We start from the raw sequence: 57,671 nt of genomic DNA on the forward strand, positions 1-57,671 counted from the left end.
GGCGACAGCCTCTTCCTTAAATTCTTTAGGATATGTTTTGTATTGTCGTTTTTGCTTTGTCATGGATACCTCGATATTTGACGTTATTGTCTCTTATCCATGTGTCCGGATCTATTAAACCACTACACTGTTTACCTATTCCGCAGCAGATAAAACACCATTAAGGTGCTGTGTAAATTCACTTTCGAACCGCGTCAGCTTTTCTACTTTTAATTTATTGTGGGTCAGGTAAAGGTAATCGTTGAACAGGCGCAACAGACTCCAGCAGGTTACGCGTTTTTTAAGCCTTGCTTGTTCTGTCGGGTTTTCACTGTAAAGCGCAATGGTGCGGGTTTGCATCGCTTGATCGGCGATGGGGCCGTTGCCGTGCCAGTTGAGCAGGGCCAAATCGAAGGCCGGATCGCCAAAGTGGGTGCGCTCCCAGTCAATGGGGATGAGCTGCTGAGCAGGCGTAAGGATGAGATTGCCTGGGTGAAAGTCACCATGATTGAGTGTAAAGGTACTGAGCTTTTCAAAGCAGGGTTGATGCGCCTGCAATACCGGGTGTAGCGAGTGGTAGAGCTCGCTCAGTTTGGCTCGTTCAGTGAGGCGGCTGCGAAAATATCGCCAGACTGCGGTGAGGAGATTTGCCGGGTTCAGGATGAGCCCGGTTGGGGCGCGGACTTTGCCATGGCGTGGTGCGCTTATCTGATGAATTTGTTTGAGCTGGCGGATCACCTGCTCAAGCTCTAGGGCAGCCCAGTCGGCCATGCTTATTCCATCAATATAAGGGCGTAACAACGTCTGCTGGCCACTTTCACTTTGGTGGAGTTCAACCGGCTGCGCAAAGCGGGTGGGCTTTAGCAAGGTGTACACGTAGGCCTCAGTTTCCAGCCCTGCATGATTGCGACCAAGTGAGCGTTTACATACCCAAAGGCTTCCGTCATCTCTTGTCAGCAGAGTGCTGCTATGGGTCAGGCCGCCGCTAAGCGGCCTGTGCTGTGTAGGCTTGCGGTGCAATGGTGGCAAAGCATTCACATTCATGGTTTATTTTGCACATTAACGCTGGTGATTAACGTCGATCCGGGTGCGTCCACTGATAGGGCTGCATGGGCGAGTCTAGCTCGGTTTTGGCCAGGGCATTGGTAAAATTGGAGATAAGCTTTGCAGCCAGGCCGGTCAATACTTCCAGCGCCTGCTGCTTGTTATATCCGGCAGCAAGAAACGCATTCAATGCGTCATCGCCAATGTGGCCCTGTTTAGCCAGCAAGGCTTTTACAAAATCCTGCAGTGCTTGCAGTTTGCTGTCGGGCAGCGCTGTGCCTTCGCGCAGTGCGGTGATCAGCGCCTCGGGCATACCGGCAGAGTTCATCATCCAGGTGTGGCCGGGTACACAGTAGTGGCAGTTATTTTGGTAGTTGGCGGTCATAAAAACCACCTGCTGTTCAACCGCCGACAAGCTGCTGTCCTGCATAAAGGCAGTAAAGGTGTCGTTATACGCCTTATAGGTGACGGCCGACTCAGCCAGTATTTTATGTAGATTGGGCAGCATGCCAAAGCTTGCCAGCGACTGCTCCATCAGTGGTTTCGATTTTTCTGGTGCCTTATCGGGTTCATAATAGGTAAACATGGTTTTTCTCCTGCGCAATTCGGCTTAGCGGTGCATGCCGCGAATGGGGTAGTTATTATCCGGGTCGCGGATCCAGGCCAGTCCGTTGACCAGCGAGGTCAAGTCCGGGCGAACAAACGGGTTGTTAGAGATATCCGCCACCTGGATGTTGCCGGCTTCATTGACGACAAACAGTCCGGGTTCCGCAAACGGATGATCGGTTTCCTGTGCAGAGCGCGGATCAGAAATAAATAGGCCCAGCGTGTTCATTTGCTCAAGGCTCAGGCCATAGCCGAGTTCAAAAGACACATCGAGCTGCTCGCTGTGGCTTTGCAGTTGTGCCAGGCTGTCGCCCGATACAGCAACAATATCAACCCTGATAGCGGCCAGCTTATCTTTGAATTGCTCAAGCTCGTTGAGGTAGCGGGTGCATAAGGGGCAATGGCGACCCCGATAAACCAGCACCAGCTGCCAGCGCTGGTCATTATTGGCCTGTGCCAGAGGGCGGGTGCTGCCATCGGGCAAAGTCACCTGAATATCCGGAAACGGGCTGCCGGGGTGAAGTTTTTGCGTGTACTGTTCTGCCTGGCTCATGAGTGTTCCTTAAAAGTGGGTGTTTAAATGGCTTTCGAAGCGTGCAAGGTCGCGCTCAATGTCTGCGTTTTTCATCACATCAAAGCAGCTAAACGTAGGTATAGACTGCATGCCAAAGAACTTAAAGTTCATATGTGCCGGAAATAGTAAGTCGTCTACACTTTTTCCTTCAAAAAACTCGTGCTCGTCATTAAACGACTCCACCGGGGCGTTAAAGGTCACAGACAGCATATAACGTGTGTTAGTGAGCGTTCCGCCACGGCCGTAATTGGCTTTGGGGTTGTCTGCCGAGCGGCCATCGCCATTGCACAAAGCGCCACCCATGCCTGCGGTATATACCTCGTCCATGTACTTTTTAAATGACCAGGGCAGGCCCATCCAGTTAATGGGAGATTGCAGGATCACCACATCGGCCCAGCGATGTAGCTCAAGTTGCTGCTCAATATCCAGCGGCTCAGCCATAGTAACCACCCGGGTCTCATAACCTTTGGCATTGAGGTGAGAGACCGTTTTATCCACCAGAGTGGCGTTCAGTTTCCCCTCAGAAAATGGGTAGTACTGATGGGCGTTTATGATCAGGGCTTTGTTCATGTTTATTCTCCAGTAGGCTTAATAACTTGCGTGGTTTATAATAGTAACCTGTTGCGTTTATTCAATTAGTTTACTTTTGGTAACCACCCTGGTTTTGGAGTTATGACTGTGGAAAGTGTTGTTAAAACAGATAGTAAGGGCAGGAAAAAAGTTTTAAATGCCTGTCTGGAGCCCTGCGCCATCGAAAAAGGCATGCGTCTGATCGGCTCAAAGTGGACGGGATCGATCATTTATCATCTTAAAGATGAACCTGTGCGGTTTAACGATCTGGCCAGAATGCTTGGCGGTGCCAGCAAAAAAATGATTGACCAGCGGCTTAAAGAGCTCGAAGCACGGGGCATGGTGTTGCGTACGGTTGTGAATGAACGCCCGGTGGCGGTCACCTATGAACTGACTGAGTTTGGCCGCTCGGCACTGCATATTCTCGAGCAGCTGCGGGTTTGGTCGGAATCTCATCAACTTGATTAGGGTAAAAGTATGCTTAATCAGTTCGTAAAGTGATCAGACCATGCTGCAAAAATCAACATGCCCGGATCCAGATCAAGATTTGTTTATTCTCTGTAAATAAATATAGCTTAATTGTTTATTCCGGGTTAATCTTCTCGCATTCACAGGAGATGAGCTGAATGTGCCTAAAATAGGGCATAGACGAGCGAAAGGAACCGTAAAAACGGTTATACACTTTTAATCAGTTAACTTTTAATTATCATTTTAAGTTACCCTCAGCGTCAATGGCTCTCACCTGTCCTGTAAATCAAGCGCTTTTATTGCGCCTGATTGATGTATCACAACACGAGAGAGACAAGCTATGAAATCACTTAAGCGCACCAGAGACATCACGCCTCTGCCTTCGCGCAATTTTAAAATTACCGTCGATGATCAACCGGTGGAGGCCTGTGAAGGCGAAACCGTACTGTCGGTTTTGCTGGCCGCAAACTATGCCAAAGTGATGGAAAACGACCGTAATGTAGCATCGGGTGCCTATTGTGGTATGGGCGTATGCCATTGCTGTCAGGTTAAGATCAATGCAAAACATAAACAGCGTGCCTGCCAGACTTTGGTGGAGCCACAAATGTCGGTTGAAACCCTGACTAATCGTTTCAAGGAAGAGGGGATCAAACATGACTAGCCAGACACACGATAAAGTGGTGATTGTGGGCGGCGGCCCGGCTGGCACGGCAGCAGCCGCAGAGTTGGCACGCCATGGTTTAAAGTCAGTGATCATCGACGAAGCGCCTAAACTGGGTGGGGTGATCTATCGCGGACCACTGCGTCAGACCGACTCATTACCACATCTGGATGACAATCTGAAGCGCGCCATGACCGCCTTGCAAACGCGTTATCAGGCCCACAGTGATTCCATTGAAGTTAAAACACAGACGCGGGTACTGGGTCCGGAAGGCAGCAATCAGCTGTTGCTGAGCGATAACTCAGGTTTGAGCCGTCAGCCATATGGGCACCTGATCCTGGCTACGGGCTGCCACGAGCGCAGTGTGCCGTTTCCAGGCTGGCAGCTTCCCGGGGTAATGCTGCTTGGCGGTGTTCAGCTACAACTTAAAAGTGGTCTGGTCAGACCGGGGCAGCGCATGGCGCTGGTGGGCACCGGGCCTTTATTACCTCTGGTTGCCTGTCAGCTGCATAAAGCCGGTGTTGATGTGGTGGGTGTCTATGAAGCCAGCCCGTTTGCCAAACTGGCCAAAGAAGCGGTGGCGCTGCTTAACAAACCTAAGCTAACGCTGTCTGGTATGAGCATGATGAGCTACCTCAAGAAACATAAAATTCCGTTCAAGTACGGCTGGGGTATTGTCAGTGCACAGGGTAAGGAGCAGCTGAACAGCATTCAGGTAGCACCTTACGACAGTCAATGGCGTGCGCAACGAGACCTGGCACAGCAGGTGGATGTGGATGCCATTGGCGTGGGTTACGGGTTTGTTGCACGTACTCAGCTGGCTATGCTACTTGGCCTGGATCACCACTACAGTAAAGTCAGCGGCTATGTGCCTGTGCTGGATGAATGGCATCAAAGCCAGAATCATGAGGCATTTGTGGTAGGCGACAGCAACGGCCTGCTTGGCGCCGATGCGGCCATTTGTGAAGGCCAACTGGCAGCACTACGCCTGGCCTGGCAATGTGGCAAAATCACCGAGTCGCAGCTGAGTGCTCGCTCTACCAAAGTCAAAAACAAGCTGGCACGAATTAAAAAATTCCGTTTCGGGTTTGACCGCTTCTCCGACCGCCAAAGTGGACTATTGTCCCTGGCGCAGCCCGAGACTGTGGTTTGTCGTTGCGAGCAGGTGCGCCGGGAGCAGCTCGACGAAGCCATTGCTCAGGGCGTAAAAGACATCACCAGTCTGAAGATGCGAACCCGTATTGGGATGGGAGATTGCCAGGGTAAAACCTGTAGCTCTTATGCGCTGGATTATTTGCATCAGGCCGGTTTGACCGAAAATATCGGCGTGATCAAACCGCGTTTTCCTCTTGATCCTATCCCCTTTACCTTAATGGAATGAACACAATGAAAAAATATGATGTTGTCATCGCCGGTGGCGGTGCTGTGGGTGCGGCGTGCGCATACTTTTTAAGCCGCGATACTGATTTAAAAATCGCGTTAATTGATTTAAAGAAACCCGGCAATGCGTCGCGCGCTTCGGCCGGCGGACTGTGGGCCATTGGCGAGTCAGTGGGTCTGGGTTGTGGGGTGATCTTTTTCAAAACTTTGTCTAAGTTACACAGCGAAGCGAAGGGTGAAGAAGTACCCGTGATGCGCCCGCACCAGCTGCCAGACTGCTTTTTTGAATTTGCCCTGACGTCTAACAACATGTATCCGGCGCTGCATCAGGAAATGCTGGAAAAACATGGGGTAGATTTTAAGTTTGAGCGCACGGGCCTCAAGTTCATCATGTATAACGAAGAAGACCGATTATACGCTGAGCAGATCACCCAGGGGATCCCGCATCTGGCGGATCAGGTACGCTGGCTCGATGCCGAGGAGCTAAAAAAGGAAGAGCCTTATGTGACGGATGATGCCATTGGCGCCATCGACTTTATCTGTGACCATCAGGTGAACCCGTATCGACTGGTTGATGCCTATCTCGAAGGCGCACGCCAAAACGGTGTGTCTTTGTATCTGAACACAGAAGTAACCTCCGTGATCCGTAACGGCAATGTGGTGGAAGGGGTGAAAACCGCTGAGCAAACCTTTTTCTGCGATACCTTGATCAATGCATCCGGTGCCTGGGCCAACGAGCTGTATCAGCAGGCAACCGGGCGTACTATGCCGGTTTATCCGGTCAAAGGGCAGATTGTACTCTCAGAGCGTATGCCTAAGATCATGAACGGCTGTATCAGTACCAGCGACTGTTATATCGCGCAAAAAGACAACGGCGAGATCCTGATTGGTTCATCCACCGAAGAGAAGGGCTTTGATACCACCAACAGCCTGGACAAAATTCAGGAGCTGTCGCAGGGCGCAATGAAGTGCTTACCTATTTTGAAAGAGTCGAGCATCAAGCGCTGTTGGGCTGGGCTGCGTCCGGGTACGCCGGATGAGCTGCCGATCCTGGGACCGGTTGACGGCGTTGAAGGCTATCTGAATGCCTGTGGTCATTTCCGTACCGGAATACTGACCTCAGCTATTACAGGGCAGTTGATGACCGAGTTGGTGACGGGTAAAAAGACGACACTGGATCTAACGCCGTTTAGCGTTGAGCGCTTTGAAGAAGCGGCGCAAAAGGCGGGCTAAAACCATTTAACTTACATACGCACAAAGGAGCAAGGACGCTCCCGACTTCACTCTCCTGACAGGCTTGTTTTTTTGTCAAAAAAGCGTCATATCAAATACACAAAACTTCATTGATTATTTCTTAACACTTGGCTGCATTCGTGGTACAGTCCTCGCGAAAAATTGTTATAGTATATCATAATGAAGGATTGATAATGAAACCCTTACACTCTGCGTGTCGTTTAAGTGTACTCTCTTTGTCTCTGGCTGCGGCGTTTTCTGTTTGTGCTGACAATGCCATTGAAACGATTGAAGTAACGGGAGAGCGTCAGGCCTATCGTGGCAACTTTAGTCATCTCCAGTCGCCCGAATCTTTGTTTGAATTTGACGCTGAATTAATTGAAAAAACGGGTGTAACCGGACTCACTCAGGTGCTGGATATGTCGGCGTCGGTGAGTCGCCAGAACAGTCTGGGTGGCCTGTGGGACAGCTTTGCGATCCGCGGCTTTTTTGGTGATGAAAATGTGCCCAGTGGCTACCTGGTTAATGGGTTTAACGCGGGCCGCGGGTTTTCTGGTCCGCGGGACGTATCGGGTATTGAGCGCGTAGAGGTGTTAAAGGGGCCAAAAGCGGCCTTGTTTGGCCGAGGAGAGCCGGGCGGATCGATTAACCTGGTGACGAAAAAGCCGACCTTTGAGTCTTCCAGCGAATTTGAACTAACTGCGGGCAGCCGGGCTCACCGTCGCCTGGAAGGGGATGTGAATGCCGTACTATCTAAGTCAGTCGCCGGACGCTTTATTGGTTTCTATCAGGAAGAAGACAGCTTCCGCGATACCATAGAAACACAAAAGCACGGCGTAATGGCCTCATTTGTGTTTGATCAGAGTCCAGATTCAACCTGGCATTATGACTTTGAATATGCCGAGCAGGAGATCCCATTTGACCGTGGTATCATCGCGCCGAACGGCAACTTCGACTTTATGCCCATTGAGCGTTTTCTGGGTGAGCCCGGTGATGGCCCAACCACGACTATGGTGCATGGCCATCAGCTTAACTGGTTGTACGATCTGAACAACGACTGGCAGCTAAGCTCCGCACTGGCATTCAGACAAACAGAGCTGGACAGCCTCTCCAGTGACGCCGATATCGCGCCGTCCAGACAAAAGTTATATCTCGACTTTCAGACGCTGACACGTCAGCACAGACAGCGCGCTTACGATACCGATCAGTATGTGGCACGTTTCGAGTTGGCTGGCGATGTCACCACTGGCGCAATCAAGCACCACATCATTGTGGGCGTTGACTATGACCGATTCGAATTTGACCGTGACTATCGGGTTGCCCGCGCGCCTAAGCTGGCCACCAACCCGACCGATGCGCAGTTGTATGCCATCAATATTCACCAGCCAGTGTATGGTCAGCATACGCCACCCACACCAAGCCCGGTGATTGTGCGTCAGCAAAACCAGTGGGCAACAGGCTTATATATTCAGGACCAAATTGCCCTGACGGATGCATTTCAGGTGCGCATTGGCGGTCGCTTTGACTGGTTAAAGCAAACCACAGACGACAAGGTCAGAATGCAAAATGCCTCACAGTCTGAGCAACACTTTAGCCCGCAGCTTGGCCTGGTGTATCAGTTCAGTGACAACTGGTCACTGTACTCAACCTATGGGGAAGGCTACCGTCTGAACTTTGGTACTGACTATAAAGGCGATGGCTTTGATCCTAACCAGAGTGAGTCAATCGAGTTTGGCAGTAAGTGGTCGCTGCTGGATAACAATCTGGATATTACGCTGGCGTATTTTGACAGTGAGCAGACCAACATCATAGTTGCAGACATCAATAACCCCGGGTTTAGTGCCGCCATTGGCCAGGCAACCAGCCAGGGTATTGAGCTGGACGTGGTCGGTCAGCTGCCGGCAGATGCCCAGATCCAATTCTCATACACACATCTGGATGCGCAGGTTGACAAAGACTCCATTGATACTGGCCTGGGCGTAGCCATTAAAAAAGGCGACGATCTGCTGAATATCCCTGAGAATGCTGCCAGCATTCAGCTGAGCCAGCAGTATTCGGTGGCAGGTAATGCCTTGTCTGCGGGGATTGGTGCGCAGTATGTGGACGAGCGACTGGGCCAGCGTGGCACAGACTTCTATCTGCCTTCTTACGTAACGGTAAATCTGTTCGCAGAGTATGCGATAAGCGAGCGCTGGTCGGTTAAGGCACAGGTACATAACGCCCTTGATCGTAAGCACTTTACCAACTCATATTCGCAGATGTGGGTACAACCGGGTGAGCCACGCAAGGTGCTGGTGTCGACCTCTTATCAGTTCTAACTTTTGCCCTTCGACCTGTTGAGTCGTTTAAGGTGTCCTTGCGCTCCCTGCCTGGGCACTTTTTTCTATCCTGAAACGGTTATCAGATAGCTGTCTGCGTTTTAAATAGGATGCCCGGCAGTCCTTGCCGGGCTTTTTTATGTCAGCTTCGCAGCAACTTGAGTGGCACGATTTTTGTGTTTAGCAGGCGTTTAAGATCTTCGAGCATCACATACAAACAGGGCACCATCAGCAAGGTCACCCCGGTTGCAAACAGCACCGAAAAGCTCAGAGAAATGGCCGTTGGGATCACAAACTGCGCCTGTAAACTCGATTCAAACATAATCGGCACCAGTCCTAAAAAGGTGGTCAGTGAGGTGAGTAAAATGGCCCGAAAACGGCCAATGCCAGCCCTGATAACCGAGGTTTTTATATCCAGGCCCGCTACTCTGTGGCGGTTGATCACGTCGGTCATTACCAGCGAGTCGTTGATCACCACGCCCGCTGCGGCCACGATCCCAAACACCGACATCATGCTCAGGCTGTAGCCGAGCAGGTAATGTCCCCACAGAGCGCCAACCACGGAAAAAGGGATCACCGACATCACCAGCACAGGTTGCAGATAGCTTTGCAGCGGCAATGCCAGCAGACAGTAGACAACCAGTAAACCAACAACAGCAAATATCAGCACCTGGCTTTGCTGCTGACGCTGAGCTTGCAGCGCGACACCCGGCTTTGTCGTCAGCCCTGGATGGGCAGCTGTCAGCTCATTGAGCAACTGGGATTCTATATATTCGGTGACATGGGCAAGGCTTGTGTGTTGTTCATCGACATCCGCACTGATGGTGGCGACCTGATATCCCTGCTCGCGGCTAATACTGGCAAAACCCGGTACTTCAACGGTGCGTGCCACATCGCCAAAAAACACCTGCTCGCCATTGGGGAGGGTGATCAAAGTGTGGGCCAGTGCGCTTATCTGCTGGCGATCGGACTGGTCGCCCCGGACCTTAAACATCACCTCCTGACCTTCTCGCATAACGCGCTGCAGTTCAAGACCGTAAAACCTGGCGCCAACTTGTCGGGTTATTTCTCTGGCGCTCAGATTGAGCTGGTGCGCCAGCGGTTTTAGCTGGATCTGATATTCAGTCTGGGCACTGTTGAGAGAAGAGTAGACACTGTGCACGCCTGCAATGCGGTTTAGTTTGTCAATCATAGCCTGGCTGGCCTGGTAAAGGGTGTCGGCGTCGCTGGCAAACAGGCGGTATTCCAGGTCGCTTTTCTCGGCAATGTCGATAACATCTGATTCTATGGTGAGTTTTTTCACTCCGGGTATATCTGGCAAGTGTGCCTGCCAACGTCTGGCCAGCTCAAAGGTGTCGAACGGTCGCTGCGCTTCCGGCACTAGCGGCACCACCACCTCGGCTTCAGTCAGATGGTCGATGCGGGTATACATGGCATCCATCATGGGTTTACCGGTTTGTAGCTGGATATCTTGCTCAACCTGGTTGATCAGGGTTTCTATTTGTTCAACCGCGGCCAGAGTTTGCGCTTCAGAGACATTGTGGTCCATCTGAATATTAATTGACGGATAATCGTGCGGTACTTTGGGCACGGGAGTAAAGCGCAGCAAGCCGCTGACGGGCAGGCAGATGGCCAGGGCCAGCAGGCAGAAAAACCCGGCGATGACGGCATAACGATAATGAATACAATGTTTGAGTAAAGGGGCATAATGCGTGTTCAGCCGTTTCTGCAGCCCGCTATTAAAGCGGTTACGCCAGTGGTCGTTTGGTTTTGCCGGTAAGCGGGTTGCGGCCAGATGTGCCGGTAAAATCAGTTTTGATTCAATCAGGCTGAAGAACAGGCATAAAATACAGACTCCGGCTATGGCAATAAACTGCCCCGAATTTGGACCACTGCTGAACATAAACGGCATAAACACGGCGATGGTGGTCAGTACACCAAAGGTGGCTGGCATGGCCACTTTTTGCGCGCCCTGGATCACTTGCTCTGGCGAATGGCCCTGCGATTCAACCTGCTCACAGACGCTTTCGCCTATCACTATGGCGTCGTCCACCACAATGCCCAGCACCATGATAAAGGCGAACAAGGAGACCAGGTTCATGGTGATCCCAAGCAAAGGCATAAGCCAGAAAGCGCCCAGCATAGAAACAGGCAAACCCAGCATCACCCAGACAGCAAGGCGGGTGCGCAAAAACACGGCCAGCACGATGAATACCAAAATAGCGCCCTGCGCGAGGTTTTCCAGCATCATATTGAGGCGCCCTTGCAGGTAAAAGGTGACATCAACAAATTCGTAAATGTTGATGTGCTCAGGCAGCGCCTGACGCTTGTACTCTACATACGCCTTTACCTTTGCCACCACATCGGTAAGTGACTGCTCTTTGGCCGCCAGCACCATAATATAAACCGCCTGCTCGCCATTAAAGCGCCCGGCATCCAGGGTTTCACTAAAGCCATCTTTGATGGTGGCGATATCGCGCAATTGTACGGTTTCGCCAAGCAAACCTCTGATAATGGGCGTACTGGCCAGTGCCGAGCCCTGATAGCCTCGTTGCGCCAGCCTCAGATAGATGTTGCCACGCGCTGTTTTTATTTGGCCCGCTGACAGGTTGTCGGCGTGTTTCTGAATCGCACTGACCACGTCGGACAGGCTGAGGTTATATTCGCGCAACTTGAGTGGCGACAGTTCTATGGCGACCTCATAGTCGGGAATGGCCGATAAGTCGACATGGGAGATCCCCTTTAACTGCAACAGCTCTGCTTTTAGTTCATTACCGAGTTTGCGCAGTTCAAGCGGGTCGTCCGGACCGGACAACACCACACTCAGCGCGCGCTGACGCTGTGCCCGCTCAACAATTTGCAGCGGCTCCATAGCGACGGGGAAAGTGGCAATGGCATCGAGCTTCATTTTGATTTCGTCCAGACGCAATGCCAGGTTTTGTCCATGTTCCAGCTCAATCTCCACCCGGCCACGCGAGGGGGTCGCCTGGCTGGTGAGGCGTTTAATGCCTGGCTGAGGTTTTAGCGCCTGTTCAATTTTGAGCAGGATATTTTCTTCAATCTCTCGGGCCGAGGCACCCAGCTCGGTGGCGGTGACGATAATCTTATTGTTATCAGAAACCGGAAAGGTTTGCCGCTGGATCCCCTGATAGCTCAGCAAGCCCATGCAAACGATAAACAGCATCAGCAGATTTGCGGCAACGGGGTGGCGCACAAAATAGCCAATTAACTTGCTTTGTCGGCTCATTGCTTACCTCCTTTACTTGCCAGTTGGGTATGATCCGCGCCGCTGCGCACCAGCATGCCCGTTTGCGGATAGTCAGGTAAATGTGTGATCAGTTGATAGTCTGTGCGCGGTGGTGCCACGATCAGCGCATTGCTTTGCTCCCGGCGCAGTATTTTGGCGGGATATTGCACCAACCTGTGCTGTGGGGTCATAAGCCAAAGCGTGTCATTTTTAACCCATTCCTGGGGTACTTTCAGGACGTTTTTCAGTGTGATGCCAGCAACGTGTGCGTGTAAAAACTGGCCGAAATACACCGGCGGCTCGTCGCTGTGTAGCGCATACGGATCGTCTATTCGGATCACATAGTAAGCCATTCTGGTGGTATCGCTGAGCTGACCGGTATGGCGGGTGAGGGTGCCGGTTCGCGTTATCTCACTTGCGCTGACGGTGACGCCGGATGCGGGGAGTGGCGGTAAAAAGGGCCTGTCAAAGTTTGCCACGGGCACATGCAGTTCACCATAGTGCAGGTTTATCAGCTGCCCCAGTGGCTGGCCGGCTTTAATCACCTGACCCAGGCCTGTATCTCGCTTTGCTATCAGCGCATCGTAAGGGGCATAGTAATGGGTTCTTGAGAGGTTTTTTTGCGCCTGTGCCAGTTGGGCTTCGGCTGCTTTAAGGCGCGCACGGGCACTGGCAACCTGAGGTTTTCTGAGCGCAAGTTCGGTCACATGTGCGCTACTGGCCCATTCTTTTTTTGCCACATCGGCCAGCGCTAACTGCTCTGACAGGTGGGCCTTTGCCAGTGCCAGCTCCGCCTGTTTGTTGAGTAGCTGGGTCTGATAATCAAATGCATCCAGCCTGGCAAGCAGAGCACCTTTATGCACAATGCCACCCTCTATAAAAACGTCGTTTAGCCAGGCAATTTTGCCCGGTAATTCAAAGGCTATGTCTGTTTGTTCGGCTGGCTTTAATACACCGGACAGGTGTAACGAGGTTTGATAGTCAGAGGGCACTAAAGGTGTACTGGAAACCCGTGGCGGCTGTGCCTGTTGTACTTTGGTGTCTTGTGGGGTTTTTGCGAGTGTTACCAGGGCCACACAGGCACCACCGCCTAACAGCACAACCAGGAGCAGCGCCAATGACCGACGCTTAAGTTGATGATAAGAAGACTTATTTTTATTTGACTCCATAATGGTTTCCCTGCTTGTCATATAATTTTAATGGTAAATTATTTGTTTCTTAAAAATGGTAAGTGGCTTACTTAATTAAAAATTTCTAAATAAAGTGGTTTACACACAAATAACGTCTGCGTTATGTTATATCATAAAATCGGAACAGTACAGCAGTGACTTACTTATGACTATCGCGAATCACGTAGGGATCCACGCCTCGCAAATTGTGGACGTTTATGAACAAATTCATACCATGGAGGCCCTGACTATCAATCCGGATACCATGGCCGTCTTCGATCGCTTTCTCGGCCTGTTATCTAACGAGCACGGCAGCGAGTTTGCAGAGCAGGTTCTGGCGCAGGACAAGATCAGAGCCATTAAGCCTCAGATCCAGCACTTGTTTAGCCTGGCATCCAGCATGTATGAGCGGCACTGGGCGCAGCGCCTGGTGAGCAGTAACACGCCGCAGCAGGTGTTACAAACAGAATATCCCTATTTTAAGCACTACCAGCGCGCAACGGGACTGGAAATCAATGCCATTAACTCTCTGGCGGCTGACCCGGTAAATCGGGTTCTGATGGTGGGCTCTGGCGCATTGCCGCTGACGTCTTTGGCTTTGCACAATGCCGGTTTGCAGGTCGATAATTTGGACATACAGCAGGACGACCTTTTGCTTGGCAAGCAGGTGTGCAAAGCACTGTCTGCTGATAATCAGATGGGCTTTATTCATAACGACATTTGCGAACAGGCAGATCTGGACCGTTATGATGTGATCTGGCTTGCCGCCCTGGTGGGGGATGAGCAGCTCAAAGATAAAATCATTGCACACTTGTATGAGCACATGCGCCCGGGGGCTCAGCTGGTGGTGCGCACTGCGTTCAACCTGCGCACGCTATTGTATCCAAGTGTAGACGAGGGTGGGCTGGCACCGTTTCAGCTGAAACTGAAGATCCAGACTTACGCCGATAACTTTCACTCTATTTTGATTGCACAAAAACCGGTGTAGCAGTTATGTCGATATTCACCTCCTATCTCAGGCTCAGTGCCGAGTACCGTTGGATGCTCGTTGCTGCGTTTGTGTTTAATCTGGGATTTTACATGCTGATCCCGTTTTTGGCAGGCTACCTGAAACAAGACTTGTTGCTGAGTGCCACCCTGGTTGGATTGGTCCTGGGTGTGCGCTCTTTTTGCCAGCAGGGCCTGTTTTTAGTGGGCGGCTTACTGGCCGATTTGTTTGGCGTAAAAAAACTGATTGTGATCGGGTGTTTACTCAGAGCGCTGGGATTCTGTCTGTTTTTGTTTTCGCAAATCACAGAGCTGCTGTTTTTAGCGGCCTTTATGACCGGGTTTGCCGGTGCTTTGTTTACCCCTGCTGCTCAATCTTACTTTTCTAAACAAACTGAGCTCAGTCGCGCGCAAATGTTTGCACTTGTCGGGGTTGCCAGAAATGGCGGGGAGTTACTCGGCCCGGTGTGTGGCCTGTTATTACTGAGTGTTAGCTTTGATGTGTTGTGCGTGGTTTCGGCGTTGCCTTTTGCACTCTTTGCGCTGCTATTCACGGTATTACTGCCAGCTAAACAAGCCCCGGCAGACAACCAATCTGCCTCGGAGAAATCGTCGGGAGGCGGGGTGTCGGCCATGATTGCCGGAGTGCTGAGCAACCGGCCATTTTTGCTATTCTCATTGCTCATGTCGGGCTACTTTATGCTGATCAATCAGATCTCTTTTGCTATTCCGCTGCATCTGGTTAGCCAGTCCGGGGCGCCGCAGGACGTGGCCTGGGTATTGACCTTGTGTGCACTTATCTCAATTTGTTTGCAGTTTCCCATCACGCGTATGTGCGAGCGCTGGCTGTCGCCCGATCAGTGGATCAGTATAGGCATTGCTTTAATGGGGCTATCGTTTGCCACCCTGGTTCCCGCCTGGCCTTATCAATCCGGCGTTTTGTATTACCTGCCGATGAGCCTGCTGGCAGTCTTGTTTACCCTTGGCACTATGGTGAGTTTTCCCTTTATCATGAGCCAGATTTCTGTACTGGCACAGGACAAGTCGGTTGCCACACATTACGGATTTTTTTATTTGTTTGCCGGTGTCGGGTTAATTGCGGGCAGTGCTGTGGTCGGGGTAGCGTTTGATTACGCCAGCCTGAGCCAGAACCTGGCCTGGTATTGCCTGATAGCCATTGGGGTGGGCACGGCGGTGTTAAATACGCTGTTTATGTCAAAGCCCGCGATACATGCCCAAATTCAAACAACCAGTCCATCTACATCAAAGTAAGGATTAACCATGATTCAACTTACTCAAGCGCAGCAACGAGCCTATATGTCAGACTATCTGGAAAATGGCTGGCGTGAGGAGCGCATGTCTTTTAGCTCTGTCTCATTAGAACCCGGCTATATTGATGGCCGCATTAATGTGGAGCATTTTCAAATGCCTGGAGATGGCCGTTTTCATTTCAGTGCCCAAAGCGCGATGATCTGGATCTCACAGCTGGGCATTATTTATGGTTGCTGGGACAATCAGCTCAGTGAAAAAGCCGGTGAAGTGTACCTCAGAGATCTCGATATTAAATTTAAGCGCACCATTAACACGACTGAGGAAGTGCGCTTTGAAGGCTTCTTCCCTAAACAGGGTAAAAAGCGTTTGTCGGATGACCTGGTGTACTACAAAAATGCGCAGATCCATGTTGAGGGTGGGGCTTTTACGGGCACGGCGAGCTTTTTGGTACCCACAGGTTAAGGTGGCAGAGTAATAAAAACTGTTCCTATTTAGGTAATTGATGTTATGTTATAACCAATCATAACTAATGACATTTTTCAAACTGCCCAAACACCGCGTTTATGTTCGTTCATAAACGCGGTGTGCGCGGTTTTTATTGTATCAGGGAGAACTTTTTGTGTTAGAAGCCATACAGTTAAGCAAATCATTTGCTGATAAACAGGTGATCACCGACTTGAGCTTTAAAGTTGAGCAGGGCGAGATCATGTGTCTGCTGGGTGCCAACGGTGCGGGAAAAAGCACCACGCTGAATATCTTTCTTAACTTTTTACAGCCCGACAGTGGTCAGGCGCGCATTGACGGGGTCGATGTTCAGCAAAGCGCCAACGGCAAAGATAAGCTGGTGTATCTGCCCGAGCAGGTGAACCTGTATCAGGAATTTAATGCCATTGATAACCTCAAATATCTGGCCAGCTTATCCGGACTGTCGGTTAGTGAGGCGCAGATCAACGCCGCACTTGACGAAACGGGGCTTGAGCAAAATGCCCGTAAACAGTCATTAAAAAATTACTCAAAAGGAATGCGGCAAAAGGTTGGTATTGCCTTTGCCATTATGCGCCAGGCCAAAGTCTTGTTGCTGGATGAGCCTACGTCGGGACTGGACCCCAGCGCCACACTGGAGTTTATTCGTATTGTTGAGCGGCTGGCAAAAAAAGGCGCTGCCATCTTGATGGTGACACACGACTTTTACTGTGCACATACCCTGGCCGACAAAATTGGCATTATGGATAAAGGCAAACTGCTGACGCTGTTAGATAACAATAAACTGCCTTTGAGTAGCCTGGAAACCACCTACCACGAACTGATCTCCGGGAAAGCGGCCATGCGCGAAGCCAGCTAACGCGGTTGGGCTCATGTATAAACAGGAATTGTCTGATCTATGAATAATAAAATAATGCAGATCTGCCGCCATGAATTGGCCAGTAAACGCAAAAGCCCCAGTCTGTGGCTGATCTTTTTTATGACTCAACTGCTGCTGGCGGTTGCCTTATTAACCGGTTGGCAGCAATACCAGCACAGTATGCACACTCAGGCCAAAGCACAGGAAATTGTTGAACAACAATGGAATGCCCAGCCAGACAGGCACCCACACCGGGTTGCACACTTTGGCCATTTTGCGTTTCGCCCTCCCAGTGCGCTGAGCTTTTTTGACCTGGGCGTTAATGCCTGGGTCGGCGACAGTATTTTTTTAGAGGCGCACAAACAAAATAGCGCCAATTTTGCCAACGATCAGGATGGCGGCACCTTACTGAGGTTTTCCGAGCTCAGCAGCGCTAACATTCTACTGATCATCTGGCCTTTGTTGATCATTGCGCTGGGTTTTGCCAGTGTCAGTGGAGAGCAAAAAAGCGGCACACTGCGCCAGCTGATGTCTATGGGCGTGTCGTTTCGTGAATTAATTGCCGGTAAAAGCCTGAGTTACTTGCTGGTGTCTGTGGTGTTTATTTTACCTGTGTTTGTTTTAGCCCTGGCCCTTGCTGCCGGGTCCGGCGCTCAGTTTTCAGCAGAAGCGCCACTGAGATTAACGCTGCTGTTTGGCACCTATCTGCTTTACTGTCTGTTCTGGATAGCGCTGACGTTATTGATTTCGAGCCTGGTAAAGGCACCAAAACAGGCGCTGGTACTGCTAACGTCGGTATGGTTTATCCTGACTATTCTGATGCCGCGCATGCTGGCAGAATTTGCACACCACCAGAACCCCCATCAAAAGCGCAATGACTTTGAACTGGCCATTAAGCTGGATAACCGAAAAGTCGGAGACAGCCATAACCCCAACGACCCGTATTTTAGCCAATTCCGTGAAGAAACCTTGAAAAAATATGGCGTATCGACGGTTGAGGCGCTGCCGATTAATTACAAAGGACTGGTGATGCAGGAAGGGGAAAAACTCAATGCTGAAATCTATAAAAAGCACTATCAGCAACAAGTAGCGCAGTTTGAGGCGCAGCGCCAGTTTGTTAGTCAGTTTTACTGGCTGAATCCATATTTATTTGTGCGTGATTTTTCAATGGCGCTGACGCGCACAGACACCCGACACTTTTTGGATTTTGAGCAGCAGGCTGAGGCCCACAGATATGCGCGGATCCAAAAACTCAATCAGTTACACACCCATGAGATCCATCATCATAACGACAGAGCGCAGCGGGTCGACAAATCCTATTGGCAGGAATTTGAAGCGTTTAACTACTTAACGCCTAAGCTCAGCTGGTCATTGAGTGCGTTTTCTCTGGCCTGGTTGCTGCCGCTGCTGGCGGTCGCAGCACTGTTTATTTTCCTGAGTTCAAACCCGATGCAGAGGAGGATCTATGCTGCTGTTTAAACTCGAATGCAAGCGTTTGTTTGCTGGCACCATTAATAAGCTGGTGCTGGTATTGTTTATCGTATCGGGTGTGTTTGCCATTTATCAGGGCGCGCTTGGTTATAAGTCACTGCGCATTGATCAGTATAAGTCTATGGTGGTATTCCAAAAAGAGCGGGAGCATGTGAACAGTCGTGAAACACTGCCCGAGGCAGGCTCTTTGGCCTACTATGCCAGCGCTCCGACCGAATGGAAACTAAGCCCCTGGGCTGCTTTGTTTGTGGGAGAGACGCCGTCCTCTATGGTTGCGACTAAAATTCGCGCCTCGGCATTACAAAGTCAGGCTTTTAATCGGGAAATTGTAAACCCTGCTCAGCAACGGGCAGGCGGCCTAGACTTAGGATTTGTGCTGGTTTACTTTTTGCCTCTGGTAATTGGCATACTCACCGTGACGCTTATCTCAGACGAGCAGCATGCTGGTCGCTGGCGATTACTCAACGCCTTGCCGGGTAGCGCGTTCGCTTTGCTTGGTAAGCAAATTGCGCTGCGTTTTGTGGTGATCTGGTTGCTGGTGGCCATCTTGCTGGTGAGTGCGGCACTGATATTGTCTTTGCCGTTTGATGCACTATTCTGGATTGTGCTGGGTGCCACCAGTTTGTATATGGTGTTCTGGTTTGCACTGGCAACCTTGATCATGAGCTTTGGTAAAAATAGCGTGGTGAATAGCCTGGCTTATCTCAGCAGCTGGGTGGTGCTGGCGCTGTTGATCCCAGGCGCGGTGCATTTGTATTTGTCTGGTCAGTATCAAAGCGATGCGCCGCTTGAGATCACACTGCAACAACGCACAACGCTCAATGATGGCTGGGATAAAGACAAACAAGCCACACTCGATGAGTTTTTGACACACGAAACTCCCTGGCGAAATACCGCGCCTTTGGGCGAGGCGTTTGACTGGAAATGGTACTACGCGCAGCAGCATATGAGCGACCTTGCAGTGCAGTCGCTGGTTGAAGCTCATATTCAAAACAACCAGGCGCGTCAGGCACAGTTACAAACATTGAGTGTGCTGTCTCCGGCGTTGCTTTTTCAGCTTTCGCTAAATGAACTGGCTCAGACCAGCAGTGGTTACCAGCTCAAATATCAGCAGCAGGTGGCCGACTATCATACTGTGATGCGTCATTTCTTTTACGACTTTATGTTCTTTGATAAGCCGGTAACCCGCCAGGATGTGGAAGACTTTCCGTTGTTCAAAGCGCAGGCCATGGAAACACAAAACAGACTGTGGAAGTGGTTGTTCAGTGCCTTACTTGTGCTGGCTATTTCCGCACTGGCAATAGCCAGGGTCCGTCGGGTAAAACCGTTCTAACCCCTCAACACATACGGGCGGTTTTCGCCCGTATGTGTTACTCAGCTAACATAAAGAATTTACCAAAAAGCGTGTTGTCCAATTAACGCATGCGCAGTAAGATGGATGTTTCCAATTTTTATCCGCTTTGCTAAGGGGGACGCATGTTATCACTCAGACCTTTTGAATCCACAGATGAGCCAAGCCTGGTTCGATACTTAAACAACCCGGCCACCGTGCAATACTTATCACCCAAAGTCCCTTTTCCTTATACTCAGGAAGATGCCCAGTGGTGGATCACGACCGGCAGTAAACAGGGGATCACCCGAGCGATTATGCTTGATGGCGTGCTGATCGGGTGTGTTGGCGCCCGCCCTGGCACCTTTGAGTATTGTCGAAGCGCGGAAATTGGCTACTGGCTGGCCGAGGAATATTGGGGCCAGGGGATCACTGGCCAGGCATTACAGCTGTTGATGGACGAAGTTGAATCTACCACTGAACTGGTGCGCTTAGAGGCCGTGGTGGTCGCACAAAATGCCCGTTCTGCCAGAGTGCTGGAAAAAGCAGGGTTTGAATATGAAGGTCTGCGCCGTATGGCAATCTGTAAAGATGGCGAATTTTTTGATGCGCGGTTGTTTGGCAAGTTACTCGCACAGTGACACATTATCTGTGAAAGCCACAGTCATCTAGTGCGAATTGCCAGTAACATTTTATCTGGCAGGGTCTGAAGCCAGTGGATGATTGGTTGAGCAAGGTATTGACGAAAAAGGGCTTTTAGTTTAATTTTTTGCTACAACCAGATGTTCTAGCGCAAGGAGTGACAGACGATGGAAGTGAATGGCTCAAGAGTTCCCCCTGCAATGTCAGGTAATACCCGCCATCAAGAACGTGCACCTATTGAGAAGCTGAGGTCTGTTCAGATTGAGCCGGAAGATCCGGATATTCAATATGAAAAAGAAATGACCATCAGTAAGCACACTGTAGAGATGGATCCGGAAGCTTATGCTGAGTTAACCAAGGTGTTGAGCGAAGACTTCGCAAATCATGTGAAAGACTTTGAGCAGGCACAAAGTGCCTTGGTCACCAGCCTGGACCTGTTTGAACAGTTTAAAGCAGAGCAGCAAGCATTCAACCCGCATTTAAATCTGAATTCAGTGGATTTGACGCAAAATGAAGACGGCACGCTAAAGCTGATCGGGGGGGGGTTGTCAGGCGGACAGCGGCGAGAACTTGAAGAGGTGCTCAATAGTAATGATGAACTGAAAGCATCTTTTTCCCAAGTGCATGAAGGGATCCTGAGTGCACTGCAACTTCATTCTTCTGACTTTGATACATTGACTGTTGAGGACTTACACGGGACGCTGAAGCTTAATGAGCTGACTGAAAAGTATAGTCGGCAATTTGGGTCGGGCGGTTTAGCGCAGAACATGCCCACACATAGGGACAAAATCATGGCCGATCCACTACTTTTCTTCGGTATGATGGTCGATGCACTCAAACCCAGAGTCAGTATTAAAGTGTAACAGACCACGCCTGTCAGGTTGCGCGTGGCCTGGTCGGTTTCATAAGGCAAGTTTCTCCCGGATAACGGACTACACTCGCATAGTCCGTTATTTCAATTAAGCCAGTCAGCAAGGTCAAACCGCAGCGCATCCGGCTCCAGTAACTTTACTGTGGGAATAAAATACCGGGTATCGTAAATGCCATCATAGTTATGCCAGTGCAGGCCTTCGCTGTCTGTGTCTGCGTCATCGTGATGCCAGGGCTCCAGTGGCTCGCTCAGAAAACTCACGTGCAGGTGATTTTTATGATTGGCTTTGACCTGGGTAACACCGCGCAGGTTGTCGGCAAAGATGATTTGGGTTGCGCCCAGCTGGACCAGCGCATCGACCAGGCTTTGTGTTGCCTGGCGGTCATACGCCGCATCGCCAACGCTGATGGGACCGCTTTGCGTGCCAAGCGGTCGAATGTCCACGGTGCCGCCAAACTTATGAGTAAAATGCGGTGGATTAATGCCGCCCCAGCGCATGGTGGCACCGGTAATGGTTAAGTGATCTGGCATACCGGCCGGTTTATCGGGCTGTGCGTGCCAAGCGCGACCTAGGTTTTGCAATGCCGCGAGTAAATTGGGATGTAAATGACGACCGACTAACCCGGCTGTGGTGAGCCCCTGATTTGGAGTATCCGGTATAGGCACTAAGCCGTTGACCGCGCATTTTACCTCTAAGGTTTGTTGCAGTGAGCCCACTCGGGCGACAAATCTGTCCGAGCCCGGCACGCTGTCATTGCCGCAGCTATGAAAGTTGTGAATAGCAACCGTTACCTGTCCGCGTGCATCTGTCACCGGGCTGGATACGTCAAACGGTGCGGTTAAGCGAAACAGGCCTTGCTCAATGCGAGCCAGTACTTTAGTGCGTACACTGTGGCTAAATCGGGCAGCCATATCATCGGGCTCTCGCCATTGTGGTGCCGTCAGCGTCAGGGGCGCAGCACTTATCTCCACCGGCTCGCCCACAATGGGTTGACCCCGCCAGTTGGTTAATGTCAGCGTCCAGGTGGCGGTATTGCCATTTTTTGGAAACAGGGTGACGTCTGTGGCGTTTTCCAGCCATTGCTGGCCAAAGTAGCCGCTGCCGTCAGGCGTTACTATCAAACCATCGTAATAAAATTGGCTGGTCAGAGCCGAGGTGTGTACTGTGTTTGCAAAAACCGGGCAGCATAAACCCAGTGCCGCGCTTAGCAGCGCAATCCGTGCTTTCATGGTGTCTCTCCTTGAGTTGTTGATACCAATTTGCTTAATTAAGAGTTCTATTTTGAGGCGAGAAAATATGCTCGATAACAAGGCAAAAATTTAGCTATTTAGTTATTCTAAATGAGAAATTTTTAACACCGTTAGCGTCATATTTGCTCCTTCAAATAGAGCATGTATTACGTCTAATTGGTATTATTCAAGGCTAGCAGCTCAGACGGGGGTGACAAATTTATAAAGATGCATATTTTTCATGCGTCAGGAAGGTATAGCAGGGAGCAGAAACGAAAAAAGCGAGACTTAGCTCGCTTTTTTTGCAAAATGCGTAGTAATTAAAGAACTACGATTTTGTCAGCCTGAGGACCTTTTTGACCCTGAGAAACTGTGAATTCTACGCTCTGGCCTTCAACCAAAGTTTTGAAGCCGTCGCCTTGGATAGCGCTGAAGTGAGCGAATACGTCTGGGCCATTTTCCTGAGAAATGAAACCAAAACCTTTAGACTCGTTGAACCACTTAACTGTACCAGTAACTGTGTTAGACATAGTATTAACCTGTAATATAAATAAAAAATTAACCTTCGATAGGTGTGAATGCATCAAAAGTAGAGGTGAAACTTAAATACTGCAGGTTGTGTTACGCGGTGTAAAACAACGAATTGTAGGATGTAAATATCGACTTTCTTTCTAGCGGCCTTCACTCTACAGGGACTCACTGGGTCTGTCTAGTATTATTTGTACAAATTTTAAATTTATCTGCGGCGTACCCTCAACCGGGTGGTCAAAGTACGCCTTAGCAGAAGTTCAATGCTGGCTTGCGCTTAGATTTCGTCAATCACATGAAACGCCCGGTACTCATCAAAAGCAAACTGGTCGGTCATACCACTAATATAATCAATGAACAGCCTGGTTCTGAGGTAAAATTCCTGCTCCTGCGGATCGGGAATAAGGGCGTTCATGGTGTCACTGTTAAGCGCCGTCCGGTAGGCCTGTTTGTGTTTTGCGGGTAACTTTTTAAACAGTCTGGCGGAATAAATCGGGATCTTGCAAACGTAGGTACTGGCAGGTAGTTCGATACCCATAAGTTTAGCAAATTGGTTTTTTTCTAACGCAAGCAGTGGCTCATAAATGCTGAGCAGCCCGCTGATAACCCGATAACCTTGTAGCTCCCGGCCTTCGACCTCCGGGTGCGCAAAAGCCAGCTCTCTGGCAACCTGTTTAAAAGTTTTGATTAGCAAGTGACTGGCACTGCCATCTTCTATTAATGCCTGATTATACTGGCCACGCATCACGGCATCTAAGTTGTCGACAAATTGCCTGGCTGCGTGTTTTGGCAGTTTCTGGTTGACCTGCACTCGCAGAAAGACAAAAAACTGGCTGTGGTTTCCTGTAATTTTTTGGGTTATTTCCGTGGCTTTGTTAATGATTTCGCTCATCAGCGTCTGCTCTGATGCGGGCAAGTTTGCACTGAGTGCCTGATAGGTGTCCTGTAGTGCGGTTTTAAGTTGCTGGTAACTCAGAATGTTTTTTTCAACCGCATCTTCCAGGTCGGCCATGCCGTATGAGATATCGTCGGCGGCTTCCATGATATAGGAAAAGGGTGAGCGGCAACCCGGCGCAATATCCAGGGCGTGTCTGAGCTTATCAATGTAGTGCTGTTCACTGAGATAAAAGCCCACTTTCTTTTTCAGATAACTGAGCGGATCATCCTTTGCTGGCGCAGCCTCAGATCCGCAACGGGTGTATTTCATAATGCCTGACGCCTGTGAGTAGGTCAGGTTCAGATTTAGCAGAGTGTGCACCAGGCGCACTCCCTGTGCATTGCCTTCAAAATGGGTTAGATCTCTGAGCACGTCGGGGCGCATCGCTTTGCCACTGAGCTTTTTGTAGATGTCTCCGATGTGCTGTGTCAGCCAGTCACTAAGGGCTGCCTCGCCAAAGTGACCAAATGGCGGGTTGCCTATGTCGTGCATCAGGCAGGCCATTTCTACAATAGACTCCAGCATGCGCTCATAGTCGCCGAGCGGTGGATGTGCGCTATTTGGTTTACTCAGTAACTCGCAGATCAGCTGGCAGATGTAGCGCCCGGCCTGCTGCACTTCCAAAGAGTGGGTGAGTCGTGAACGTACAGCGGCATTGCGCTCCAGCGGGAAAACCTGGGTTTTTTGTTGCAGCCGCCGGATGGCAGCTGACGTAATGATGCGGTTGCGGTCACTTTCAAATTGTTTATACAGCTTATCGCTTGCAAAGTCGTAGGGGCGATCCGCGCGGATCTTACTGCTAAAAGTCGTCACCATCTTTCCTTATGATTTTATTCATACCGCTCTATGTTGTCCGTTTTTTATCCATAAAGCAATCCCTTAGCACTTTATGATAAGGGCTGTTTGAGCAGGTCCAGCAAGGCCTGAGGAACGAATTTACGAGACGTGGTAATGGCGTAAAAGTGCTCAAAAATAGGCAGCTGACTTTGATACTGCTCCAATAAGCCCTGGGCAATTTCGTCTTTGACTACCACCGGAGGCAGTACTGCAAGCGCGCCACTGTCCCTGGCCAGTAGTCGCAGCATGGCCATGTCGTCCACCTCAGCCTGGATATTGGGTTTGTACTCATGGGCTGCGCACAAGGCATTAAAGGCCGAGCGGATCTCTGTGGTTGGCCCGGGCAATACCCAGCGCACCGTGTCATACCCGTTTGGAAAGTCGCTTTTGATGGCCGCGCCTTTGGGGCCGACAATGGCAACTTGCTGGCGCGACACCAGCTGGGTATGCCAGCGGGTTTCGTCCTGGCTGGCAGGGCGGTTGGTAAGCACTAAGTCCAGTTCATGGTTGCTTAATCCCTGTAACAGGCTGTCCATATCGCGGGTGGTCAGGGTAAAACTGATATGAGGATCCTCGAGCAGAGGGCTGATAAAGCTTTCAATAAAGTTTCGCGACAGGGTGGTTTGTACACCGATAGACAGGTGTTGTCGCTCAGTGGCTACGCCTTTAAGTAAGAAAGACTCCAGTTCTTCCCCTTTGTAAAAAATGTCGTCGGCGTAACCGAGCACCTGCTTGCCGGAGTCGGTCAGGATCAGCTTACGTCCTTGTTTTTCAAACAATGACACACCCATGGTATGTTCCAGCCGTTTTATCTGAATAGACAGGGCCGACTGGGAGATATGAACATCCTGCGCAACCTGAGTCAGGCTGCCTGCTTTGGCAACACGCCAGAAATAATAGAGGTGATGATAGTTGAGTCGACTCATTTTATAGTTATATAAAACATATGGTTTAGTTAGAATATATATATTTTTTATATCTTTCAACGTCTGACATACTGAGCCCGTTCTGAATGGAGTGGGATAATTATGTCAATATCGTTAATGATGATGCTCGTCATCACGCTCAGTTTTGCGCTCAGTGCCTGGTATTGTGGCCGTGCAGGTCACATCAGCAGGCGGTTTGTTAACGCGCTGTCTGGCTGGTTACTGGTTTTGCTCATTGCGGCCATTGCCGGGCAGGGCACCAGTGTTGATTTACTCTCGCAAAGCGCGCTCGTTCAAGTTGTGCACGTGACGTCGCTGGGCCTTATCATGTCTGGCCTGGTGGTATTTATGGCCATCATTCTTATGCGCTTTTCGCTTAACTATATGGCCGGGGAGCCACGCCTGGCTGTTTACTGGCGCTGGTTGCTGGGCACACTGGCGGCGGTGTCTCTGGTGGTTTTGAGTAATCATTTACTCTTATTCCTGCTGGGCTGGACCTTAATAAGCCTGGCTTTGCATCAGCTGTTGCTATTCTATCCCGAGCGTCCCCGGGCTGCGCTGGGCGCACACAAAAAATTTATTCTGGCACGTCTGGCCGAGCTGGCGTTGCTTATTGCCGTGCTGTGTTTGTACCAGGCCCACGACACCTTCCTGCTAAGCGATATTCTGGCTCATTATCAGGCACCTAACCCAGAGGTCAGTGTTTACGCCCAGATTGCGGCCGTCATGCTGGTCATTGTTGCTCTGATCAAATGTGCGCAGCTGCCAGTCCATGGCTGGCTGATGCAGGTGGTTGAAGCGCCTACGCCGGTCAGTGCCCTGTTACATGCTGGTGTTATTAATCTCGGTGGTTTTTTAATGATAGTGTTCGCGCCCCTGGTAATGCAGGTCGCTGCGGCTCAGTGGTTGTTGCTGCTGGCAGGTGGCCTGACTACGGTGCTTGCGGCACTCATCATGACCACCCGGGTCAGCGTAAAGGTGCGTCTTGCCTGGTCAACCAGTGCGCAGATGGGCCTGATGCTGGTTGAATGTGCGCTGGGGTTATACGAGCTGGCACTGTTACATTTACTGGCTCACTCCGCCTACAAGGCACACGCCTTTCTTAACTCAGGCAGTGCGGTTCGCGATAACCTGCAGGCGCGTTTGGCGGTATCCGTTACTCCTTCGCTGGCACGCTGGCTGGGCGCGGCACTACTTAGCCTGGGTCTGGTTGCGTTCACCTACTGGCTGGTCGGTCAGGGCTCCGCATTAAGTATGTGGGCGCTACTGGCCATGTCGCTGACTTTGCTCCTTGCGCAGCGCAGCAGTGCTCACCATAGCTTGCCGTGGACAGGTGTGCTGCTGGTCAGTGTACTGCTACTGGCCAGCTATGCGGCAATGAAGACACTACTGGCACAAACCGTATTTGCCGACGTGTCTTTACATGAAGCCCCGCTGAGTGCCGCCGACAGTGTCGTGATGGTGCTGTTTGTCAGCTTATTTGTGCTGAACTGGTTATTAACCTACCGGGCAGCACATCCCCGGGTGCAAAGATTATCTGTGGTGCTTTTTGCCGGTTTGTATCTGGACGAGTGGTGGACCCGTCTGACATTGAAAATCTGGCCTGTGAAGTTACCCGCACCAGTTAAATCGCAGCGCGCCGCCAAGCGCCAGTATGGATTAATTCAGGAGTCTTAACATGGCAAGTGATACATGCACGCTCACACAAGCGCAGCGCAGTGCTATCCAGGGGGCCTGTCAGCAGTTAGCACCCAGCTGGCCGCTGGATCAGATGATAGCCGTTAGCCCTTACTGGCCGATGCGCCATGAGCGCATAGAGCAGGTCAGTGCCCGGCTTAGCGCGCTGGCCGGTATTTCCATGCTCATGCCTGAGAGCGACTACCTTGACTGGTATCGACGCGGCCTGATCAGTCCGCAAGCTCTGCGCACTGCATTGGCAGAATCCGGGTTGGGATTAAACGTCAATGAACTGATCCAGACAATCGAACAGAGCGGGGAAAAGCTACCCTGGCAGTCGTTATCGGCGCTGCTTGATGAGCACCGGGCGCGCCACAAAATTGCCTGGCGCGACGAGATAATTCATCAGATCAGCCAGTTTTGTGCCGCTCATTTTCAGCAGGCGCAGCCAATGTTGCACCGTGAGCACAGCCAGGCCCAGCCCGATTTGTACGCGCACTGGCTGGTGGTCAGTCAGCGCGACCGGGGACTCAGCATTGTGCTGGACGAGCCAGACCTGCACCGCTACTTTAAACAGTTACCGGATGATCCGAACGCATTGATAGCCGAGGCGCTGAGCACTTTTGGTGTGCAGGACGAGCAGGTTGAACTGTATGCACACGCATTGCTACTGGATATTGGCGGATGGGGCGCCTGGGTTGCCTATCTGCGCTGGCAGGGCGAGCTCAATGGTGAGCCACACGACCAGATGCTGGACCTGTTGGCAATTCGTATGGCCTGGGAGCTGGTACTGTGGCGCTATCAGCAAGCACATTTTCCAACTTTTTTTACCACTTTGGAGCACTCATGGAAACAGTCTCTCGGCCGGTTGCAAAACCTACCGACGCAGCATCAAACCCAACAAAAGCCCCTGTGGGTTTGGGCCAGAGCGGCGGAGCTAAGCTATCAGCAGCAGCTTCACTATGCATTGAGCAGTCCGGTAAATACATCGGCGCACCCCATACAGTGTCAAGCCGCATTTTGTATCGATGTACGTTCTGAAATCTATCGTCGTGCGCTCGAAGCACAAAGTGATGGCATCCAGACTATGGGGTTTGCAGGCTTTTTTGGCTTGCCACTTTCCTACCAGCCGCAACAGGCTGACGTGAACCGGCCTCAGTGTCCGGGGCTATTGCTGCCCAGCCTGGTGGCCACGCATGCACAATCCGACAAGCACGGCGCAGCCTCGCTGAATACTCAGGCCCGCTGGCAGGGATTTTCTAAATCGGCCACCGCGTCCTTTTCTATGGTGGAATCCGCAGGCTGGCTGGATACGTTTAAGCTCCTGAAAAAGGCATTCTTTGCCTCTGAGCAGGCCCACCCGGTCGATAAGCTGGCCAACAGCCAGGACTGGTCGCTGACACAAAACGGCGAAGAGCTGAGTGCCCGGCAAAAAGCTGAGCTGGCCGCCGGTGTGTTGCATGCAATGGGATTCGAGCAGTTTGCACCTACGGTACTGTTAGTGGGCCATGGCAGTCACTCGACCAACAACTTGCAAGAAGCCGGGCTTGGATGCGGTGCCTGTGGCGGACAAAGTGGTGAGGTGAACGTCAAAGTGCTGGCATGGCTGCTTAACGACAAAGCGGTGCGCACCGAATTGCAGGCACTGGGGGTTGAAATACCAGAGCAGACCCGATTCATTGCGGCGCTGCATAATACCACAACCGATCATCTGCGCTGTTATGGCGAAAAACCGGCCACTGAGATCATGTCCTGGCTGCAAAGTGCCACGGCGGCGGCACAAAAAGAACGCGCAGCAAAGCTGGATGAACAGCTGGCAGATGCCGACCGTGAAGCGCTGGACCAGGCCCTGATAGCCCGCAGCCTGGATTGGTCTCAGACGCGTCCGGAATGGGGGCTGGCAAATAATGCGGCCTTTATTGTGGCACCGCGCAGCTGGACCCGGGGTATTGATCTACAGGGGCGCAGTTTTTTACACGACTATCAGTGGCAGCACGACCCGGACTTTAAGGTGCTCGAAACCATTATGACCGCGCCTATGCTGGTTACTCATTGGATCAACATGCAGTACAACGCCTCGACCACAGATAATTTGCATTTTGGCAGTGGTAACAAGGTGCTGCATAACGCGGTTGGCGGCAACATCGGCGTGTTTGAGGGAAATGGCGGAGATCTCAGAACCGGTCTTGCGATGCAGTCATTGCACAATGGACACGACTGGATGCATCAGATGCAGCGACTGTCGGTTTATCTGGCTGCGCCCAAATCGGCAATTAAAGAGATCACCGCGCGTCATGATGTGGTTAAACAGTTGATCGATAACGAGTGGTTGTACGTATTCCAGTGGCAACAAACAGGCGAAATTAGCCGTTTTTATCAGCAGCGCTGGTGGCCGGTGTCTGCGGCGCAAATCAGCCAAGATGAAGAACAGAAAATAGTACAGTGTCTTTGATTTCTGGTATGGCTAATACCAGAACAAAGCTGTGGGGCACGAAGCGGCAACCGTAAGGTTGCCGCTTTTTTTATTGCTAAACGGTTTGGTATATTGGTGTTGATCTGCCAAAGTTAACAATAACCCTGTCAATTTCATCAAGGGTTTGGGTGAGATATAAAAGAGGCAAGCGTAACAAGTCATGTGGGAGTGAACATGTCGGGAGATATCGTCAAAATTCAGGCGCAGCACTGGTCCGCCACGCAGCTGAAGCTAAAAGCACTCAACGAAAAAATGGCTGAACTGGCGCCTTTGGTACTTGAAGCTGCCGAGCAGCTCGACCCAGACAGCAGTAGTTACGATGCCAGCCAACGGCAGGCACTGGCGCAACGTCTTAAAGCAGCGCTTTGCGCAGATGAGCCAGACTCAATGGCATAAATGGGTGGGTAATAAATGCCCCTCATTTTGTCATTGCACCGGGCATAAACCGCTCTAAAATAATAACGACAGCAGGAGGCCGGTAAATACGATGACGTTATCACAGTGTGTTTTTATTTGTAGTGTATTGATATCCGGCCTGTCTTTGGTCAAGGTGGCCTGGGCAGAGGTGCTGGATGTCTCGGTTGGCTGGACAAAACCGCCGTATGTCATTGAGCAGGGCGATACCGGATTCGAACTGGATATGGTGAAAGCCATTTTTGCTGAGCTGGGCCATGAAGTGCGTTTTGTATATGTGCCTTTTGGTCGTTCAAATTCTCTGTTGAAAACGCAGAAAGTGGATGCGGCACTGACCATGAACCGGCGTATGGATCTGGCCGGTGCGGTCTTGTCTGAGCCCTATATTACCTACCACAATACCGCCATCAGTTTAAAAAAACGCAATCTGAAAATACACAGTGTCAGCGCACTGGAGAATTATGCCGTGATTGGCTTCCAAAATGCATCGTTGGTGTTGGGAATGGAGTATCGCCTCGCCACTGCCAACAGTCCTTTATACATTGAGCTGCCCGATCAGCAAAAACAAGTAGAATTATTGCTTAGTGGCAAAGTAGATGTGGTGGTGATGGATATTAATATTTTTAACCACCTGAGCAAGGCCGTTCTGGGTCAGGATCAGATGCCCAATGTCAGCGTCCACCATTTATTTGCGGCTTCGCCATATCGTATTGCCTTTCGCGACCCGGCGCTTAAAGACGCTTTTAACCTCAAAATGGTCCAGTTTAAAAACAGCCCCGCCTATTACAAGTTGCTGCACAAGTACGAGTTTTTGCAGTGAGTTGGGTTGAGTTACAGCGCCCATAAATAGTGAAATCGGCCTGCTTGCGTCAGTAAACCTCAGGAGCAGGGCGATGGTTTAATCGTATTTTCTGTACAAAACCACTTCTTTGCGTGCTTTTCCTTTTCAGTGGCCTTCTGACAATACGCAGACAGGGCTTTTGTGTATAAGTTCAACTTTGACAATGAATGTCTGTTTTTGTCGTTTTAATGCATTAAATGACACCTTTGCATCGGTTATAGTAGATGCCAAAGGAGTAATGCATGACCACAAAACAAGTATATTTTATCGCCGACGGGTTTCAGGCCCTGGATTTATTTGGGCCATTAGATGCGTTTATGGAAACCAACTGCCATGTGCCCAATGCCTATGACTGTAAGTTGCTGAGTACTGAGGCCGGTGCAGTTGCAACTGTGTATGGCCAGCAAATTCAGGCTGATTTTGGCCTCGAAGACGAGTTTGTTGTGGACGACCTGATCATCTGCGGCGGTAATGGCATGCGCACGCTGTCGCTCAGTGCTGCGCAGCTTGGCGCGCTATCGGCACTGGCAGCCAGAGCCAAGCGGGTGTTTAGTATCTGCACCGGTGCTTTTGTGCTGGCCCAGCTTTTTCCACAGCAGGCGTTAACGCTCACAACCCACTGGCGGCACTGTGAAAGCCTGGCCCGACAAAATACCCATTGCACCGTCTCCCCAGATCCGCTCTATATTCAGGACGAACACATCTGGTCATCGGCAGGGGTATTGTCGGGGGTTGACCTGGCACTGGCCATAGTCCGTGAAGATCACGGTAACAGCATTGCCGCTCAGGTGGCAAAAGATCTGGTGGTCTACTTGCAACGCGCCGGCAACCAGCATCAGTATTCAGATGCCCTGGCGCTGCAATCTGGCGACAGTTTAAAGCTCTCTCCGCTGTTGGATTGGCTAAGTACGCAGCTTAATCAGCCTGTTACGGTCGCGCGAATGGCCGAGTTTTGTCACCTCAGCGAGCGACAACTCACGCGCTTGTTTAAACAGCACCTTAACTGTACACCCAGCCATTATTTTAAAGTCCTGAAACTCAATCACGCCCGAGATCTGTTAAGTGAAGAAAATATCAGTTTGCAGCACGTGGCGACAAAACTGGGGTTTACTTGTTATGACAGTTTCAGGCGTGCATTTGTCAGGCAATTCGGCGTATCGCCTTCACACTACACAAAAGGAATTAACCAATGAGACAGGTACTTAGGGGGCTGCTGTTTACTTGTATGGCTGCGCAGGCCGACGCGGCATTACTTAACCAGGCCCAGCAGCAGGCCTGGCTTGAAGACATTAATTTCTATGCCCGACAAGTAAAAACGCAGCATATTCAGCCATTTCATACCCTGGCAGAATCGGACTTCGATCAGATGATTAGCGCGCTTAAAGCGCAGTTAGGCGGGCTGAGTGAAGTGCAGGTAGAAGTGCGATTGATGGCAATCAGTCGGGCAATAGGCGACGGACACAGCAACTATTTAATGATGTCGGGTAAGCATCAGCACTTTCCGTTTCGCTTTAAGTTTTTTGGCGAAACTTTGCGAGTGGTCGATACCATACCTGAGCACCGTCATTTACTGGGTATGCAGCTGCGCGAAATCAATGGGGTGAGTGTGAGTGAGCTGTATAAGCAGTTGCCTGCCTTTTTGCCTGGCGTGGATAATCAATTCAGCGAGCAAAGCAGTTTTGAATATTATCTGACCTTGCATAAGTTGTTGTTCGGTCTTGGCATAGTTGATGAAAAATCACCGGCGTTATTTCGTTTTACGGGCGAGGAGGGTGACGTTAGCGCCAAAATATCGCCTGTGAGTATGCGGGAATTTGGCAAGCTGAGCTCTGCATATGTGCGCTCAGAGCCAAAGCTATCAGCGCTGGATATAGGCATGCCTGGGATCAGCCTGAGCCTGTTAGACAAAAGTAAAACGGCTTATTTCGACTTTGCATCATACCCGACACCCGAGCAAGTGATGTCGCACTGTGATGCACTACAGGCCAGATTAAAGTCGGCCGGTTCGCGCTATCTGATCATCGACTTCAGGGGCAACCGTGGTGGTAACTTTTACGCGGGCCTGGCGTTGTCTGCCTGTTTATTGCCACTGGATCAGTTTGACTGGATGCAGGGGGTTTATGTGTTATCCGACGGCGCGACTTTCTCTGCTGCCATGTCTAATACCGTGCAGTTTAAGCAGATCCTGAATGCCAGAGTGGCTGGCACGCCAACTGGCGGAGATCCAAACAATTTTGCAGAAAATAGCGTGTATTCTTTGCCTAATTCAGAGCGACGGTTCAGCTTGTCTAAGCGTTATTACCCGTTCAGCGACGTGCAAAGCGATGCGGTGTATCCGGATATCCAGATAGCGCCGAGCTGGGAGGATTATCGTCAGGGGAAAGACACGGTTCTCAATGAGGTGTTAGCTCGATTGAGTTCACTTTAAATTGCTCTTTAGTTAACATTTGGAAAGGGTTTTACGTCGCTGTATGCACTTTAATAGCGCCTAAATAATTGATTTTTAAATTTCATTGTTAATTTTATTTTTTATTTATGTGAAATTTATTTCTGTGCCACAGGTCTTGTTGTATGAATTTTAAAAGGAGATACAACATGACCACATTATGCAAACCAGCGACTTTCTACCCTGAGCACTTAGTCAATGCCGATGATATCATGACTGTGATTGAAATTTGTCACCCCGATAGCCCCTACAAGCAGCGGGCGTTTGAAATGATCCAAAACACCGAAGTGAAAAATCGGCACCTGATCTTACCCCTGACTGAGGTTGTTAAACTTGGGGACTTTGGTGCGCGGGCCGCACGTTATAAGGATGCGGCTATCGACATGGCCGAAACCGTTGCCAGGGAGGCGATAAATAATGCCAAATTAGATACGGCTGAGATTGATATGGTGATAGCCACGTCCTGTACCGGGTTTATGATGCCCTCGTTAACCGCGCACCTGATCAACCGCCTGGACTTGCCAAACGAAACCAAGCAAATTCCTATTGCACAACTGGGTTGTGTGGCGGGGGCCTCGGCGATTGGCCGGGCGTTTGAGTATTGTCAGAATCGTACCAACAGCAATGTTCTGATCGTCTGCGTTGAAACCTCCTCATTGTGTTTTCATAAAGAGGCCAACCGTTTACAGGACTTTATCAGCGATGCCCTATTTGCCGACGGCGCAGCGGCTGTGGTAATGCGTGGTGACAGCCAGGTGCCAGGCCTTAAGCTTATTAATAATCAAAGTGTGATCATTAAAGATACCATGCCTTACATTGAGTATGATATTACCCACCAGGGCTTTAAGTTTTCTCTGGATAAGGAAGTTATGCACTCAATTCCCCATGTTGCGCCTTATTTGCAATCATTTTGCAGACGCAGCCTGTCGCGCGATGCCAATCAGGTCGACAGTACCATTTTTCATACCGGTGGCAAGCGTATTCTCGATGAACTGGTCCGGTGTTTATCGCTTGAGCCTGAGATGGTTGCACGCTCCCGAGCTTGCCTGGCCGAAACGGGCAACACCTCCAGCGTGGCTGTCATTGATGTCTTAAAGCGTACCTTTGACAGCGCCAGACGCGGCGATGCCAGCCTGCTTGCGGCATTTGGCCCCGGGTTTACCTCAGAGATGAGCGTAGGCGTGTGGCACTGAGTAATACTCAGGCTAGAACAAGGTTAAACACCAAAGCCGCCTGGATAAACAATCATGCAGGTTGGTTTTGGGCACCTGCCAGCGGGTAAACCATGCTGCCAAGCGGGCCGCTATTCAGAGTGACGGACCAACTATATGCGCATTTTTAAATCGCATTCTTATTTTGATACTGCCATGCAGATTGCAAAAGCTTCTTTCAATTAATTTTCAAACCCTTTAATTTCAATGGTTTAAAATTGGCTTCATGCTTGCAATCTCCAACGTAGCAAAACAAAACGTTGGAGAGTCACATGAAAAAACTAGTCTTTGGAGCCTGCGTCTTTTGTGCAGGGGTATCGGCCGCGCCGTTCGACACATGCCCGTCAAAAGCATTTCTGGTGCAGGGCAATACTGCAACTATGTACGGTGTTAATCTGGTGTCGGGGTCGTATACTACCTTTGCGCAAAGTGTAGGCACCAATAATAAACTCAATGGCATAGGGTTTAGTGTTCATGACCGCTACATCTATGGCTGGGATTACAGCAACAAAGATATTGGTCGTGTAGGAAAAGATTACGTCCTTGAGCCCATAATGACGTCGGGGTTTCCGGATACGAACTTTTATGTGGGTGACGTTGCTATTCATGAAAACGCATTTTACGTTTATAAAAAGGGTGCCAGCCTGGGCCTGTATCGTGTATCGCTCGATGAAGACAGCGGCGACTATCTGCAAGCACAGCGGATCATTGATGGCAGCGCACTCAACCTCAATATTTTCGATATGGCGTTTGCGCCAGATGAGAATGCCAGCCTGGCCTACAGTGTAGACAGCAATGGTAATTTGCATCGCATTGACGTATCGAACGGCACTAGCACCAACCTGGGCAATGTGGGTCAGTCGGGCACATTTGGCGCAGTGTATTTTGACGTTGAGAGCAACTTTTACATCAGCAGAAACCAGGACGGCCATGTTTTTAAGATTGATATAAACAACCCGACTAACACCCAATTATTTGCCTATGGTCCGCTGTCGAACACCAATGACGGTGCACGTTGCGCAACGGCCCCCATTATTGATGACACGCAAGAGCCAACCATAGACTACGGTGATGCACCCGACAGTTATGGCACGTCGCTTAGTGCCAATGGTGCACGTCATCATATTGGCGACTTATTTTTTGGTCAGAGCGTGAGTGCAGAGCACTTGCCCAAAGCGGCAGATGATGACAATGGCATTAGCTTTTTAACCAATTTAGAAACCGGGTACGAGACGCTGATCTCCTTTACGCTATCTAAGTCTGGCTATGTGAATGGCTGGATTGACTGGAACGTGGATGGCCAGTTTCAAGCTGCGGAGCAAGTGGTCAGCCAATATCAGGGCGTTACCGGTGAAAACCGTATTTTGGTGCCGGTACCCGTTGATGCGGTGGCTGGCGATACCTGGGCCAGATTCAGAGTATCTCACAATCGTGATATTGCGCCTCAGGGTGGCATTGATAATGGCGAAGTGGAAGATTTAAAGGTATCCGTTGTTGCCAGCAGCCTGATCCAGAACTCGACCTCGTGGAAAACGGCGGCATTTGAAGACTTGTGGCCGCAAAAAGGCGATTACGATTTTAATGATGTGGTGGTCAGATATCGTGTGACGACCAGCCAGATTGGTAACCAGGTTGTTCGCTATCACATTGAAGGGGCGCTTATCGCGGTTGGTGCTGGTTACCACAATGCATTTGCCATCCGGTTAAAAGACATTGCCCGTCGGGATGTGGATGAAGCGCAGATTGAGCTGACCATTGATGGCACGCAACACGCTGGCAGCCCGCTGGAAGCCAACAGAAACGAAGCCATAGTGGTGATCTTTGCCGACACCAGAGAGATGGTGCCGGTTCAGCCAGGCTGTAAGTTCTTTAGAACTGAAAGCGGCTGTAGTGATATCCAAAGAGCACCTTATCCGTTTGAAATCTCTATACCACTGGCTACCAGTTACAACGCAAGCGTTGCGACAAGCGCCAAGGTAGACCCGTTTATTTTTGCGGTTGATGGCCATTACCACGGTCCTTTTGTTGACCAAAACAATGGCCGAGGCTGGGAAGTTCACCTTAAAAATCATGAGCCAACCGAAGCCTTTGATAGCAGCTATTTAAATCAGGGGGATGATACATCATTAACCAATGGATATTTCCAAACCTCAACGGGTTTACCCTGGGCTCTGATCATCAATGCTCAGTGGGACCATCCAATGGAGCGCGTGGATATGTCGGCCGCATACCCGCAATTCGCGACCTTTGCTGAGTCGGCAGGCGCACTTAATACCACCTGGTTCGAAAACCCGGTACCTGACTATCAACACACCATCAGCAACGCAGCACAAAACTAGGAGAGCATCATGAACAAGTTAATCGTCATTCTTATCCCTTTTATGTTGACGGCGTGTGGTGGCGGCTCGGGTGGTTCAGAAGGGCAAAGCCAGCCTACGAGCAGCACAGCTCTGGTGAATACATCAAGCTCCACAGAGGCACAACCGAATGAAGTAACTCCGCAAACTAGTGCGACTGAGCCACAACAGGATAGCGCGCAAGAGCAGGTGTTGAATGAACAGCCAGTGGAAGAACAAGCGCCTGCTGGAGAGGGAATGGAAGCGGTAATTGTGGATGAGTCGTTTGATTTTCAGACCGATGTGCCGCTAACAGTCTCTGTTGCGCCAAATGTGGTAAACAGTCGTGCCTATCTTAATGTTTGCAAGCAAGGTGCCGCGCTCATCAACGATGATAACTGCTTTTTACGAGCGCCCCTTGATAGCACTGGGTTAACGGTCCAAATTGAACTGCCACACTCAGAGCAAAAGTTAACAGCCGAGATCTGGTATTACAGCACAGGTGTTGAGCCGCTGGTGTATAGCTGGGAGTTTGATACACGCCAGCAACAGCAAGCCTGGACCATAAATTAGCCTGTCACATAGAGCAAAATTCGTGGTGACTCACGATAGTCCAACGTAAAGCATACCCCAGTATTGAGGTATGCTTTTTTAATTCAGTCTTAGGGTTAGTGGGAACAGCCTGCCCGTGAGCAAAGTCGTTCCATGGCTAGTTAGCCACTTTATTGTATAATTTAGTAAACACCCTTGAATGACCCGGGTTATGTATAAAAAAGCCTTTCTCGCGCTGAGTTTATTTTTTGTTTCTATGCTGATAGTGGCAACGCTGGATACCTTTTGGTTGCACGGTGCCAAAATACAGCGCCCAGCTCAAGCACCCTTAGTAATACCGCCTGAAGATCAGTTAAAGCAGCGAGACCCATCGCATCCGCTGCTCGATATGTATGCACTGGCCGCACAGTCGCCGCAGGCGGCATTATCGCAACTGGCTCAGTGGCAACAAGACAACCCTGATGTAAAGCCAATCGAAACCGTGTATGTGCTGTGGACTGCCAGACGCGCCGCGAGCGACGATGACGAACGCGCTGCGTTAGACAAGCAGCTCTCTGAATTGGCACAAAAAAACCAGCTACACTGGCTGCAGGCCTGGGTTGCACAAGCCCGGGCAAAGGTCGCGCTGCGCGCAGGAGACCTGGAAGCGGCGCGCACTGCCATTGTGGAAGGGGCGACGGTTGCGCAAAAACACCATGTCGAGTTTCTTTTAACAGAGCTATACAACACGGCTGGTGTGGTTTTTAACGCAACCAATGAGCTGGTTAAGGCGCAGCAGTATTTCCTTAAAGGGATAAAGCAGGTTGAAGCGTGGCCTGATGACCGCCTGCATGCGCTGTTGCACAATAATCTTGGGCTTTTGTATGTGCACCTGGAACAATGGCAAAACGCATTAAAGTACCTGAGTCAGGCCGAAACACTTTACGGCCGTTATGCCGGTGCCACCCCTGAGTACATGTCTATGATCTTGCTGAACCAGTCTTTTGCACATAACCGCGCCGGGCAAGTCAGCCAGTCCAGAGAGAAATTCGAACAGGCGCTCAGTTATCTGACTGAGGATACCGGGGATTTCTATCGAATTGTGGCACTCAAAAATGAAGCCAGGCTGCTTAATCTGGAAAAAGACCTTGATGGCGCGACACAAAAAGCCACCCGCTGTATCAGTATGACCAGCGCAGAACACTATCCAATGCAGCACGGGATCTGCTGGCTGGAGCTGGGCTTTGCGCATTATGCTGGCGGAAAAATTGATGCTGCGCAATCGGCAACCCAGTCGGCCGTGGCGGTATTTAGCCAGCTTAATCACACCCGCTGGCTGCTCAAAAGTCGGCTTTTTCTGGCACAAGTACTGGAAAGCCAGGGCCAGGCAGCAGCGGCACTGGCACTGCTGAAAGAGGTCAGGGTAGAAGAAAAAGCCATGATCATGAATGAGCTGGTTGCGCTGGATACCGCCCTGGAAGTGCAGCAAATTGCTCAGGAGCGTGACCTGTTAAGTGCTCAAAGCCGGTTATCTAACCTTGAACTATTGCTTGATAAACAGCGCTTCAGACTGTTGGTGTTGTGGCTGATCCTGGCATTCACCGGCGCCGGGTGGCTGGCACTGCGCGCCAGAGCGGTCAGCAAAGACAACCGCCGCTTGTACGACTTGAGCTTTGTTGACCCGCTCACCAAAGCGGCCAATCGGCGTTTATATCAGCAGGAAATGACAAAGCCGAAAAGATTACGCACCGATGCGTTATACCGGCTGGTGGTGATCGACCTGGACCACTTTAAACAGATCAACGACAGTTATGGTCATGACAAAGGAGATGGGGTGCTGGCCGAGGCGGCAACCCGGCTGCAAAAGTTTGTGGCCGATGATGAATTGTTTGTCCGCTGGGGCGGTGAGGAATTCCTGATGGTGGCAAAAGAGCGCGATGATTTTCAGGCATTTAGCCAAAACATGGTTAATGCACTAAGAGACGCCCCGTTTAAACTTGGAGACATCACACTGCGCGTGACCGCCTCGTTTGGTGTCAGCCATGCGATGAATGTACAGCAGCTGGGCGCATCAGATGCAGCATTTAAATGTGCCGATCAGTGCCTGTACCAGGCCAAAAGCAATGGCCGGGATCAGGTAGTCATGCCCGAAGCAACCCAGTAACAGGGCACTGGATGTAAAGGTTATGTCACAAAAAAATCATCTTCTGTAAAGAAATTTTGAGCAGTTTTTGTTCCAATTTAATGAATATCAAGGATACAATGCAGGTACTTAAGGAGAAAGTATGCTGCAAAACACCCTACGCCACAAAATAAAGAAACGCTCAATCATGCTGCTGGTCTATCCCTGCCTGGTTTTTTTCTGGCTGGTAAGCCTTGGCCCGGAGTTAGCCCTGAGCAATTTTCATAAGCAAATACAGATTGCCCTGACCATGGTGTTCGGCTCCTTTATTGCCGGCGGCACGGCGCTGGGCGGCGGCGCGGTCGCGTTTCCGGTGATGACCAAAGTATTGGCGATAGAACCTGCCACCGCCAAAGTGTTTTCACTGGGTATTCAATCCTTTGGCATGGTTGCCGCCACACTGACCATTTTGTTTTTTAAAATCCGTTTCTATCATCGAGTCGTATTTAACGCATTAACCGGCGCAATCCCGGGAGTGATCGTCTCTTTGCTCTGGTTAAGTGAACTACTGCCAAGGCTGGCGATTAAATCATTATTCAGTGTCCTTTTGGTATTGTTTGCCATCACTTTGATAAAGCAGCTCAGAGTGGGGATCCAGTCTCATATCCACGAATGTTCAACGGACTACCGGGCCATTCCTTTGGTGGGTTTTATTGGCGGGCTGGCCAGCGGCCTGGTTGGCTCAGGGGCCGATATCTTTATCTTTGCCTATCTCGTTTTAATGCTGAAAAAAGACATCAAAGTCGCGACAGCAACCAGCGTAATTATCATGGCCTTCACCTCAGTGGTGGGCACTTTTACCAATATTGCGCTGCTACACACATTAACCCCCGACATTCAGTTGATGGTACATGCCGCAATCCCCGTCGTGATTATCGGCGCGCCACTGGGCGCCCTGGTGTGTGCAAAACTACCAGAGCGCGGCGTGGTCAATATGCTGCTGACACTCATCGCACTGGAAACCGGATTCACCACCTACGAGTGTGTACGGCTTTACTTATAGAGCCCAAATTCATACCGAGTGGGTTTGATAAAGAGGGGCATTTTTGATTTTAGATGTTTGTCATTGCCTCTGCGTTTTTCGCTAAGTGCGTCAGTGCTTCTTGTAAAGCAGCCAGCACAGGAATCTTGCTTGTCGGTATGAGCGATCAAATAGCACCGGTCCGCTTTTGTATTTAAAACAAACAATTGTATTCAAAATTAGGTATTTCAACCGTTTCTTATTGCTAATTTAGCTAATTTATATAAATTAGCTAAATTACAAAAGAAACAAGAATCGCCCTATGAATGAGCAAGCAATCTTCGACAATATTAAACAAGCATTAGTTGAAGCGCCGCGCAATCAGTACACCACAGAGCTACACCTGCAAATGATAAAATATGCCGACGATTTAAAGAGCATCACAGCAAAAGAGTTTTGTGAAGGAGTTGGTCTAAAGCCAAGCTTTGGTACTGAATTTTCAAAAATGCGCAATCTTACCCACCGATTAAAAGCCGCTGGCTTAAACACTGACTTGCTCTAACAGGCTTGCTTTTATAAAGAATTAGGAACACTCATGGCAATTAAAAAGACAGAACTCTATTCATCATTATGGGCAAGCTGTGACGAGCTGCGCGGCGGTATGGACGCCAGTCAGTACAAAGACTACGTACTGACCATGCTGTTCATGAAGTATGTCAGCGACAAATATAAAGGCGACCCATATGGCATGATTGTGGTGCCAGAAGGCGCAAGCTATGATGATATGATAGCCGCCAAAAATGACAAAGAAATAGGCGATAAAATTAATAAGATCATCGCAGCCCTTGCCGAAGAAAACGATTTAAAGGGCGTGATAGACGTAGCCGATTTTAACGATGAAGACAAGCTGGGCAAAGGCAAAGACATGGTTGACCGCCTGACCAAGCTGGTCGGTATTTTCCAGGGTCTGGACTTATCATCCAACCGTGCTGGTGGAGATGACTTGCTGGGTGATGCCTATGAGTACTTGATGCGTCATTTTGCGACAGAATCGGGTAAATCAAAAGGCCAATTCTATACGCCATCAGAGGTGTCACAAATTCTCGCAATGGTCGTGGGTATTAAAGAAGATACACCACAAGATGCCACGGCATACGACCCTACTTGTGGCTCAGGTTCATTGCTATTAAAAGCCTCCGACCAGGCACAGCGTGGGTTAACCCTGTACGGCCAGGAAATGGACAACGCCACAAGCGCACTTGCCCGTATGAACATGATCTTGCATAACAACACCACAGCCAAGATTTTTAAAGGCAATACGCTGGCAGAGCCCCGTTGGACAGGTGGAGAGGGGAATGATGCACCCGATCAGCTAAAAACATTTGATTTCGCGGTGGCTAACCCGCCTTTTTCGAACAAAAACTGGACTAATGGCTTAACGCCAGAAAACGATTTATACAAGCGTTTTACCTGGGGCATTCCACCAGAGAAAAATGGTGACTACACCTTCTTACTGCACATTATTAAAAGTTTAAAAAGCACGGGGAAAGGTGCGGTGATCTTACCGCACGGTGTGTTGTTTCGTGGTAATGCCGAAGCCACTATTCGTGAAAACCTCATCAAACAAGGCTACATCAAAGGCATTATCGGGTTACCTGCAAACCTGTTCTACGGCACAGGTATTCCCGCCTGTATTATCGTAATTGATAAAGAGCACGCGCAAAAAGCAGTGACCAATTTTAATCAAGGTGATGCTGAGTTACCACCCATATCAGGCCGCTCTATCTTTATGATTGATGCCAGTAAAGGGTTTATCAAAGATGGTAATAAAAACCGCTTGCGCAGCCAGGATATTCATAAAATTGTCGATGTGTTCAACAAAGGTCTGGAGCTTGAGCGTTACAGCCGTTTAGTGGACATTGATGAAATTGCCGCCAACGATTACAACCTTAATATTCCGCGTTATATCGACTCATCCGAGCCGGAAGATTTACACGATTTAAGCGCGCATCTGCAAGGTGGCATCCCAAATCGCGATATCGATGCGCTGGAGCATTACTGGCAGGTATTTCCAAGCATACGTGCTACCCTGTTCGAACCAGAACGCGACGGCTACAGCCGTGCACTCGTTGAGGCAAGCCTGGTTAAAAACACCATTCTGGCACACCAGGAATTTAAAGACTTTGCAGCGCGCAGCTTATTGCCTTTTAAGCAGTGGATACCAGAAGCAAAACTTAAAGAAATCAAAGTGGGTGACAACCCGAAAAACTTTATCTTTGATATTTCAGAAAACCTGCTAAATGGGTATGCCAATAGCGACCTGCTAAGTAAATACGATATTTACCAGATCCTGATGGATTACTGGGCCGATACCATGCAGGACGATGTTTATGTACTGGTGCAGGACGACTGGCAAGCAGGGAATACGTTACGTGAGTTAGTTGCGAAAAAAGGCGAAAAACTCAAAGAAACCCCCGACTTAATTATCAACAAGAAAAAGTACAAGGCAGAGCTGATTCCACCGAGCCTAATTGTTGCCCGTTACTTTGCTGAGCAGCAAGCGCAAGTGGATGCGCTGCAAGCTAAACAAGACGAAGCCACACAAGCACTTGAAAGCTATTTAGAAGAGCACGGTGGCGAAGATGGCTTGCTGGTCGACGCACTTAACGATAAAGACAAAATCACCAAGGCCAGTGTGGCCGCCAGAGCCAAAGTAGCAACAGATACTGAGGAAGTTAAAGCGCTAAAACAAGCAACCAAACTGTTTAACGCCGAAGCGGCTGCTAAAAAAGCGGTCAAAGAAGCACAAGAAGCTTTGGACTTAAACGTATTCAACCAATATCCCAAATTGGATATGGATGAAATCAAAACCCTGATTGTTGATGATAAATGGCTGGCCACGTTACAAGCCAATATCATTGCAGAAATTGAGCGCGTTACCCAGCAAATGGCAAACCGAGTTAAACAACTGGAAGAGCGCTACAGCACCCCATTGCCAGTCCTCACTCAATCGGTGGATGAGCTGAGCGATAAAGTTGCTGGCCACTTAAAAGCAATGGGCTTGGAGTGGGATGAATGAGCAATAACCAGGTTCAGCTAATCCAGTTAGCCGATGCAATAGTCACCTTTATTGAACAGGCACGCACACAAGTTCGCCATGCCGTTAACAGTGCTATGGTGCAAAGTTATTGGCAAATAGGCCGTTTAATCGTTGAAGATGAGCAACAGGGCGAAAGCCGTGCTGCCTATGGTAAACAACAACTACAGCAATTGTCGCAAACCCTGACCGCAAGATTGGGTAAAGGGTTTGATGTCACTAACCTGCGCAATATGCGCAGTTTTTATCAGGCATTTCCAATTCGAGAGACAGTGTCTCTCGAATTAAGTTGGTCCCATTACAACCGCTTAAGCAAAATTGACAATGCAGCGGCGCGCCAGTGGTATCAGCAAGAGGCAATCAACCATAACTGGAGTGTGCGAGCGTTAGACAGACAAATCGCTTCACTGTACTACGAGCGTTTGCTCGCCAGCAAAGACAAACATTTAGTGGAGCAAGAAGCACAGGCCAACACCCGGCCACTTGCCGAAACCGCCAAAGACTACCTGCGCGACCCTTATATTCTCGACTTTCTAAACTTGCAGGATAAAACCTATCAAGAAAGCGAGCTGGAGCAAGCCATTATCAGCAACCTGCAACAGTTCTTATTGGAACTGGGCAAAGGGTTTGCCTTTGTTGAACGCCAGCAACGCATTCGTTTTGATGACGAGGACTTTTATATCGACTTAGTTTTTTATAATTTTAAGTTGAAGTGTTTTCTATTGGTTGATTTAAAACTCGGTAAACTCAAGCACCAGGATATTGGCCAAATGGATACGTATGTTCGTCTTTACGATGAACAACGTAAAGGCAGCGATGACAACCCCACGATAGGCCTGGTATTATGCAGCGAAAAAAGTGAAGCGGTGGTTAAATACTCGGTACTCGCCGACCAAAAACAACTCTTTGCCGCCAAATACCTGCCATATTTACCCACCGAACAAGAGCTAAAACAAGAACTAGAGCGTGAGCGCGCACAGGCTTTGGCAAAATTACAACATAAGGAGCAGGGCGATGACGCATAGAATGGCAAACCGAGTTAAGCGACTGGACGAGTGTAATGGTGCGCCATTGCCAATCCTTACTAAATCGGTTAGTGATCTGAGCAATAGAGTCGCAGGCCATTTAAAAGCAATGGGCTCGGAGTGGTTGCGATGAGTACGTTAGACCAAGTGATTCCAGAAGGATATAAGCAAACTGAGGTTGGCGTTATTCCTGAAGATTGGAAGTGTATCTCAATAAGCGATCTAAACCCGTTCGTAACTAGTGGTTCTAGAGGTTGGGCTACTTATTATTCCGAATTTGGGGATCCTTTTATACGAATTACTAACATGGAACGTAGTTCGATTTACTTAAACATGGAAAATACAAAATTTGTTTCTTTGCCGCCCGATTCAGCAGAAGGGAAGAGAACGTCTTTAAAAAATACAGATATTTTAATCTCAATTACAGCAGACATTGGTATTTGCAGTTATGTTGACGAGAAATTAGCTAAGCCAGCTTTTATAAATCAGCATATTGCATTAATACGCTTTGAAAACAAACCTGTGAATTCAAAGTTCATTGCATATTTTCTTTCTTCTGAAGCCGTTCAGAAGTTATTTCAAGGTTCAGCCGACCAAGGTGCCAAGGCTGGAATGAACTTGGATTCAATAAGAAAAATAAGAACGGCGTTGCCAGAATTACAAGAACAAACCGCTATTGCCAATGCTTTATCCGATGTCGATGCGCTATTAACGGAATTGGAAAAGTTGATTGCGAAAAAACAAGCGATTAAAACTGCCACCATGCAGCAACTGCTGACAGGCAAAACCCGTTTACCGCAATTCTCCACTTACACGGAAGGCACTCTCGAAGGTAAGAATCAAGGCGTTCCTAAAGGTAAGAGCAAAGGCACAAAACCCAGCGAACTAGGCGAAATTCCTGAGGATTGGGATGTTTATGCAATTGGTGCTTTGTTTAGCATTACAGCAGGTGGAGACCTTAGAAAAAACCAATTTTCACCTATAAAAACTGATAAACACCCATATCCAATTTATTCCAATGCCATCACTAATAAAGGGCTATACGGATACTGTTCTACTTTTGATTACGATGGTGAGTGCCTAACAATAACTGCACGAGGTGGTATCGGGCATGCCGTTGAGCGCGATGAAAGTTTTTGCGCTATTGGTAGACTTTTAGTTCTCTCTCCAAAGCAGAGCAGCAATTGTAAATATGTGTCTGGATTTGCAAATCAATACATCGAGTTTTCTAATGAAAGTACTGGTGTACCGCAATTAACAGCCCCACAAGTTGCAAAATATAGTATCGCCATGCCAAAGTTCGAAGAACAAACCGCCATCGCCACCATCCTCTCGGATATGGATAACGAAATTCAAACCCTGGAACAGCGCTTGGCGAAAACCCGCCAAATCAAACAAGGCATGATGCAAGAACTACTCACAGGCCGCACCCGCTTGCCGTTTGATAAAGATTAAAAGAAAAAAGGAATAAAAGGATGATACCAACAAGAAGTTATTACCGCATTATGGCAGGCCAGGCTTGTAAGTACGCGCAGCAGTGTTTTGAGCAGGGGTTTATCGGTGGCGATTGGGGGATTGAAGGGGATTTAACCCATGATTTAGGCGATAACTGGCGTGACTTTAATAGCCAGTATATTCCTGTTTTTTTAGCAGCCAACCCTGACAAAACCAAAGTCGGTGCGGGGTTAGCATGCGGTATGTTACACACCATTTGCAAAGGCATGGCTATGGGCGACCTCATCTTTTGCCCAAACGGCAGCGGAATTTACTATGTTGGTGAAGTGACCTCCGATTATTACTACGCTGCGGGGGAGATCTTGCCCCACAGGCGAAAAGTAAAATGGTTGGCACAAGGGACCAGCCGTGAAGAAATGTCGCAGCCGCTAAAGAACTCTGCAGGTTCTATAGGCACAGTGTGCAACATCACTAAATATGCTCAAGAGCTCGAAGCACTATTAGAGGGCAAAAAGCCCCCTGCATTAACCCACAGTGATGAGTCTGTTGAAGACCCAAGTGTATTTGCGTTAGAGAAGCACCTGGAAGACTTCTTGGTCGCAAACTGGCAGTACACCGAGTTGGGACAGGACTATGATATTTACACGGAAGATGGTGAGATCGTAGGGCAACAATATCCATCAGACACGGGCCCCATTGATATTTTAGCGATTAGCAAAAATAAACAAACGCTGCTTGTTGTTGAATTAAAACGTGGTAGAGCAAGTGATAACGTAGTGGGCCAGATACAGCGTTATATGGGCTATGTAAAACATGAGTTGTGTGAGCCTAATCAAGATGTTAAAGGCGTTATTATCGCGCTTGAAGATGATGTTCGATTACAGCGAGCCTTGAGTGTGACACAAGGTATCGAGTTCTATAAATATCAAGTTAGCTTTAAACTGATTAAGTAATGATGGTTTGGTTAAGTAGCAAGGATAGATATGAGTAATGTTGGTCAATTAGAGCGGAAAACTCAAAACCGCGTGGTGAAGTTTTTTAACGAACAGCTTAAATACGACTACTTAGGCAATTGGGAATACCGTGAAGGGAACAGCAACATAGAAAAAGACCTGCTGATAAAGTGGCTTGAAAGTCGCGGTATTTCTGATGCGCTGATCACTCGTACATTGCGACAACTTGACAAGGCCGCTGCCCTTGGGGAGGGTAAAAAACTCTTTGATGCCAACAAAGAGGTTTATCGCTTTTTGCGTTATGGCGTTAAAGAAAAAGAAGGGGCAGGTGAGCAAAACCAAACTGTATGGCTAATTGACTGGGAAAACCCAGAGGCGAATCATTTTGCGATTGCTGAAGAAGTTACCGTAAAGGGAGAATTGAAAAAGCGCCCCGATATTGTGATTTACGTAAATGGTATCGCACTGGGCGTGATTGAATTAAAACGATCCTCAGTATCAGTCAGTGAAGGGATTCGGCAAAATTTAGATAATCAGAAGAAAGCCTTTATCCGCAATTTTTTTACCACCATGCAGCTTGTGATGGCAGGGAACGACACCCAGGGCATACGCTACGGCACCATTGAAACGTCTGAAAAGTACTACCTTGAATGGAAAGAGTACAGTGGAAAAGAGAACCCAACACCACTGCCGGCAAGCGACATAGCAACAGAAAACTTACTCGATACGCATATCGCGCAATTGTGCGATAAAAAGCGATTTGTGCAACTTATTCATGACTTTATTGTTTTTGATGCCGGTGTGAAAAAAACCTGCCGTCACAATCAATTCTTTGGTGTGCAAGCCGCGCAAAAGCGTGTTGATAAGCATGAAGATGGCATTATCTGGCATACGCAAGGCTCCGGCAAAAGCTTGACGATGGTTTGGTTGGCCAAGTGGATCCGCGAAAATGTGACAGACTCGCGGGTGCTGATTGTGACCGACAGAACCGAGTTAGACGAGCAGATCGAAAAAGTATTCTCCGGGGTGGATGAAGACATTTATCGCACTAAGAGCGGGCAGGATTTAGTGGCGACACTTAATCAGCCGAATCCCTGGTTATTCTGCTCTTTGGTACACAAATTTGGCCGACAGGGCGAAGCGCTGAGCGAAAAAGAAAGCGAAGAAGCCGACACGCAAGCAACAAAAGACTACCTGGAAGCCTTGACTAACAACCTGCCGAGTGACTTTGCAGCAAAAGGTAATTTGTATGTATTTGTTGATGAGTGCCACCGTACTCAGTCTGGCAAGTTGCACGAGGCCATGAAAACGATTTTGCCCGAAGCCATGTTTATCGGCTTTACGGGTACGCCACTGATGAAGAAGGACAAGAAAAAGTCGCTTGAAGTCTTTGGCCCATATATTCATACCTACAAGTTTGATGAAGCGGTTAGTGACGGTGTGGTGCTAGATCTGCGTTATGAAGCACGAGATATTGATCAGCACTTAACGTCGGAGAAAAAAGTCGATCAATGGTTTGACGCTAAAACCAAGGGGCTTTCCAATCTTGCGAAAATGCAGCTCAAACAAAAGTGGGGCACGATGCAAAAAGTGCTCTCCAGTAAATCTCGCTTAGAGAAAATCGTAAGCGATATTTTAATGGATATGGAAATCAAACCGGCGCTGATGGCTAATCGAGGAAATGCGATGCTGGTCTGTGCCAGCGTTCATCAGGCCTGTGTGGTTTATGATTTATTCAGTAAAACTGACTTGGCCGGTAAATGTGCGGTTGTGACCAGCTATCACCCTGCTGCAAGCTCAATCAAAAGGGAAGAGTCGGGTGAAGGGTTAACTGAAAAACTATTTAAATACGACACCTACCGTAAGATGCTGGCAGACTATTTTGAGCAAAGTGAAGACGAAGCCGCAAAACGGGTAGAAGAGTTTGAAAAAGCGGTTAAAAAGCGCTTTATTGAAGAGCCCGGCCAAATGCGCCTTTTAATCGTGGTAGATAAGCTGCTAACCGGTTTTGACGCCCCTTCGGCGACTTACCTTTATATCGACAAAAAGATGGCTGATCACAACCTATTTCAAGCAATTTGTCGAGTAAACCGTTTAGATGGCGAAGACAAAGACTACGGTTACATCATCGACTACAAAGATTTATTCCGCTCACTGGATAAAGCAATTAAAGACTACACCGCAGAGGCGTTTGATGGATATGACGCCGATGATGTAAAAGGGCTTTTAAAAGATCGCTTAGAAGAATCTCGTGCTGATTTGGATAATGCACTGGAAGCCGTGCGAGCGTTATGTGAACCGGTAAAAGCGCCAAGAGATACAAAAGACTTTATTCATTATTTTTGTGGTGAGTCTGGTGTTGAACCAAAAGATGAAAATGAGCGCAGCGAAAAAGAAGCGTTGCGCCTAACGCTATATCAATCGGTTGCCAAGCTCATTCGCGCCTATACCAACCTTGCCAATGAAATGGCGCAGGCGGGTTATACAGTTGAACAAGCCGAAAATATTAAGAAAGAAGTCGCGTATTTTGAAAAGGTGCGTGACGAAGTAAAGTTGGCAAGTGGTGACTTACTCGAAATGAAACGGTTTGAGCCAGCCATGCGACACCTATTGGATATGTACATTCGTGCGGATGACAGTGAATTACTGATGGATTTTGAGGAGCTGAGCTTAATCGACCTAGTAGTAAACAACAATGGTGAAGGGCTGGACTCCTTACCTGAAAGCTTACGTGAGAATGAAGATGCAATGGCAGAGGCCATTGAGAATAACGTAAGAAAAACCATCGTTGATGAAAACCCGGTAAACCCCAAATACTTTGACACCATGGCAACTTTGCTGGATGAAATTATTAAGCAACGAAGAGCGCAAGCGATAAGCTACCAGGAATACCTGGAGAAAATTAAAGCGCTGGCAAAAAAGGTTGTTAACCCTACTGAAAACACCTTGCAAAGCTACCCGGAGACGATCAATACCCCAGCCAAACAAGCGATTTATGACAACTTCGGTAACGATGAAGTACTCACAACTAAAATTGATTCTGCGGTGCGTTACACCAAGAAGGCGGATTGGCTCGGTGACAGGTTCAAAGAGCGTGAAATAGCCAATTCAGTTAGGCAAGAAACAGCAGAATATAACCTGGATATAGTTGATGTAATGGAGCTGATTAAGGCTCAAAAGGAATACCATTAGTGCATCATAGCAAAAGTAACAACCCAGGTTTTGAAGTCATTTGTATTGGTGGCATAGAGGTTGAGCTAAATCGCAAAGCGATTAAAAATATTCACTTAAGCGTACTTCCGCCAAATGGCAGAGTACGCTTGTCTATTCCAATTGAGACCAGCGAGCAAAAAATCAGGCTCGCGATTGTCAATAAGCTTGCGTGGATCAAAAAACAACAAGCTGATTTTGCTGGGCAAGCGCGCCAGTCAATACGCGAAATGGTGAACGGAGAATGCCACTATTTATGGGGTAGAAAATACCGCCTGAAGCTTACTGAGGCAAAAGGGAGATACAGTGTGACTGCAAAGGGAAACTGCAGGTTAGAGCTTGCGGCTTCACAAACTACCTCCATCGATAATAAGCTAAAATTACTGAACCGTTTTTACCGGGATGAAATGCAGCGAACACTTGAAAAGCTGTTACCGCAATGGGAGAAAAAGCTGGGTGTAAGCGCCGACTCTCTTAACATTAAAAAGATGAAGACTAAATGGGGAAGCTGCAACATTCAGGCTAAACGTATTTGGCTAAACCTCGAACTTGCCAAGAAACCGCCTGAATGTCTGGAGTTCATATTAGCCCATGAGCTAGTTCACTTGCTGGAACGCCACCATAATGAGAGATTCCGCGCACTCATGGACAAGCATATGCCTAACTGGCGTGAGCGCAGAGATTTGCTAAACAGCTTACCTTTAGCTTATGAAGATTGGAGCTATTGACAGGGAATTAAACAAAACTGGACAACAACTGGACACTTTCCACCAGGTACAAAAAAGCCAGTTAAAGATTGCCTCTCTAACTGGCTGTTTTATAACACTTTAAAGTGGTGGAGCTGGGGGGATTTGAACCCCCGTCCAGAAAGCGTCGACCTTCGGTCCTACATGTTTAGTATCGTCTTTTGGTTAACCTTTAAGTCTCGGACGAACACGATAAGTAAAGGCGAGGCCGCTTAGTTTTAGCCCTTCAACCCCGGCCAGGGTTTCCGTAGCGATCTTGTGTAGGGTGACACTCCAGAACCAGAACCACAAGCATTTCATGGAGGAGTGCTAGCGGGCTATTATGCCGCTAGAGCGTAGTTATCGTCGTTTGCGATTACTTTAAATGCGGCTTTTTTACGAGGCCAACCGCCCCTCGACATGCACCTCAGGCTTCATGAATCCTGTCGAATCCTAATCAGCCCCTGAAATCTCTTTCAGTCAGTAATTGCGATTATACCCAATAAAATCCCTAAAGCTCAAGCGAAGTTTGCCGATAAGTACAATGATAATAGCTACTTGGCGGTTTTATACTCAAGTCTCATTTACAATCGTTTATATTTTGTGTAACTGGGCGGCTGGTTGGACTTAACAATTAGACAAGGTTGTGCTCAAATAAGGCAAGGCAATGGTTGTTTTAACGCACTGTTGTTGGTCAGTTTGACTGGTTCGTACCTGTTTTAGCTGGGTTTGAATTTTGGCTGCATCTTAGATTATGGGAAATATAGCACTTTGGTTGTATTTTTTCCAAATTATTTTTGTTGTTTGCCAAAAGTAACTTGAATAAATAGGTACAACTGTAAAATGATGGGACTTGCTGTCAGCGCACTTAAAAGTATGCGTGCTTTTATGGCGATGACATAACAGGCTGTTTTCTGTATAGGCTCTACACAGATTGTCAGCAGGGATGCAATACAGTATGAAGAGGCTACACAGCGGCGCTTGTCCTATGTATAGACCTGGTAGTGCATAATAATTTTAATAACATCATGCATAATTTTCGGGAAGTAAGTGATGTCTTTGTTTCATTTTGATGAGGAGTCGGGGTATGTTTCAATTAACGAGCACCCTGCAAATACCGGATTTCCGGCCAGTTCCGCGCAGCTTGTTGAGGCGCTGGAAAGCTCTCCTTATGCCGACTTTGATATCATACATGCCAATATCGGGCAGTTGTTTTCGCCGTCGGATGATAGAGAAAAGGATTCTTTAATAGTTGCCAAGGCGGTTGATGCTGAATTGTCTGTCCGGGTGGACGACAACAATATGATGGCAGAGGCACGACTGACCACAGCACGAGGTGGTAAAATGGTCACTATGGACCAGGCCCGTGAAGCGCTTAAAGCAGCCGGTGTAAAGCGGGGGATCAGTAAACAAGCGCTGGATACTTTCCTTGGCCAGCAGTTTGAGCAGTCTCCCGGCAGTGTTTACAGCGGCATTGTTGCCCACGGTCAGCGACCTAAAGATGGCACTGATGCCAGATTTGTCCGTTTGTGTATGACAGCGCAGGACAGAGTGCTGAGCCCGCAACAAAAAGACGGTGGCAAGGTCGATATGCGAGACCTTGGTGCCATTATCACAGTCAGTCCCGGCAGTCCGCTGATGAAGCGTGTGCCACCAACGCCCGGTGAACAAGGGTATTCAGTATTCGGTGATGTGCTTGAGCCCAAACAGGGTAAAGACTTTGCGCTGGAAGTACCGGAAGGCACCAAAATTTCTCCTGACGACCCTAATTTGTTAATCGCCGATTCCAAGGGCGTGCCCGTGGCTATCCCGCGCGGGATCCGGGTTGACGATGTATTGTGTTATGACCAGGTGGATGCCACCACTGGCCATATCGAGTTCGATGGCAGTGTAATTGTCAGCGGCGATGTAAAAGACGGCATGAAGATCAAAGCCTCTGGCGATATTACGGTAATTGGCTTTGTTGAATCAGCGCACCTTGAAAGCAATGGCGCGGTGACCGTAATGCTGGGTGTGATTGGTCGTAAGCGCGAAGAAGGTGAAGACTTCAGCTGTTGCATAAAAGCAAAGCGTACCGTTTCCATTGGCTATGCGCAGTATTGTCATATTGAATCTGAGCAGGACTTATTGATAGAGCGCCAGGTATTGCATTGCGACCTCAGGGCTAAACGCATGATCCGGGTCGGCAAAGGCGATACGCCCAGAGGCAAACTGATAGGCGGTACCGTGTACGATGCAATGCGCATTGAAGCCGGTGAAGTGGGCGCCCCTTCGGGTACTCGAACGCGCATTGCGCTGGCCCAGGACTGGCACATGCTAAAACAAAAACAACAAGAATTTAAAGATCTTGAAAAACGCCTTGCCGATAAAACCCTCGCTCTGAAACGAGCACAGATCAAGGCACAAAAAGCGCCGGCTTCTACCAAGCGCGATGCCTACCTCACTAAACTGGCTCAGAATGAAAAGCAACTCAGCAAGCATTACGCGCGTAATCAGCGCAACATGAATCTGGTGCAGCATAAGCTGGCAAGGTTGTTGAAAATGAGTCGGATCAAGATTAACGAACTCATGCATCCGGGGATTGAGTTGACGATTGCCCGCGACAGTAAGTCTTTCTCTCGGATCTATCCGCCGCATTCTGTATTGCTGGATGAAGGGAAGATCACGCAGGAGTTCGCGACCGGATAAGGGTGTCGCGATACCTCTGGTGGGTATCGCGCGTTTACAGTGCCTATGCGGTTTCGTCGTCGCTTGGCTCGTCACCTTCCGGTAAAGGCCAGCCACCCAAAGCCTGCCATTTATTAACTATATGACAAAACAGCTCCGCGGTGCGCTCTGTATCGTACAGCGCTGAGTGCGCCTGACTGTTATCAAACTCAATGCCCGCCGTGCGACACGCTTTGGCCAAAACGGTCTGCCCCAGTGCCAGTCCGGCCAGCGAGGTAGTATCAAAACTCACAAACGGATGAAACGGCGTACGTTTGATTTTGCAGCGCTCAATGGCTGCATTTAAAAACCCGTGGTCAAATGCGGCATTGTGGGCCACCACCACCGAGCGCTGACACCCGGCGGCCTTTTGTGCTTTGCGCACGGCTTTACAGATCTCTTTAATGGCTTCTTCTTCCGCGACCGCGCCACGCAGCGCACTGAAAGGGTCAATGCCGTTAAAGTCAATCGCCGACTGCTCGATATTGGCGCCTTCAAACGGGGCAACATGAAAGTGTACCGTGTGGTCGAGGCTGAGCAGGCCCTGTTCGTCCATCTTGAGCATGCTGACGGCAATTTCCAGCAATGCGTCGGTGTCTTTATTAAAGCCTGCGGTTTCAACGTCAATGACGACGGGAAAGAAGCCGCGAAAGCGCTTAGCGAATAGGGTTTGCTCTTGTTCTGCCATAATCTGCTTGGTTTACTAAAATGAGCGGCCTATTATACTGATCAGAGCTAAAGATGCGAATTTAGTGGCGTGTTTCCTGCACGTAAAGCAAGGTAAACACCGTAAAGGCTGTGCGCGTCAGAACTTTGCCACGAAAGCCAGGTTTTAAAGGCATGATTATTGCTTGTAACTATTGCGATATAAACCGGTGAGGTGTTTACTGACCAAGGCATTGGCCACGCTGTCAGTGCGCCCGGTTCGGTATTTTTGTTTAAAGCGGAGTAAGAGTGTGAAGTTTAAAGCCAACCTGATTATTGCGACGACCCTGAGTATGCTAACGCTTCAGGCGCATGGCGCAATGCGGCAATACTCTGCCACAGCAGACAGCTCTCAGTGGTTTGTCGACAGAACCACTCGGTTGTCGTGCGCTTTATCACATGAAGTGCCGTATTACGGTGAAGCCATTTTCTCGGCAACGGCAAGTAAAAACAAAGATCTCACGTTTAATCTGGACATGGTAGTCAGACCCGATAGTTACGATTTTGCCGGGCTGGAATCGGTGCCGCCTGCGTGGCGAGCCGGGTTGCCAGCACGGGTGATGGGCCAGATGAAGCTATTGAAGAAATTTGATGGTGAACTGACCAACGACATCAGCTGGGAAATGTTGACTGAGCTTGAAAAGGGGTATTATCCCACTTTTTATTATCAGGACTGGCAAAACCAGCACGACCAAATCTCAGTGGCACTGTCTTCGGTGAATTTCAAAAATGCCTATTGGGAGTTCTTGCAGTGCCGCGATAATCTGCTGCCTTACAGCTTCGAAGACATTGCCTTTACCGTGATGAACTACAAGTTTAACAGCAGTGAGCTTACCAAGTCGTCGCGCAAGCGTTTGGATATGATTGGGGAATACCTTAATAACGACCCTGAGATTGAGTCGATTTATATTTCGGCTTACACAGACAGCTACGGCGGCCGTTCGGTGAATATGGCGATGTCGAAAAAGCGGGCTGAAGCCATTAAAACCTATATGGCGTCAAAGGGCATACCGGAAGATAAGATAGTTACTGACGGATTTGGTGAAAAGCGCCATGTTGCACCAAACGACACGCCGATCGGGCGTGATAAAAACCGCCGCGTTGTGATTCAAATTTCCAAACCATAAAAAAGGCTCCCGTTTTGGGAGCCTGCAGCTAATTCAGAACCGCGTTAAATTTTATTCCTGATTAAATCCCGGACCACAAAGCGGGCAGGGTGTAGCGCCTGATTCAGCCGCTCACTGAACGGGCGGGGTTCGTCACACAGCGCAGCCACCAGGTGCTCTGTTACCAAAGGTGCGCTGCATAATCCGCGAGCGCCAAACCCGGTCACAACATGCAGACCTTCATGGGGTTGCGTTAATGGTTCAAAATCATGATGTTTACCTCGGCGCAGATTCGCAAAAGCGTCGCACAGACTGTTTGGATCTGGCACCTGACCTATCATGGGGAAGTGATCGTTAAAGCAGCAACGTACCGCCGCTTTGGCCCCTGTGATCTCCCCCAGGCTCTGATCAAACTGCGTATCACCATAAAAGCCCTGTAACTGAGCACGGTTGGTGGCATTATCCTGCTCGGTAACTTCACGTCCCTTACTGTATTTCTCAAAAGTCGCGCCCATACAGTGTTCGCCCTGTGTGCTGGGCGTAAAGTATCCTTTGTGGCACAACACCGTCGTGAGCCCCAAGGAGGCTTCGCCGGCCTGGATATGAGAAACCTGACCGCGCACGCCGTGTAGCCCTACGTGCTGAGTCTGAGTATACCCATCGCTGTGTTCGCCTGCGCAAACAAAGACGTCGGAAAACGGACCCTGCCATTGCTTATTTACATGTAAGTACCAGCCATCCTCGCGCTTGTCGAGTTCGCTGACATCCGCGTTAAAATGTTGCTGGCCAGGGCATTTCGCTTGTGCTGCGTTATACACCGCCTCGGTCAGTTGCGGCGGGCTCACCCAGCCGGCCTGTTCGATAAACAAACCATCGAATGGGGTGTCTATGTTGGCCAGCTTTTGTGCCTCTGCTATCGAGACATAGCGTATTAATGATTCTGGAAATAAATCACTGTTGGCTATTTTCTGGTGTTGTGTCTTTTTGCCATCGGTCACGCTTTGCAGCAGCACGCCGCACCAGTCATGCTCAAAGTTAAAGCCCGCCGCTTCAATTTGCTGATAAAAGCGCCGTGCGTATAAAAAGCTCAAAGCATACAGCTCACTGGTGGTGCTGTACTCGGCCTGCAAGTTAGGATAAACGGCACCCTGGCGATTGTGCGATGCACCACCGGCGAGGGTGTCATCCTTACAAAACAAGGTGGTGCTGATGTTGCGTTTGGCAAGCTGATAGCTTAAACAGGCCGAGCCAATCCCACCACCTATGATGGCGACGCGCTCAAGCTTACGAGCAGGGTGACGATAGTACTCCGGGTTGGTTGCTTGCGGATTCGCTTCATTAAACTGACCGATCACCATTTCCCGCTTACGGCCGTAGCCTTTGACTTTTTGACAGTCAAAGCCGGCCTGTTGCAAGCCCCGACGGACAAAGCCCGCAGCAGTAAAGGTCGCGAAGGTCGCATTGGCCCGACTCAGCGCTGCCATGGCATCAAACAGAGATTGTTGCCACATATCCGGATTTTTGCTGGGAGCAAAGCCATCCAGATACCAGGCATCTACCAGGCCATCTGGCGTATAAGAAAGTTTGGGCAAGGACGCATGAACATCACCAAACCACAGATCCAGGATCACTTCACCCTCATCAAATTCCAGACGATGACAGCCTTCAACGGCATCCGGGTATTGTGCGCACAATTGTTGTGCCTGAATCGATAAATCTGGCCATGCTTTTAGGGCCTGTCGTAAATCTTCAATCTTGATCGGGTATTTTTCAAATGAAATAAAGTAAAGACGTTGAACGTTGTGTTGTGATTTCAAACGCTGAAACTGAGCCCAGGTATTAAGAAAATTCAGGCCGGTGCCAAATCCGGTCTCGGCAACCACAAAGTGGTCCCGGTCATGATTGAGTAACCGGGTATTGAGCCTATTTTGTGAATAAAAAACATAGTCTGACTCTGCCTGGCCGTCATCGTTGG

The 57,671-nt window shown here is 49.3% G+C and carries 46 protein-coding genes and 1 other RNA gene (1 of these 47 running past the window's edge); 34 read left to right on the forward strand and 13 right to left on the reverse strand.

Translation table 11 applies throughout. The features are described from left to right. Positions 1–135: 135 nt before the first annotated feature. Genes L1285_RS16285 through L1285_RS16300 form a run of 4 tightly spaced genes read right to left on the reverse strand, consistent with a single transcriptional unit; the run spans position 136 to position 2,773 of the window. Positions 136–1,023 (reverse strand): phosphotransferase family protein, encoded by an 888-nt coding sequence (locus L1285_RS16285; protein ID WP_235413227.1) that lies wholly within the window; start codon positions 1,021–1,023, stop codon positions 136–138. Positions 1,024–1,051: 28 nt separating this feature from the next. Next, entirely contained in the window at positions 1,052–1,609 is a 558-nt protein-coding gene (locus L1285_RS16290; protein ID WP_235413228.1) for a carboxymuconolactone decarboxylase family protein, read from the reverse strand. Between the two features lie 24 nt (positions 1,610–1,633). Further along, complete coding sequence (locus tag L1285_RS16295; protein ID WP_130245954.1) at positions 1,634–2,182, reverse strand: redoxin domain-containing protein; 549 nt, start codon at positions 2,180–2,182, stop codon at positions 1,634–1,636. A gap of 9 nt (positions 2,183–2,191) precedes the next feature. Next, positions 2,192–2,773, reverse strand: a complete 582-nt coding sequence (locus tag L1285_RS16300) for an NAD(P)H-dependent oxidoreductase (protein WP_235413229.1) — start codon at positions 2,771–2,773, stop codon at positions 2,192–2,194. Between the two features lie 108 nt (positions 2,774–2,881). Here L1285_RS16300 and L1285_RS16305 point away from each other — a divergent pair, with 108 nt between their 5' ends. The 5 genes from L1285_RS16305 to L1285_RS16325 all read left to right on the forward strand — a co-directional run bounded on the left by L1285_RS16305 (position 2,882) and on the right by L1285_RS16325 (position 8,833). Next, positions 2,882–3,241, forward strand: coding sequence for a winged helix-turn-helix transcriptional regulator (locus L1285_RS16305; protein ID WP_046006807.1), 360 nt, complete (start codon positions 2,882–2,884; stop codon positions 3,239–3,241). 340 nt (positions 3,242–3,581) lie between these two features. Continuing rightward, positions 3,582–3,902, forward strand: coding sequence for a 2Fe-2S iron-sulfur cluster-binding protein (locus tag L1285_RS16310; protein ID WP_235413230.1), 321 nt, complete (start codon positions 3,582–3,584; stop codon positions 3,900–3,902). Further along, complete coding sequence (locus L1285_RS16315; protein WP_235413231.1) at positions 3,895–5,283, forward strand: FAD/NAD(P)-dependent oxidoreductase; 1,389 nt, start codon at positions 3,895–3,897, stop codon at positions 5,281–5,283. The genes L1285_RS16310 and L1285_RS16315 overlap by 8 nt, the downstream gene beginning before the upstream one ends. Positions 5,284–5,288: 5 nt before the next feature. Then, positions 5,289–6,515, forward strand: coding sequence for an NAD(P)/FAD-dependent oxidoreductase (locus tag L1285_RS16320; protein ID WP_209051477.1), 1,227 nt, complete (start codon positions 5,289–5,291; stop codon positions 6,513–6,515). Between the two features lie 194 nt (positions 6,516–6,709). Next, a complete protein-coding gene (locus L1285_RS16325; protein WP_046006811.1) occupies positions 6,710–8,833 on the forward strand; it encodes a TonB-dependent siderophore receptor in 2,124 nt (707 codons plus the stop codon). 142 nt (positions 8,834–8,975) lie between these two features. On the opposite strand, the gene L1285_RS16330 is transcribed toward L1285_RS16325, so the two are convergent. Together L1285_RS16330 and L1285_RS16335 are read right to left on the reverse strand one after the other, a co-directional pair. Further along, positions 8,976–12,080, reverse strand: a complete 3,105-nt coding sequence (locus L1285_RS16330; protein WP_235413233.1) for an efflux RND transporter permease subunit — start codon at positions 12,078–12,080, stop codon at positions 8,976–8,978. Continuing rightward, entirely contained in the window at positions 12,077–13,249 is a 1,173-nt protein-coding gene (locus L1285_RS16335) for an efflux RND transporter periplasmic adaptor subunit (protein WP_235413234.1), read from the reverse strand. The genes L1285_RS16330 and L1285_RS16335 overlap by 4 nt, the downstream gene beginning before the upstream one ends. 166 nt (positions 13,250–13,415) lie before the next feature. On the opposite strand from L1285_RS16335, the gene L1285_RS16340 reads away from it, so the two are divergent. From L1285_RS16340 to L1285_RS16375, 8 genes are all read left to right on the forward strand, one after another. Beyond that, positions 13,416–14,237 carry a nicotianamine synthase family protein gene (locus tag L1285_RS16340; RefSeq protein ID WP_235413235.1) on the forward strand — a complete coding sequence of 274 codons (822 nt, stop codon included), beginning with the start codon at positions 13,416–13,418 and terminating at the stop codon, positions 14,235–14,237. Between the two features lie 5 nt (positions 14,238–14,242). Next, entirely contained in the window at positions 14,243–15,508 is a 1,266-nt protein-coding gene (locus tag L1285_RS16345) for an MFS transporter (RefSeq protein ID WP_235413236.1), read from the forward strand. 9 nt (positions 15,509–15,517) lie between these two features. Further along, complete coding sequence (locus L1285_RS16350) at positions 15,518–15,970, forward strand: hypothetical protein (protein WP_235413237.1); 453 nt, start codon at positions 15,518–15,520, stop codon at positions 15,968–15,970. Between the two features lie 157 nt (positions 15,971–16,127). Then, positions 16,128–16,850 carry an ABC transporter ATP-binding protein gene (locus tag L1285_RS16355; protein ID WP_046006817.1) on the forward strand — a complete coding sequence of 241 codons (723 nt, stop codon included), beginning with the start codon at positions 16,128–16,130 and terminating at the stop codon, positions 16,848–16,850. 39 nt (positions 16,851–16,889) lie between these two features. Then, positions 16,890–18,329: an ABC transporter permease gene (locus L1285_RS16360; RefSeq protein WP_235413238.1), complete on the forward strand. Its 1,440-nt coding sequence runs from the start codon at positions 16,890–16,892 to the stop codon at positions 18,327–18,329. Next, on the forward strand, positions 18,316–19,674 hold the full coding sequence (locus tag L1285_RS16365; protein WP_235413239.1) for a DUF3526 domain-containing protein: 1,359 nt from the start codon (positions 18,316–18,318) through the stop codon (positions 19,672–19,674). Before L1285_RS16360 ends, L1285_RS16365 begins: the two co-directional genes overlap by 14 nt. 143 nt (positions 19,675–19,817) lie before the next feature. After that, positions 19,818–20,312, forward strand: coding sequence for a GNAT family N-acetyltransferase (locus L1285_RS16370; protein ID WP_235413240.1), 495 nt, complete (start codon positions 19,818–19,820; stop codon positions 20,310–20,312). Positions 20,313–20,513: 201 nt separating this feature from the next. Then, on the forward strand, positions 20,514–21,176 hold the full coding sequence (locus tag L1285_RS16375) for a hypothetical protein (RefSeq protein ID WP_235413241.1): 663 nt from the start codon (positions 20,514–20,516) through the stop codon (positions 21,174–21,176). Between the two features lie 92 nt (positions 21,177–21,268). On the opposite strand, the gene L1285_RS16380 is transcribed toward L1285_RS16375, so the two are convergent. The 4 genes from L1285_RS16380 to L1285_RS16395 all read right to left on the reverse strand — a co-directional run bounded on the left by L1285_RS16380 (position 21,269) and on the right by L1285_RS16395 (position 25,642). Next, positions 21,269–22,414 (reverse strand): hypothetical protein, encoded by a 1,146-nt coding sequence (locus tag L1285_RS16380; protein ID WP_235413242.1) that lies wholly within the window; start codon positions 22,412–22,414, stop codon positions 21,269–21,271. Positions 22,415–22,734: 320 nt separating this feature from the next. Next, positions 22,735–22,944, reverse strand: a complete 210-nt coding sequence (locus L1285_RS16385) for a cold-shock protein (RefSeq protein ID WP_010385841.1) — start codon at positions 22,942–22,944, stop codon at positions 22,735–22,737. Between the two features lie 275 nt (positions 22,945–23,219). Further along, on the reverse strand, positions 23,220–24,695 hold the full coding sequence (gene dgt, locus L1285_RS16390; protein WP_235413243.1) for a dGTPase: 1,476 nt from the start codon (positions 24,693–24,695) through the stop codon (positions 23,220–23,222). 71 nt (positions 24,696–24,766) lie between these two features. Beyond that, the gene (locus L1285_RS16395; protein ID WP_235413244.1) at positions 24,767–25,642 is read right to left on the reverse strand and encodes a LysR family transcriptional regulator; all 876 of its coding nucleotides are present in this window, start codon (positions 25,640–25,642) and stop codon (positions 24,767–24,769) included. 102 nt (positions 25,643–25,744) lie between these two features. On the opposite strand from L1285_RS16395, the gene L1285_RS16400 reads away from it, so the two are divergent. The 19 genes from L1285_RS16400 (at position 25,745) to L1285_RS16490 (ending at position 51,182) form a co-directional block, all read left to right on the forward strand. Further along, a complete protein-coding gene (locus L1285_RS16400) occupies positions 25,745–27,319 on the forward strand; it encodes an NADH-quinone oxidoreductase subunit L (RefSeq protein ID WP_235413245.1) in 1,575 nt (524 codons plus the stop codon). 1 nt (position 27,320) lies between these two features. Next, positions 27,321–29,771, forward strand: a complete 2,451-nt coding sequence (locus tag L1285_RS16405; RefSeq protein WP_235413246.1) for a YbcC family protein — start codon at positions 27,321–27,323, stop codon at positions 29,769–29,771. Between the two features lie 195 nt (positions 29,772–29,966). Then, positions 29,967–30,188 (forward strand): hypothetical protein, encoded by a 222-nt coding sequence (locus L1285_RS16410; RefSeq protein WP_235413247.1) that lies wholly within the window; start codon positions 29,967–29,969, stop codon positions 30,186–30,188. A gap of 91 nt (positions 30,189–30,279) precedes the next feature. Beyond that, positions 30,280–31,026, forward strand: coding sequence for a substrate-binding periplasmic protein (locus L1285_RS16415; protein ID WP_235413248.1), 747 nt, complete (start codon positions 30,280–30,282; stop codon positions 31,024–31,026). Between the two features lie 263 nt (positions 31,027–31,289). Continuing rightward, on the forward strand, positions 31,290–32,240 hold the full coding sequence (locus L1285_RS16420; protein ID WP_235413249.1) for a GlxA family transcriptional regulator: 951 nt from the start codon (positions 31,290–31,292) through the stop codon (positions 32,238–32,240). Further along, positions 32,237–33,475, forward strand: a complete 1,239-nt coding sequence (locus L1285_RS16425; protein WP_235413250.1) for a peptidase S41 — start codon at positions 32,237–32,239, stop codon at positions 33,473–33,475. The genes L1285_RS16420 and L1285_RS16425 overlap by 4 nt, the downstream gene beginning before the upstream one ends. 167 nt (positions 33,476–33,642) lie before the next feature. Beyond that, positions 33,643–34,686 carry a type III polyketide synthase gene (locus L1285_RS16430; protein ID WP_235413251.1) on the forward strand — a complete coding sequence of 348 codons (1,044 nt, stop codon included), beginning with the start codon at positions 33,643–33,645 and terminating at the stop codon, positions 34,684–34,686. 290 nt (positions 34,687–34,976) lie between these two features. Further along, positions 34,977–37,043 (forward strand): LruC domain-containing protein, encoded by a 2,067-nt coding sequence (locus L1285_RS16435; protein ID WP_235413252.1) that lies wholly within the window; start codon positions 34,977–34,979, stop codon positions 37,041–37,043. 9 nt (positions 37,044–37,052) lie between these two features. Then, on the forward strand, positions 37,053–37,613 hold the full coding sequence (locus tag L1285_RS16440; protein ID WP_235413253.1) for a hypothetical protein: 561 nt from the start codon (positions 37,053–37,055) through the stop codon (positions 37,611–37,613). Between the two features lie 190 nt (positions 37,614–37,803). Further along, positions 37,804–39,735 (forward strand): tetratricopeptide repeat-containing diguanylate cyclase, encoded by a 1,932-nt coding sequence (locus tag L1285_RS16445; protein ID WP_235413254.1) that lies wholly within the window; start codon positions 37,804–37,806, stop codon positions 39,733–39,735. Positions 39,736–39,856: 121 nt separating this feature from the next. Beyond that, positions 39,857–40,756, forward strand: a complete 900-nt coding sequence (locus tag L1285_RS16450) for a sulfite exporter TauE/SafE family protein (protein WP_235413255.1) — start codon at positions 39,857–39,859, stop codon at positions 40,754–40,756. A 280-nt stretch (positions 40,757–41,036) separates the two neighbouring features. Next, positions 41,037–41,276 carry an HTH-like domain-containing protein gene (locus tag L1285_RS16455; RefSeq protein WP_235413256.1) on the forward strand — a complete coding sequence of 80 codons (240 nt, stop codon included), beginning with the start codon at positions 41,037–41,039 and terminating at the stop codon, positions 41,274–41,276. Between the two features lie 33 nt (positions 41,277–41,309). After that, complete coding sequence (locus L1285_RS16460; RefSeq protein ID WP_235413257.1) at positions 41,310–43,793, forward strand: type I restriction-modification system subunit M; 2,484 nt, start codon at positions 41,310–41,312, stop codon at positions 43,791–43,793. Further along, positions 43,790–44,836 (forward strand): PDDEXK nuclease domain-containing protein, encoded by a 1,047-nt coding sequence (locus L1285_RS16465; RefSeq protein WP_235413258.1) that lies wholly within the window; start codon positions 43,790–43,792, stop codon positions 44,834–44,836. Before L1285_RS16460 ends, L1285_RS16465 begins: the two co-directional genes overlap by 4 nt. Continuing rightward, entirely contained in the window at positions 44,826–44,969 is a 144-nt protein-coding gene (locus L1285_RS16470; RefSeq protein WP_235413259.1) for a hypothetical protein, read from the forward strand. Before L1285_RS16465 ends, L1285_RS16470 begins: the two co-directional genes overlap by 11 nt. Next, a complete protein-coding gene (locus L1285_RS16475; RefSeq protein ID WP_235413260.1) occupies positions 44,966–46,291 on the forward strand; it encodes a restriction endonuclease subunit S in 1,326 nt (441 codons plus the stop codon). The genes L1285_RS16470 and L1285_RS16475 overlap by 4 nt, the downstream gene beginning before the upstream one ends. 50 nt (positions 46,292–46,341) lie before the next feature. Next, a complete protein-coding gene (locus tag L1285_RS16480; RefSeq protein WP_235413261.1) occupies positions 46,342–47,244 on the forward strand; it encodes an endonuclease NucS domain-containing protein in 903 nt (300 codons plus the stop codon). A gap of 30 nt (positions 47,245–47,274) precedes the next feature. Then, complete coding sequence (locus L1285_RS16485; RefSeq protein ID WP_235413262.1) at positions 47,275–50,436, forward strand: type I restriction endonuclease subunit R; 3,162 nt, start codon at positions 47,275–47,277, stop codon at positions 50,434–50,436. Further along, positions 50,436–51,182 (forward strand): M48 family metallopeptidase, encoded by a 747-nt coding sequence (locus L1285_RS16490; protein WP_235413263.1) that lies wholly within the window; start codon positions 50,436–50,438, stop codon positions 51,180–51,182. Before L1285_RS16485 ends, L1285_RS16490 begins: the two co-directional genes overlap by 1 nt. Before the next feature lie 105 nt (positions 51,183–51,287). Here the strand turns inward: L1285_RS16490 and ssrA are convergent. Then, positions 51,288–51,644: a transfer-messenger RNA gene (ssrA, locus tag L1285_RS16495) on the reverse strand. 588 nt (positions 51,645–52,232) lie between these two features. Here ssrA and L1285_RS16500 point away from each other — a divergent pair. Then, positions 52,233–53,867, forward strand: coding sequence for a DUF342 domain-containing protein (locus tag L1285_RS16500; protein WP_235413264.1), 1,635 nt, complete (start codon positions 52,233–52,235; stop codon positions 53,865–53,867). Between the two features lie 43 nt (positions 53,868–53,910). Here L1285_RS16500 and rnt read toward each other — a convergent pair whose 3' ends face one another. Beyond that, the gene (gene rnt / locus L1285_RS16505) at positions 53,911–54,573 is read right to left on the reverse strand and encodes a ribonuclease T (RefSeq protein ID WP_046004238.1); all 663 of its coding nucleotides are present in this window, start codon (positions 54,571–54,573) and stop codon (positions 53,911–53,913) included. Between the two features lie 268 nt (positions 54,574–54,841). Between rnt and L1285_RS16510 the strand changes: the two genes are divergently transcribed. Continuing rightward, complete coding sequence (locus tag L1285_RS16510) at positions 54,842–55,717, forward strand: flagellar protein MotY (RefSeq protein ID WP_235413265.1); 876 nt, start codon at positions 54,842–54,844, stop codon at positions 55,715–55,717. 44 nt (positions 55,718–55,761) lie between these two features. On the opposite strand, the gene mnmC is transcribed toward L1285_RS16510, so the two are convergent. Continuing rightward, positions 55,762–57,671, reverse strand: partial view of a bifunctional tRNA (5-methylaminomethyl-2-thiouridine)(34)-methyltransferase MnmD/FAD-dependent 5-carboxymethylaminomethyl-2-thiouridine(34) oxidoreductase MnmC gene (gene mnmC / locus L1285_RS16515; RefSeq protein ID WP_235413266.1) — the 3' portion only. Its footprint extends 76 nt past the window's final position; only the last 1,910 of its 1,986 coding nucleotides appear in the window; the start codon falls outside the window, past its right edge; it ends in the stop codon at positions 55,762–55,764.

This window comes from Pseudoalteromonas sp. DL2-H2.2 (assembly GCF_021532535.1).
Taxonomy (GTDB): domain Bacteria; phylum Pseudomonadota; class Gammaproteobacteria; order Enterobacterales; family Alteromonadaceae; genus Pseudoalteromonas; species Pseudoalteromonas rubra_A.

Bases quoted from the DNA above. Each gene is read 5' to 3' on its own strand.
- L1285_RS16445 (WP_235413254.1), top strand. From the start codon at position 37,804: ATGTATAAAAAAGCCTTTCTCGCGCTGAGTTTATTTTTTGTTTCTATG.
- L1285_RS16440 (WP_235413253.1), top strand. From the start codon at position 37,053: ATGAACAAGTTAATCGTCATTCTTATCCCTTTTATGTTGACGGCGTGT.
- L1285_RS16300 (WP_235413229.1), bottom strand. From the start codon at position 2,773: ATGAACAAAGCCCTGATCATAAACGCCCATCAGTACTACCCATTTTCT.
- dgt (WP_235413243.1), bottom strand. From the start codon at position 24,695: ATGGTGACGACTTTTAGCAGTAAGATCCGCGCGGATCGCCCCTACGAC.
- L1285_RS16470 (WP_235413259.1), top strand. From the start codon at position 44,826: ATGACGCATAGAATGGCAAACCGAGTTAAGCGACTGGACGAGTGTAAT.
- L1285_RS16420 (WP_235413249.1), top strand. From the start codon at position 31,290: ATGACCACAAAACAAGTATATTTTATCGCCGACGGGTTTCAGGCCCTG.
- L1285_RS16310 (WP_235413230.1), top strand. From the start codon at position 3,582: ATGAAATCACTTAAGCGCACCAGAGACATCACGCCTCTGCCTTCGCGC.
- L1285_RS16405 (WP_235413246.1), top strand. From the start codon at position 27,321: ATGGCAAGTGATACATGCACGCTCACACAAGCGCAGCGCAGTGCTATC.
- L1285_RS16285 (WP_235413227.1), bottom strand. From the start codon at position 1,023: ATGAATGTGAATGCTTTGCCACCATTGCACCGCAAGCCTACACAGCAC.
- L1285_RS16395 (WP_235413244.1), bottom strand. From the start codon at position 25,642: ATGAGTCGACTCAACTATCATCACCTCTATTATTTCTGGCGTGTTGCC.
- rnt (WP_046004238.1), bottom strand. From the start codon at position 54,573: ATGGCAGAACAAGAGCAAACCCTATTCGCTAAGCGCTTTCGCGGCTTC.
- L1285_RS16325 (WP_046006811.1), top strand. From the start codon at position 6,710: ATGAAACCCTTACACTCTGCGTGTCGTTTAAGTGTACTCTCTTTGTCT.
- L1285_RS16475 (WP_235413260.1), top strand. From the start codon at position 44,966: ATGAGTACGTTAGACCAAGTGATTCCAGAAGGATATAAGCAAACTGAG.
- L1285_RS16465 (WP_235413258.1), top strand. From the start codon at position 43,790: ATGAGCAATAACCAGGTTCAGCTAATCCAGTTAGCCGATGCAATAGTC.
- L1285_RS16330 (WP_235413233.1), bottom strand. From the start codon at position 12,080: ATGAGCCGACAAAGCAAGTTAATTGGCTATTTTGTGCGCCACCCCGTT.
- L1285_RS16400 (WP_235413245.1), top strand. From the start codon at position 25,745: ATGTCAATATCGTTAATGATGATGCTCGTCATCACGCTCAGTTTTGCG.
- L1285_RS16290 (WP_235413228.1), bottom strand. From the start codon at position 1,609: ATGTTTACCTATTATGAACCCGATAAGGCACCAGAAAAATCGAAACCA.
- L1285_RS16295 (WP_130245954.1), bottom strand. From the start codon at position 2,182: ATGAGCCAGGCAGAACAGTACACGCAAAAACTTCACCCCGGCAGCCCG.
- L1285_RS16455 (WP_235413256.1), top strand. From the start codon at position 41,037: ATGAATGAGCAAGCAATCTTCGACAATATTAAACAAGCATTAGTTGAA.
- L1285_RS16370 (WP_235413240.1), top strand. From the start codon at position 19,818: ATGTTATCACTCAGACCTTTTGAATCCACAGATGAGCCAAGCCTGGTT.
- L1285_RS16425 (WP_235413250.1), top strand. From the start codon at position 32,237: ATGAGACAGGTACTTAGGGGGCTGCTGTTTACTTGTATGGCTGCGCAG.
- L1285_RS16480 (WP_235413261.1), top strand. From the start codon at position 46,342: ATGGCAGGCCAGGCTTGTAAGTACGCGCAGCAGTGTTTTGAGCAGGGG.
- L1285_RS16375 (WP_235413241.1), top strand. From the start codon at position 20,514: ATGTCAGGTAATACCCGCCATCAAGAACGTGCACCTATTGAGAAGCTG.
- L1285_RS16360 (WP_235413238.1), top strand. From the start codon at position 16,890: ATGAATAATAAAATAATGCAGATCTGCCGCCATGAATTGGCCAGTAAA.
- L1285_RS16350 (WP_235413237.1), top strand. From the start codon at position 15,518: ATGATTCAACTTACTCAAGCGCAGCAACGAGCCTATATGTCAGACTAT.
- L1285_RS16380 (WP_235413242.1), bottom strand. From the start codon at position 22,414: ATGAAAGCACGGATTGCGCTGCTAAGCGCGGCACTGGGTTTATGCTGC.
- L1285_RS16430 (WP_235413251.1), top strand. From the start codon at position 33,643: ATGACCACATTATGCAAACCAGCGACTTTCTACCCTGAGCACTTAGTC.
- L1285_RS16365 (WP_235413239.1), top strand. From the start codon at position 18,316: ATGCTGCTGTTTAAACTCGAATGCAAGCGTTTGTTTGCTGGCACCATT.
- L1285_RS16410 (WP_235413247.1), top strand. From the start codon at position 29,967: ATGTCGGGAGATATCGTCAAAATTCAGGCGCAGCACTGGTCCGCCACG.
- L1285_RS16335 (WP_235413234.1), bottom strand. From the start codon at position 13,249: ATGGAGTCAAATAAAAATAAGTCTTCTTATCATCAACTTAAGCGTCGG.
- L1285_RS16315 (WP_235413231.1), top strand. From the start codon at position 3,895: ATGACTAGCCAGACACACGATAAAGTGGTGATTGTGGGCGGCGGCCCG.
- L1285_RS16460 (WP_235413257.1), top strand. From the start codon at position 41,310: ATGGCAATTAAAAAGACAGAACTCTATTCATCATTATGGGCAAGCTGT.
- L1285_RS16435 (WP_235413252.1), top strand. From the start codon at position 34,977: ATGAAAAAACTAGTCTTTGGAGCCTGCGTCTTTTGTGCAGGGGTATCG.
- L1285_RS16345 (WP_235413236.1), top strand. From the start codon at position 14,243: ATGTCGATATTCACCTCCTATCTCAGGCTCAGTGCCGAGTACCGTTGG.
- L1285_RS16385 (WP_010385841.1), bottom strand. From the start codon at position 22,944: ATGTCTAACACAGTTACTGGTACAGTTAAGTGGTTCAACGAGTCTAAA.
- L1285_RS16415 (WP_235413248.1), top strand. From the start codon at position 30,280: ATGACGTTATCACAGTGTGTTTTTATTTGTAGTGTATTGATATCCGGC.
- L1285_RS16340 (WP_235413235.1), top strand. From the start codon at position 13,416: ATGACTATCGCGAATCACGTAGGGATCCACGCCTCGCAAATTGTGGAC.
- L1285_RS16500 (WP_235413264.1), top strand. From the start codon at position 52,233: ATGTCTTTGTTTCATTTTGATGAGGAGTCGGGGTATGTTTCAATTAAC.
- L1285_RS16485 (WP_235413262.1), top strand. From the start codon at position 47,275: ATGAGTAATGTTGGTCAATTAGAGCGGAAAACTCAAAACCGCGTGGTG.
- L1285_RS16450 (WP_235413255.1), top strand. From the start codon at position 39,857: ATGCTGCAAAACACCCTACGCCACAAAATAAAGAAACGCTCAATCATG.
- L1285_RS16320 (WP_209051477.1), top strand. From the start codon at position 5,289: ATGAAAAAATATGATGTTGTCATCGCCGGTGGCGGTGCTGTGGGTGCG.